The following is a 57,671-nucleotide window of genomic DNA, read 5'->3' on the forward strand; positions in this document are numbered from 1 at the left end:
CTTAAAGCTTTTGCCGCCAGACGGCTGGCCGTTATCTTTTATTGTCACGCCAAGCAGGTGCTTGTTAACAAGCCCGAAGGTCACTTCAATATGGCCCTTTACATCATTTAATGCTGAAACACCATGCTTTACCGCATTCTCAAGGATAGGTTGTATCAGCATCGTAGGGATGTAAATATCCGTCAAATCTTCCTCATCCAGCTTAATGTCCCATGCAATATCAAAGGAATGTTTGTACCTCGTTATCTCCAGTTGCATGTACTGCTTCAGGAACTGTATCTCGTTCTCAAGGCTTATAAACGTATGCACAGACTGTTCCAGTATTTCTCGCATCAAAACACTGAAATCCGAAAGGTAATCAATTGCGCCGGCTTCATCCTTTTCCGTAATAAAAGATTGTATCGTGTTAAGAGAGTTGAAAACAAAATGGGGGTTCATCTGGCTCTGCAAAGACTTAAGCGTCGATTCGTTCAGCCTGGCCTGCAGCTCGGCCTGCTGTATAGCCCGTTTCTTGCGCCGGGTCAGGTTCCACAGCATCAGGCTTGTACTGATTATGATTACCAGCAGGCTTGAGCCAATGATAAACCACCATGTCTTGTAATAGGGAGGCTTTATCGTAAACTCAAATGGCGTAGACTGACCATTGTTATAATGGTAGTCCTGGTCAAAGGCATAAAGCACCAGTTTATAATCGCCGTCGTTGAGCGAATAATAATCTATCTTGTCTCCCGTAACGTCATTTTGAGAAACAAGGCTGTTGTCCCGGTACAGGTAAGCCTTTATTTTTAAACGGTCCCGCCTCAAAAAATACAATGCAGAAAACCCGATAGTCAAATTGTTCCGGTCATGCTCCAGTTCAATGGTTTTTATCGTGTCATAGCCTTTGTTCGCAGCCGCATTTATTGCTGTAAGCTTAACGTAAACAGGTATCGGCATGGTATCGGGGCGGTAATTTACATCGTCCAGAATGTTGACTCCTTTATCTGTGGCTATATACAGTTTATTGCTGTCCAGCAATATGTCACTGATATTGTCTGACCTTAAGCCGTCTGATGCAAAAAACTTACTTAAAACCTTGAATTTCAATATGCCATTTTCACGGTAATAGCCAATCCGGTTTAAGCCATCCTTGGTAGCCACCCAGAAACTGCTGCGAAGCGTGTCGATAACTACCTTGCTGCACTCGTTGTCGCTCAAAAGACTGGCCTGGTCTATCCTGTACTTATGCTTCCCGTCATATACAAAAACACCACCATTGGTCGTGAAAAAAAGGTTCCCTTTGTTATCTTCCCCGATGCTTTTGCAAAATACAGGGCTTGATGGGTCAAGGACAAACTCCCTGCTCCTTTTTATGCCATTGTAATATTCATCCGTATAATAAACCTTATCAGTCGTAGAATACCAAAGACGGGAATGGCTATCCTCAAATATACTGTAAACGGACTTTTGCCGCTCTGCCAGTAAAGTATCGCAGGTATGCGTTTGAGTATTGATCAGGAGAATATTAACGTTAATTCCATTTGCGGTAAAGAAATAATTGGCCTTCTTACTCGGAGAAATATATTTAAAGTTCGTATGCCCGGTATAGTTTAAATCTTCAACTTTTTTATTTGGATCAGCAAAACGATACAGGTCAAAAGACGTGCTTAAATAAAATTTACCGTCAAAGCTCAATAGGTTATATAAATTAATTGCGTTGCTTTTAAGCTGGTTAATCTTTTGCTGTTTATTTACATCTATAAGCTCATACTTATTATTGACAATATATACTTCCCCTCCGTACCTGAAAAGAAATTTAGCATTATTCTTAATCTCGGAACTTTGTTCATATTCAAGAACAGGTATCTGACGACAAAATAATAACCCCGATGTCGTCGCTACGTAAAAGCTCTCCTTTATTTGATAAATATGGCCGCGATTACTGTAATCAATTCTTAATACGTAATTATTTTTCTTCTGAATAATATAATTATTATAGCCTTCCAGTATTTTTCCATTGTTATAAATTGCACATTTAAGATCGCCATTAACATATTTTGCCTTATAAAATGGCGAATCAAAGCCATTCAAAAAACCATACCATTTATTTTTACGGTCCATACAGATAATAGTGTCAGTGTTTGGAAAACTGGGGCAGAAAATATACGAAGTATAAAACGCAGTATCTTCGCTTAGTATAATTCTCCGGGCATCCAAACCGGTTTCTTTTGAATCTTCTATTCCCCACACCTTACCTTTATGCTTTGTAAATAGAAATAAGCGAACCTCCTTCTTTGCAGATACTGTAATTATTTTTCCGGTTAAAAGATTAAATTTATTCAGTTTGCCATTATCAGCATTATAATACAATTCGCCCGTTTGTTCTATTAGTTTAGAGCCGGTTTGTATTTTAATTTTATTTAAGAAGGGAGCATTTTTACTATTATAAATACGTCCATTAAAATAATAACAAAGTTCCTTACTGAAACAGGAAATCCAGATCCTTCCCTGAGAATCTTCATACACATATAATACCTCGTTATTGGGCAATCCATCGGCAATAGTAAAAGTTTCAAAATTCTTACTGTCCCAACGGCAAAGGCCATTTTTTGTACCAATCCATACATACCCCTTTGAATCCTGCATCATGGTATGAATTTCAATGCCTGGTAATCCGTCTTCAGTTGAAAGTGTCTTATAAGTAAGCAATTGCGCGTTTGTTGTCAGGATGCAACTAAGAAGAGCAATTGATAAAGCAATGTAATATTTTGATATCGTAAAATGCATTTATGCGTTCTCAGAATTGTATTTAAACTTCTTTATAACATTATAGAAAGGTAACACTAAATTGGAATAGTTATAGTTGCAGTAGCACCCGTTTCAGCTACCAGCAAATGATATTCACCTTTTACCTTGTTCTTTGTATAAATATTCAACCGGTCCTTAATCGTCTGCACCGCTATAGAGTTACCTTTAAAGCTTTTGCCGCCAGACGGCTGGCCGTTATCTTTTATTGTCACGCCAAGCAGGTGCTTGTTAACAAGCCCGAAGGTCACTTCAATATGGCCCTTTACATCATTTAATGCTGAAACACCATGCTTTACCGCATTCTCAAGGATAGGTTGTATCAGCATCGTAGGGATGTAAATATCCGTCAAATCTTCCTCATCCAGCTTAATGTCCCATGCAATATCAAAGGAATGTTTGTACCTCGTTATCTCCAGTTGCATGTACTGCTTCAGGAACTGTATCTCGTTCTCAAGGCTTATAAACGTATGCACAGACTGTTCCAGTATTTCTCGCATCAAAACACTGAAATCCGAAAGGTAATCAATTGCGCCGGCTTCATCCTTTTCCGTAATAAAAGACTGTATCGTGTTAAGAGAGTTGAAAACAAAATGGGGGTTCATCTGGCTCTGCAAAGACTTAAGCGTCGATTCGTTCAGCCGGGCCTGCAGCTCGGCCTGCTGTATAGCCCGTTTCTTGCGCCGGGTCAGGTTCCACAGCATCAGGCTTGTACTGATTATGATTACCAGCAGGCTTGAGCCAATGATAAACCACCATGTCTTGTAATAGGGAGGCTTTATCGTAAACTCAAATGGCGTAGACTGACCATTGTTATAATGGTAGTCCTGGTCAAAGGCATAAAGCACCAGTTTATAATCGCCGTCGTTGAGCGAATAATAATCTATCTTGTCTCCCGTAACGTCATTTTGAGAAACAAGGCTGTTGTCCCGGTACAGGTAAGCCTTTATTTTTAAACGGTCCCGCCTCAAAAAATACAATGCAGAAAACCCGATAGTCAAATTGTTCCGGTCATGCTCCAGTTCAATGGTTTTTATCGTGTCATAGCCTTTGTTCGCAGCCGCATTTATTGCTGTAAGCTTAACGTAAACAGGTATCGGCATGGTATCGGGGCGGTAATTTACATCGTCCAGAATGTTGACTCCTTTATCTGTGGCTATATACAGTTTATTGCTGTCCAGCAATATGTCACTGATATTGTCTGACCTTAAGCCGTCTGATGCAAAAAACTTACTTAAAACCTTGAATTTCAATATGCCATTTTCACGGTAATAGCCAATCCGGTTTAAGCCATCCTTGGTAGCCACCCAGAAACTGCTGCGAAGCGTGTCGATAACTACCTTGCTGCACTCATTGTCACTCAAAAGACTGGCCTGGTCTATCCTGTACTTATGCTTCCCGTCATATACAAAAACACCACCATTGGTCGTGAAAAAAAGGTTCCCTTTGTTATCTTCCCCGATGCTTTTGCAAAATACAGGGCTTGATGGGTCAAGGACAAACTCCCTGCTCCTTTTTATGCCATTGTAATATTCATCCGTATAATAAACCTTATCAGTCGTAGAATACCAAAGACGGGAATGGCTATCCTCAAATATACTGTAAACATTTTTTTGTATGTCAAGCAATAAGGTGTCGTAAGTGTGTGTTTGAGGGCTAATCAGAAAAATACCAGGCCCCAGTCCATTTGCGGTAAATAAATGATTGGCCTTCTTACTCGGAGAAATATATTTAAAGTTTGAATACCTCAAATAGTTTAAATCTTCAATTTTTTTATTTGGATCAGCAAAACGATACAGATCAAAAGACGTGCTTAAATAAAATTTACCTTCAAAGCTCAATAGGTTGTATAAATTAATTGCGTTGCTTTTAAGCTGATTGATCTTTTGCTGTTTATTTACATTTATAAGCTCATACCTATTATTGACAATATATACCTCCCCTCCGTACCTGAAAAGAAATTTAGCATTATTATTAATCCGGGAATTCTGTTCATATTCAAGAACAGGCATCTGACGACAAAATAATAACCCGTCAGTTGTTACCATAAACAGATTCTTTTTTATGTCAATAGTTTGTTGCCGATCCGGATAATCAACCTTTATTTTATAATTATCTTTTTTCTGCAGGATATAATTATTATAAATTTCCATTATTCTCCCCTCATTATAAATAGCAAATCTGAATTCTTTATTTGTATAATTTGCATGATAAAATGGAGTGTCCAACCCTTTTTGAAAGCTATAACGTTTATGTCTGAAATCTATGCAAGTCAGAATATTGTTACTGGGTAAGTTGGGGCAGAAATAGTAAGGAGTATAATAGCTGGTATCTTCATTCAAAATAAGATTTCTGGCATCTTTAGCAATCAAACGATTCCGGTTTCGTTCATCCTGAAACCCCCATACTTTACCTTTATTTATTATAAAGAAAAAAGCCGCTGCTTTTAAGCTATCGTGTATAACTGTTGACTTTTGAGTCAAAAGATTGAATTTAATTAAACTGGCATCAGTAGATTTATAATAAAACTCATTGTTTTGTTCAATAAACATAAGGCCCTGCTGGCTCTTGATTTTATTTAAAAAAGGAGCATTTTTACTATTATAAATACGTCCGTTGAAATAATAACAAAGCTCTTCGCTGAAACAGGAAATCCAAATCCTTCCTTTGGAGTCCTCATATACGTATAACACCTCATTGTTCGGTAACCCGTCGGCAATAGTGAAATATTCAAAATTCTTACTGTCCCAACGGCAAAGGCCATTTTTTGTACCAATCCATACATACCCCTTTGAATCCTGTATAATAGTATGAACTTCTATGCTTAGCAATCCATCTTCAGCTGAAAGTGTCTTATAAGTAAGCAATTGTGCATTTGCTTTCGTAAAAAAACACATACATAACAGAATAATACAGTATCCGGATTTGATGAAATTCATATATGGTGTAGAAACCAATTAATTGGCTGGTTAAATTGAAACGGACTATTTTAAAAACGTCTTCGTGTTGAATCTACAAAAATACTATCTCAATCACAATCAATATCTACATTTTGCTGCCCATAATTAATAATAAATCCTACTGCTCCGATTTGGAAAGATATCAGATGATAGAAAAACTTGTATTACTTTTGGGAGATTTTTTCAAAAAAAGCTTGAATGATAAATATTGGCATTATAGGTTATGGCTATTGGGGTCCGAACCTGGTTAGAAATTTTAATGGCGTGGATGGCTGTTCCGTTTGTTGTGTATCTGACTTACGCGAAAACAGATTGGAAGCAGTTCAGAAAATGTACCCTAAAATAAATGTAACGACGGATGCGGATGCTATGATTAATGATCCGACAGTAGATGCAATTGTAATTGCAACGCCCGTTCATACACATTTCCCATTAGCACAAAAAGCCTTAAAAGCAGGTAAACATGTTTTGTTGGAAAAACCAATGACACAATCTGCTGAAGAAGCTGAAATACTCATTGAACTTAGCAAACAAACAGGCAAGGTTTTAATGGTTGACCATACCTTTTTATATACAGGCGCCGTTCAAAAGATTAAAAGCCTGATTGAAACAGGGGAAATAGGTGATTTGCAATATTTTGATTCCACAAGAGTTAACCTCGGACTTATACAACATGATGTAAATGTGCTTTGGGACTTAGCCCCGCACGACCTTTCCATCCTTTTTTATTTATACAACGAAAAACCTTATAGTGTACAGGCTACAGGCGTTTGCCATACAAATAACGATATTGAAAACATTGCATACCTGACAGTAAATTATTCTACCAGGTTCATTGCACACTTCAATTGTTCCTGGTCCTCACCGGTAAAACTCCGGAACATAATGATAGGCGGAGACAAAAAAATGATTTTGTTTGATGACGTGGAGCCTACCGAAAAAGTAAAAGTATATGCTAAAGGTTTTGATATAAAAACAGATGAAGACAAACGTAATTTACTTGTAAATTATCGTTCCGGAGATGTATATTTGCCACATTTGCCAAATACAGAAGCATTGTCCGGCATGGCTGCCGACTTTGTCAGCGCTATTGTAAAAGGAACAAAACCTGTTTCCAACTTTGAAACCGGCATTGAAGTAGTAAGGATTCTGGAAGCGGCACAGAAATCAATCAAGCAAAAAGGACAGGAAATCATTTTATGAAACTAATAACCGAAATCTCGGAAAAGAAAAATCTCAATAACATTACCATTGGCGAAAATGTAAAGATTTTCGACTTTGTAAATTTATATGGCTGTTCCATTGATGATGGTAGCAAAGTAGGCACTTTTGTAGAAATCCAGAAAGGTGCGGCTATCGGCAAAAATTGCAAAATATCTTCCCATACTTTTATTTGCGAAGGCGTGCATATTGCAGATAATTGCTTTGTTGGACATTCGGTAGTTTTCATAAACGACAAATTACCAAGAGCTGTAAACCCTGACGGATCTATGCAAACGGAAGCAGACTGGAAAATGGAAAACACTTATGTTTCTGAAGGTGTTTCCATTGGCAGCAATGCAACCATTATGTGTGGCATCACGATTGGGAAAGGTTCTATAATCGGCGCCGGAAGCGTTGTTACAAAAGATGTACCCGAAGGCGTTATCGTTGCCGGAAATCCTGCTAAAATTCTAAAAAGTATTTAATAAATAATCATGAGCGCTAACGCTTTTAATATTCCTTGCTTAGATCTGACAAGACAAAATCAATCGGTAAAAGCCGAAATTTTTGAACAGTTTGAACTTGTTTTCAATGAAAATGCTTTTGCAGGCGGTAAGTATGTAGAACAATTTGAAAACAGTTTTGCATCCTTTGTTGGTACTAAATATGCTATAGGCGTTTCAAACGGAACTATTGCGCTTCATTTGGCTATGCTTGCTTTAGGTATTGGCACAGGCGATGAAGTTATTGTACCGGCAAATACTTTTATTGCAACAGCCTGGGGCGTAAGCCATGCAGGCGCTACACCTGTATTTGTTGATTGCGATGCAGATACCTGGGAAATTGCCGCTGATAAAATCGAAGCAGCCATTACCCCTAAAACCAAAGCTGTTATTGGTGTGCACCTTTACGGCCAACCGTTTGATGTGGATGCAGTGCAAGCCATTTGCGACAAACACAAGCTTCATTTAATTGAAGATGCCGCTCAGGCACAGGGCAGCACCTATAAAGGCAAGCAATGTGGTTCTTTGGCATCGATCGCTACTTTCAGTTTTTATCCCGGCAAGAATTTAGGCGCATGTGGCGAAGCAGGCGGCATTACTACTAATAATGAAGCTTACGATACCCAAATACGTTCTTTGAGAAATCATGGCATGAAGGTGCGTTATTATCATGATGAAATTGGTTATAACTACAGAATGGGCGGCCTGGAAGGCGCTTCTTTAAGTGTAAAATTAAAACACCTGCCATCCTGGAACGAGAAACGCCGAGCCATTGCAAACCGATATCATACAGAGATTACCAATCCTAAGATAAAGATGCAGGTGCAGCCCGAATGGGCAAATTCCAACTATCATTTATTTGTTGTTACAACAGAAGACAGAGACGGCTTTCTGGAGTTTTTAAAACAACATGGTATCAACGGAGCCTTACATTATCCTGTTCCCTGTCATTTGCAAAAAGCGTATGAACATTTAGGCTATAAAGAAGGTGATTTTCCTAATAGCGAATATTTAGCCTCACATTGTGTTTCTTTACCAATGTTTGCAGAATTGACACAGGAAGAATTGGAACATACGATTAAAATAGTAAATCAATATTAATCGATGATTCCTTCAACAATTTTCATCTTTGGAAGTGGCGCTCAGGGAAGAGTGATTGCAGATATTTTTATTTGTCAATACCCTGCCGCTCATCTGTTTTTTATTGATGAAAATGAATCATTAGCAGGTACAAAAGTCAATGGCATTGAGGTATTAAATATAGCTCAAATGTTATCGAAAGAAAATAACCCGATGGTTCATGTGGCAATCGGCAATCCGAATACACGAAAAATAATCGTAGAAAGGCTTTCAGCAACGGGTTGTGATTTCATAAGTGCCATTCATCCTTCAGCGGAAATATTACCTTCCGCCACTGTAGGAAAAAACTGCATGATTGGTGCAGGTGTTATTGTCAATACCAACACTTCCATAGCAGATCATGTTCTTATAAATACAAGAGTATTGGTTGAACACGATTGTATCATTGAAAAATATGTTTCTCTTTCGCCCGGTGCAATAATCGGAGGCAGAGTACATATTAAAGAAGGTGCCTTTATCGGTAGTGCCGCCGTACTTGTTGCAAGAATCACTGTTGAAAAAGGAAGTATTATCGGAATGGCATCAACAGTAATGAATGATATCCCGGCAAAAGTGATAGCTTATGGCACACCGGCAAAAAAAGTCGCCGAAGTAACAGAAAGTTATAACTGGAGCAGGTTATTTTGATTTAATTTCATAAAGTTTAGAGCAGAAGCAATTTTAATATGAGTTCATTATTTGACAATCAGGTACCATTAATGAAACCCTGGCTTGACGAGGAAGAGTGGTATGCCATGAAAGACGTAATTCTTAGTGGCTGGGTAAGTCAGGGGCCTAAAGTAAAAGAATTCGAGCAAAAAGTAGCAGCTTATATCGGCGTAAAACATGCCGTTGCTATGAATGCATGCACTTCTGCCATGCACATTGCCATGAAAATTGCAGGTGTAAAATATGGCGATGAAGTTATTGTAGCAGATTCCACCTGCATGGCAAATGTAAATGCCATCAATATGGCGGGAGCCGTCCCTGTGTTTGTAGATATTGATCCGGACACTTACAACATTGATCCGAAACTTATTGAAGCAAAAATCACATCAAAAACCAAAGTCATTATGAACATTGACCAGATTGGTCTGTCTAATGATTTGGATGCATTGAAAGCTATTTGTGATAAACATAACCTGACTTTGTTAGACGATGCTGCCACCGCTTTCGGAGGAAAATATAAAGGCAAATTTTTAGGTAATCATAATGTTATGGCAACCTATAGTTTTCATCCGCGTAAGATGATTACAACGGGCGAAGGCGGCATGTTGGTTACCGACAACGATGATATTGCAGAACAAGCGCGTATTCTTCGTGCTACCGGTGCTTCTGTTTCCGATTTGGACAGACATAAAGCAAAAGGCCTGATTCTTCAGAAATATTACGACAGCGGCTATAACTACAGAATGACCGATATGCAAGCTGCTATGGGTATTGTGCAATTGACCAAGATTGATGCAATGCTGGAACAACGCAAGTATCAGGCAGAATATTATAATCAGCATCTTGCAGCAATTTCAGATTTACAACTGCCTTTTGTTCCTGAATATGCCGACCCGGCATGGTCTTCTTACTGTATTAAAATAAAACCGGAATCAAAGAAAACAGTACAGGAAGTGCTGCAAACATTGGCTGCAGCAAATATATCTGCACGCTTTGGCATTCAGCCTTTGCATCAGGAGCCATATTTTGAAAATCAGAATTATAAAGACGAAGATTTTCCTGTAAGCTGTACCGTTGCAGATCAAACATTTTTTGTGCCTATTTATCCGGGCATGACTGAGCAGCAGCAGCAACACATTGTTCAGACCTTAAAGCAAATCTTTCAGTCCTGATGCAAGAAAAATCCAACATTGGTTTAAGCCTGGTGATACCTATCTACAATGAAGAAAAACTTGTGGAAGAAGCCTTGCGCAACTGCATCACACAATTGGATAAAGACTTTGCAGATTATGAAATCATAGTGGTGGATGATGGCAGCAAGGACAATACTTCTGCAATTTTAAAAGAGAAATTCTCTGCTCAACCCAACATTGTTTTTTTGCCAAACCATATCAATCTCAATCAGGGCATTTCGGTTCAAAGAGGATTTGCGGTGGCTCAAAAAGAGTTCGTGGTATTTAATGGCATTGACCTCCCCTTGGCTATAAGCGAAATACGGACTTTGCTTGAAACCATCGGCGATGCAGATTTGCTGGTTTTGGAACGTAAAATATACGCAGGCGCCACATCCTGGCGATTGGTGACTTCCAATGTCAATTTCTTTATCCGCAAAATGCTGTTCCCGATTCTCACAAAAGGTTTGAAGGACATGAATTTCACGCAGATTTACCGGCAAAACATTATTAAAACAGTATTGCCCTTAGCCAAAAGTCCCGCTTTTACTACACCGGAAATGATTATGCGCGGAAAGATTAATGGCTTTAAAGTAGAAACACGTACCATTGAATTTCATGCACGTAAACATGGTTCAGGCTCATTAGGTAAATTGCATGATATTTTATGGACTATTTACGATATGTTCCGTTTCAGGTATCTGCTATGGATAGGCCTGGATGTACACGGAAAGGTTAAATAAGAAACACAATTTTTAATTTTTACAGTATGAATATAATTGAGAACAGTACCATTTTAGTTACAGGGGGCGCAGGTTTCATCGGTTCTTATGTAACAGAGGAGTTATTGCTGCACAAACCTAAGAAGATTCTTATCATCGATAATTTTATCAGAGGCTCTATGGCCAACATGGTTAATTTCTATGATAATCCTGTTGTTGAATTTCACGAAGGCGATATCAGGGACAATGAATTACTGGAAAGCTGCATTGCTCAGTCAGACTATGTTTTTCATATGGCTGCGTTGAGAATTAATTCCTGTGCTGCCGACCAGATACAAGGTTATGATGTGATGATGAATGCGACTTTCAATGTTGCAAATCTTTGCGTTAAACATAAAATCAAGAAAGTCATTTACAGTTCTTCCGCTTCCGTATATGGCCTTGCGCAAAATTTCCCGACACCTGAAACGGACAATCCATATAATAACCAGACCTTTTATGGCGCGGCAAAAATGTGGGGTGAACAATTATTCAGAAGTTATAAATTCATGCATAACCTTGACTACGTAGCTTTACGCTATTTCAATGTTTATGGCGAACGCATGGACACCGACGGAAAATATACCGAGGTGATGATTAAATGGCTGGACTGCATAAGGGATAACAAGCAACCGGCAATCTTTGGCGATGGCAAAGATTCAATGGATTTTGTACACGTTAAGGATGTGGCACATTCCAACATACTTGCATTATTGGCCGATGTTACAGACGAAGCCTTCAATGTAGGCGACCAGATTGAAACAAGCTTGCTTGAGTTATTGGAAACCTTGCTTAAAGTAAATAACAGCCAATTGGAACCTGTATTTAAAGAAGCAAATAGTGTCAATCCGGTTTCAAGAAGACTGGCAGACATCAGCAAAGCACAAAAATTATTAGGCTATCAGCCGTCTATATCATTGTCCGAAGGCCTGAAAAGCCTGACACAATGGTATTTTGAATTACAAAAAGAAAAGCAGGACTAAAATGATTCCTATAGCAAAACCATACATGAACGCTGAAGAAGCGCAACGGGCATACGATACCATACTTTCGGGCTGGATTACACAAGGCCCTATGGTAAAGGCTTTTGAAGATAAATTTGCAGCATATACCGGAGCAGTTCATGCTGTGGCAGTTTCCAATTGCACTACGGCTTTGCATCTTGCAATGATTGTTGCCGGCATCGGGGAAGGCGACGAAGTTATCTGCCCTTCCATGAGCTATATAGCCACGGCAAATTCTATTAAATATGTAAATGCAATTCCTGTTTTTGCAGAAGTGAACGAGCATTACAATCTTGATGTTGAAGATGTAAAAAAGAGAATTACACCAAAAACGAAAGCGATATTACTGGTGCACCAGATAGGCATGCCTGCTGATATTGATGCGTTTAAAGACTTGTGTAAGGAAAAGAATTTATTGTTGATTGAGGATGCTGCCTGCGGCATCGGTTCGGCTTATAAAGGTGCAAAGATTGGTTCGCATTCCGACTTGGTTTGCTTCTCTTTCCATCCGCGAAAGATTGTTACAACCGGTGACGGTGGCATGATTACAACTAATAATGCCGCATTTGCTGAAAGGCTTCGTCTGCTGCGCCAGCATGGTATGTCTGTCAATGACAGGGAAAGACATTTATCCAAGAAAATAGTGTTTGAAGAACATGTGGAAGTCGGGTATAATTATAGAATGACAGATATACAGGCAAGTGTAGGCATTGCACAAATGGATAAGCTTGATGAGATCATCGGGGGCAGAAGAGCTATTGCCGATATTTACCTGAAAGAACTTAAAGATATTGCAGGCATAAGATTACCGCATGAGGCTGATGGTTATTTTACCAACTGGCAATCTTTCAGCATTTACATAAAGCCCGAATGTAAAGTCAGCAGGAATGAATTAATGGAACTTTTGCTTGAAGATGGTATTTCATCAAGGAGAGGCATTATGACTTCACACCGTGAAAAGGCTTATGAATATATGTCTCCGGTAAGTTTACCCGTGTCTGAAGATTTGTGCGACAGAAGCATTATCATCCCGTTATATTATCCGATGGAGCAAAGTGATGTTTATAAAGTAATTGAAGCGATAAAGAAATTTGTCGGTTAGTTTTATTCCTTCAGCATCCCCATAAGTTTTAATAGCTTATGGGGTTTGTTGTTTTTATGATATTTTTGTTTGAAATTATTTTAATACTCTGTATTTATGGAAATGACTACCTCCGGTCAATGGCAAAAAATATTTTGGATAACGCTGGGCGTAATTTTTATTTACTGCCTTTTTGTTGTGCCTCATTACGGTATCACCGGTGATGAAGTTACTCAATGGAAATACGGGCATTGGGTTTGGGATTACATGAAATCCTTTGGCAGCAACAAGACAATGGAAATACCCAAAGAATTGATCGGCAAAACGTATTCTTATAATGAAGTCTTCGATTCCCCGCTAAAATATTATGGCGGCTTCTACGACGGTATTGCCGCTATGCTGATTGATATCTTTAACCCGAAAGATGAATTTCTCGTTCGCCATTACTGGAACATGATTTTCGGCTTTGCAGGTTTGATATTCGGTGGTTTGCTTGCCAAAGAATTTGCAGGATGGCGTGCGGCTTTCATCGCGGTTATATTTATGGTTTTCACGCCTCGCTTTTTTGGCGAGATCTTTAATAATCCAAAAGATATTCCATTCGCAACAGGCTATCTGGCGGCTTTGCTTTGTACTGTAAAATGGTTAAAAGCATTAGATACCGATACGCTCAACTGGAAGAAAACCATTTGGCTGGGGCTTTCTATAGCGCTTGCAATAAGTGTGCGTGTGGGCGGTATTCTGGTAATTGCTTATTTAGGCATGTTTTACCTTGCCGAAATGTATCGCATCAAAGGCTTTGGTACCAAGCTTTTTGGCAAAAGCCTGAAACATATTATTGTAGCTGTCGTTATTGGCTGGATAGGTTCTTGTTTATTCTGGCCATATGCTTTGGACAATATTATAGGTAACCCTATAGAAGCAGTTAAGAAAATGAGCGCATATCCTTTGGCAATCAGGTCTCTTTACGACGGACAGCTTCAAAGCATTGCCACTATGATATATGATGATGCAGGGAAACCGGTTTCTGGTACATTCAATTTACCTTCCACCTACTTACTGAACTGGCTTGGAATGGGTATGCCTTTGTTTGTCCTTATTACTTTTATAGGCTCTTTCTTCTACGGGTATAAGTACACCAAAACAAATAAAAACAGTTATTACTTACTGCTCATCTTCGCAACCATATTTCCGGTATTCTATATTATTTATAAAAAGTCTGTTGTGTACGACGGCATCCGTCATATCCTGTTTGTACTGCCGGTAATGTCCATTCTGGGCGCTTTATTCTTTGATTATATCATTGAAATGTTTTCAGGGAAAAAAGCTGTTCAATATGCCGTTGTGGGAATAACCGTAATATTAATTGCCTTACCTGCAAGGTTCATGTTTGCCAATCATCCGAATGAATACATTTATTTTAATGAGCTGAAAGGCGGCATCAAAGGAGCCTATGGTAACTACGAAACGGATTACTATTTCAATTCATTGAAAGAAGGATTCAACTGGCTAAAGGAAAATAAATTAAAAGATTTTAAACCTACGCCCGGTCATGACTCTATACTACTCGCGTCCAATATACCCGACATGATGAACCAGTACGTGAATATTTCGGGATTGCCGATCAAATTTATATATGTGCGTTATTACCAACGTGGCGAATCTGATTGGGATTACGGGATATTTGTAAGCCGCTTTCTGGATAAGGAACAATTGCAAAATGGTTATTTCCCGGGAGCAAAACCTTTGCATATTGTAGAAGCAGACGGCGTTCCATTGAGTACTATTCAGGCCAACGACCCGGAGCGCAATATACTTAAAGGACAGGAGGCGACGAAAGCCAATAATGATACTTTGGCTATGCAATATTTTGAGAAGGCTGTAGCTTATGATTCCAAAGATATAGAAGCATTGCGGAATCTTGCTATTACTGCGTTCCAGCTTGGCGATAAACAAAAAGCTATTGATGCCATTGGCAAAGCTTATGCTATTTCAAGTTTAGATATCAGCACTGCAAACTACGCAGGCATGATTTACCTGCAATCAGGCGATGCCAATAAAGCGCTTCAGGTATTCAGTAAATTAACCGAAGACCAGCCTGATATGGCGGAAGGATGGATGGGCCTGGGACAGGCACAGGCAACTTTGCGTAATTATCCTGCAGCCATCGAAGATATTAATACTGCGCTCAGCAAGGACTCCCGTTTTGCGCCTCAGGGTTATATGATACTTGCAGGCATTTATCAGCAAATGGGCGATATGCAGACAGCTCAGAAATATGCTAATGCAGCACGGCAGGCAGGTGGCGGACGATGAAAGAAATGATTATGATATAAAAAGCAGAGAGGCGTTGCAATGCAACGCCTCTCTGCTTTTTACCTACGCTGTTTTAAACATCTTCGCCATCATACATTGCCTCGATTTCTTTCTTGAATTTTTCGTCAATCACTTTTCTTCTGATGGATAATTTTGGTGTCAGGATACCATTATCAATGGTCCATTCTTCAGACAATAAAGTAAATTTCTTGACCTGTTCCACATGCCCGAATTCAGGGTTATAACGATCTATTTGTTGCTGTATCATTTTTATAACGGCCTCATCCTTTATTAAATCAGCATTAGAACCCGGTACCTTATGGCCTTCGTTTTTCAGCTTGCTCCTTACATGCTCGTAATTCGGAACAATCAGTGCGCTTACAAATTTTCTGCCGGGACCAACCACCATCATCTGCTCTATGTAAGGGCTTTCACGCATTTTATTTTCTATAACCTGCGGTGCCACATACTTACCACCGGAGGTTTTGAACATTTCTTTCTTACGGTCCGTAATTTTCAAAAATTTATTATCAACCATAATACCGATATCCCCTGTATGAAACCATCCGTCTTTAGTTATCTCTTTGGCAGTAGCTTCCGGATTTTTATAATAACCCACCATCACGTTATTGCCTTTGCAAAGTATCTCTCCGTCTTCCGCAATTTTCACCTGCACATTCTTCAATATCGGGCCTACCGTTCCTATTCTCCTGTTTTCGCTTTCCAGATGGTTTACACTGATTACCGGCGATGTCTCCGTCAACCCGTAACCTTCCATAATAGTTATTTGCGCAGCCGAAAAAATACGTATTAATTTCTCCGACAAAGCAGCAGAACCGCTGACTACCGCTTCTACCCTGCCTCCCAGAGCTTCACGCCATTTATTGAAGATGAGCTTATTAGCCAGTTTTAATTGTGCGCGGTAAAAAATACTTCCTTTATCATGATTATCGTATTGTCTTCCAAGATTCACGGCCCAGAAGAACATTGCTTTTTTCACACCCGTCAATTCACGGCCCTTCGCCATAATACGCTCATACACTTTCTCCAGCAAGCGGGGCACACAGGTAAACACCATCGGTTGCACTTCACGAAGATTATCGCCTATAGTATCCATACTTTCGGCATAATAAATACCAAGCCCGCCTTTGATGTACACGTATGTCACCATTTTTTCAAAAATATGATTCAGCGGAAGAAAGCTCAGCGCCCTGTCGTCTTTACGTGCAAAATGAAATAAGGGCGAACTGTCAATAACATTGCTCACAATATTCCTATGGCAAAGCATTACGCCTTTTGGAGCGCCTGTTGTACCTGATGTATAGATAATAGTGGCAACCGTTTCTGAATTGATTTCACTACAGATTTTCTTTCTTTGGTCTTCCCCGTCTTCGCTTGGTTTTATCGATTCCCAATGTTCTGCACCTTTTATTTTATCAAAACTATAAATGTATTTTAAAGAAGGAATCTCGTGAAATACCGGCTGAAAACGATCGTACAACTCTTTATTTGCAATAAAAATGATTTTCACCTCGGCCTCATTCAAAATATAGGCAAAGTCCTGAGGGCTTACAGTGGGATAGATAGGTGTGAGAATAGCTCCGGTCTGTTGCACTGCCAGGTCTGTAATAATCCACTCCGGCCTGTTGGGAGATATAATAGCTATTTTTTCCTGTAGCTCAGGATCCGAAATGTCGTTTTTTATTCCTAAAGCCAGTAAACCAGCAGCAAGATTTCTTGACCTGTTCAAAACATCTTTGCATGTAATAGTTTGCCATGCCCCGTTAATTTTTGAAGCAAGCATAATGCCGGCCGGCCTTGTTGCCACCTGTGTTTCTACGAAATCAAATAATCTTTGCTCCTGCATGATAATGTATTTTAATCCGACTAAACCGGTTGTTGAAAAATGAACAAACGTTCATTCAAAGATAATGGATTCATTGCATTAAATGTATATCAATATTGCAGCTATTTTATAGCATAGATTTTCATTTTGAGGAACAATTCAGGCATTTCAGATGCAGGAAATGAAGAAATCAGGGAAGCTAAAAACCTTCACCTCGTTCCGGACGAGGTTGACCTCGTGAATTACGAGGTATGGGGTCGTGAATCAGCAGGTTGACCTCGTTCCCTACGAGGTAATACCTCGTGAATTACGAGGTACAGAGTCGTGAATCAGCAGGTGGACCTCGTTCAGTACGAAGTAGTACCTCGTGAATTACGAGGTATGGGGTCGTGAATCAGCAGGTGGACCTCGTTCAGTACGAAGTAGTACCTCGTGAATTACGAGGTATGGGGTCGTGAATCAGCAGGTGGACATCTTTGGGTGTTTAAAAATCGGTTATGTATATTTGACAACAGTAACAATTATATCAAAATGTCAAGGAAAAATATAAAAATAAAAATTCATGAATAAATACTTGTTTTTTATAGGAATAATGTTGATAATTTTAGGAAATAGCAGTTGTAATAATTCAAAAAATAATCAACGAACAAAACATGATAATAATCTTCTCGATAAAGATTTAGAAAAAGCCAATGCTACAATTGAACCAACCGGACCACTTTCTGATTTTTTGCCCAAAGGCTATGTGACTTTTGATACAATTTATGGAGATCTGAATAAAGACGGGTCAGACGATTGCATTCTTATTATTAAGGGCACAGACAAAAGCAAGATTGTTAAGGACGAAAATCGTGGTGAGCTGGACCGTAACCGCAGAGGCATCATTATTTTGTTTAATAAAAATGGCAACTATGAATCCGTTGTCAAAAATTACAGCTGCTTTTCATCAGAAAATGAAGACGGAGGTAACTATTATGCCCCTGAACTATCTGTTGAAGTAGATAAAGGAAATTTGTACATCCGTTATGCTCATGGAAGATATGGTTATTGGAGTTACACATTCAGGTTTCAAAATTCGGATTTTGAACTGATTGGTTATGATGCAAGCGATAATTTCGGACCGGTAGTGAATACCGAAGTGAGTATTAATTATCTGACAAAAAAGAAACTGACAAAAGAAAACACAAATACAAATGCAGAAGGAGGGGATGAAGTTTTTAAGGAAAGTATGCAAAAAATTGAGGTACAACAACTTATGAAATTATCTGATATTGAAGATTTTGATGGACTTGAAGTTGATGGTATGTAGTGAAGCGGTTAATTATCTCTAACAAAAGAACCGCTAATGGCATTATTTAGCGCTCTATAATTTCATCAACAAAAGGAATATTTTCAAAGCCTTCTTTTATTAAAATAAATACGAAGTTTGTGTTGTAAAAATTCAGAACATTTATAGTTTGGTATTGTTCCTGTAAGATGGATAGTTCTGAAGTTAAAAAAGAGAAGTATATGGATTTTGAAATTGCAAAGTCGGCAATAGAGCGCCGCGGTTTTCTGGATGTGGAAATAGACCCGACGCTGGATTTATTTGAAGAGATTGAAAAATTAAAGAAAGAAAAAAATGCGGTATTACTGGCGCATTATTATCAGGAAGCAGACATTCAGGATGTTGCAGATTATATTGGCGACAGCCTGGGGCTGGCACAGGAAGCTGCTAAAACCAATGCTGATATTATTGTGTTTGCAGGTGTGCATTTCATGGCCGAAACCGCTAAAATCCTGAATCCTAATAAAAAGGTTTTATTACCCGATTTAAATGCCGGATGCTCCTTAAGTGATAGTTGTCCGCCTGCAGACTTTGCAAAGTTCAAGGCGCAGCATCCCGACCATCTTGTAATATCTTATATCAATTGCAGTGCGGGCATTAAAGCGTTGAGCGATATTATCTGTACCTCTTCCAATGCAAAACTGATTGTAGATAGTTTACCGGGAGATCAGAAAATAATCTTTGCCCCTGACAGGAACCTGGGCGGGTACATCAATAAAGTTACCGGAAGAAACATGCTGCTCTGGGACGGTGCCTGTATGGTTCATGAGATATTTTCGCTTGAAAAGATAATCCGCCTGAAAGAACAAAATCCGGATGCTAAAATTCTGGCACACCCGGAATGCGAAGAACCATTGTTGAAAGTTGCCGATTTTATCGGTTCTACGACGCAGATATTGAATTACGCAAAAACCAATCCTGCAAATGCTTTTATTGTAGCTACAGAAACAGGCATATTGCATCAGATGCAAAAAGATTCGCCTGATAAAACCTTTATTCCTGCCCCGCCTACTAATAATTGTGCCTGTAATGATTGCCCGCATATGAAGCTGAATACACTTGAAAAGCTGTATTTGTGTATGAAATACGAACTGCCGGAAATCAAAATGGAAGAAAATTTACGCTTAGCGGCTAAAAAGCCTATTGACAGAATGCTGGAGCTAAGTGCACAATTGGGATTATAAAAAAGGATTAAATAAAAAGAGCCGGTATTTTCAGAATACCGGCTCTTTTATCATTTTTATATTTTAATGCTCATTCATTTCAACATGCGCTCCATGCGATTCCAATAAAGTTTTTGCCTTTGCCATCTCTTCATCGCTTCCTGTAAAGCTCAATAGTACTTTCCCTGATTTTAATTCTTCGGAATAACGATCCGCTACTTCTTTACCCATATTTTTTATAGCCAAAGTAGAAACAATAGTTCCACCGATTATTCCTGCATCAAATCCGGCTACGGCACCTGCAACAGCACCGATACCATATAAAATCCCTATTCCCGGAATCATAGTCAGGCCTATTCCTGCCAGTACACCCACCAACGCACCAATACCAACGCCTTTGGCTGCTATTTTAGAATCCTCGACCTGAACATCATCTCCGACATCCGTTTTTCCTAAAAGACTGATGTGTTTTTCGTTAAATCCTCCGGTTTTAAGGAGGTTGACCGCTTCTATTGCAGAAGCATTATTGTCGTAAAGACTTACAATATGCTGACTCATTGCTTTTTGTTTGTTTATATAACAAGTAGCTCCTAAAATAGTTTATAAATAAACCCAAACAAAAAAGCGCTCTATAAGAGGAAAATGAAAATAATTATTGATTTAGATTTCTTCTGATTTCCTGAATAAGTGAATCAGTAAAGCAGGGATACCAACACCTATTATAAGTACTGCATTCCATGAATGAGCAAGCAACAAGCTCCAACATAACTTACCCAAACACAACAAAGAGAAAATCAGCATCATTATATATGATTTTGAAATATTCGTTTGTGCCAATCTTCTTTTTCTTGCAGAGAAGAATAAATCACTTTCCGCAAGGATATCTTCGTCTGTGTGCCCTTTTGTTTTAAGATTGCAAATAATTTCCTCCTCGCGGAATCCAAAATTGAGTTGGGCCCTGATGTCGTTTCGTAGTAAATCTGATTTTAAAGCGTCCATTGTAGAGAGTATTTGTGGTTCTACAATGAATACTGCAAATTTCGTGCCAAACTTCTAAATTTCTCAAACTATTTTTGATTTTTGTATCTTAGCCCGCAAAAACAAACACAATTTTCATGAACAAACGTTCTGTAACTATATTAGGTGCCGGGTTAGTGGGCTCGGTTTTAGCCGTTTTACTACGTAAAAGGGGTTATGAGGTCACTATTTACGAACGCAGGCCGGATATGCGCAAGGAAATTATAGGCGCCGGTCGCTCCATTAACCTTGCCATGAGTAACCGTGGCTGGAAGGCTTTGGAATTAGCAGGCCTAAGAGAAGATATTGAAGCAATTGCAATTCCGATGCCCGGCCGCTTTTTACATCAGGAAGATGGTTCTTCCGCATTTCAGTCTTATGGTAAAAACGGTGAAGCCATTTACTCTGTAAGTCGCGGGGAATTAAACAAAAAACTGATGGATCTGGCTGAAAATAATGGTGTTACGATTCATTTCAATCAACGTTGCACAAAAGTTGACACAGCTACAAATACTATTTACCTGCAGGAAGACAACGAAACAACAGAAATTAAATGTGATTTACTTTTTGGTGCAGACGGCGCTTTTTCTTCGTTAAGAACAGCAATGGCTTTTAACGACAGGACAAATTTCTCGCAATTTTATATAGAAGCAGGCTATAAAGAATTAAATATACCTGCCGGGCCAAATGGTGAATGGTTGATTGAAAAAAATGCGTTGCATATCTGGCCTCGTCATAATTATATGATGATTGCTTTACCGAATATTGACGGAAGTTTTACTTGTACGCTTTTCTTCCCTTTTGAGGGCGAGCCATCATTTGAGTCGATTAAAACAGAAGAGGAAGTGCGCACGTTTTTCAATAAACAATTCCCTGATGCTATTCCTCTGATGCCGACTTTAGTAGAAGATTTCATGAACAATCCTGTTTCTTCGCTTATAACAACCAAAATTTTCCCGTGGAGAAATGCTGATAAAAGCTGTTTGATTGGTGATGCAGCACATGCCATTGTTCCGTTTTACGGACAGGGCATGAATGCAGGCTTTGAAGATTGTTCTGTACTGGAAGAATTAATGGAAGCGCACGGTGAGGATTGGGAAACCATTTTATCCTCGTTTGAGCAAAAAAGAAAGCCGAATGCTGATGCTGTTGCCGACCTGGCTCTGAATAATTTCATTGAAATGCGTGATAAAGTAGCTGATCCGGTTTTTCTTGAAAGGAAAAAAATAGAAAAAGAATTGGGCCGCCGTTACGCAGGACGTTTCAATTCAGTTTATGAAATGGTTTCGTTCAGTCATACGCCTTATGCTTATGCGTTACATTGTACAAAAGCGCAGGATGTTCTTTTAAGTAAGATTATGGCGGAAGGCGATTTTTTTGTAAATGTTGAAAAGCCTGAATTTGTAAGCCAGCTGGAGAACTGGATTGAGGAATACGAAGCGTTGGTGTAATTGCCGTAATTTATATTCTTTCAGAGACGTTGCAATGCAGCGTCTCTGCTTTTTAGGGGAAACGGATGAATTATGGATGAAAACAAGACTCCGGTGCATCATTATTTTTTACAAAAACATGACATTGCTATAAAATTAGCAGCAAACAATGTATTTTCGCAGGGTGTTTTCAAAATGAATGCTTATTCATTTTGAAATGGTAAATACCTCTTTAATGAAGGTAACTATTCAGGATTTTGGCTTCGACAGGTTCAGTCAACATCTTTGACCATTGAGCTTGTCGAAATGATAAAAGAAAATCAATTTACATGCATATAATTCAGCAAATCCTATTCGTATTATTGGTTGCAGCGGCAGTCTTTTTGTTTGCCCGTAAGGTGCGCGAAATCCGTCGGAACATCAATCTGGGAAAGGATGAAAAGATAAATGATAATCCTGCGGCCCGTTGGAAAAATATGCTGTTACTGGCTTTCGGACAAAAGAAAATGTTCAAACGCATGACGCCGGCTATCCTGCACTTTTTTGTGTACGCAGGATTTGTGATTATCAATATCGAAATCCTTGAAATTATATTGGATGGCATTTTTGGTACGCACAGAATGTTCGCACCTTATCTTGGCAGCCTGTATCCTGTATTGATAGGCATTTTCGAAATATTGGCGGCATTGGTTCTTGTATCCTGTGCCATTTTCCTTGTACGCCGTAATATCTTGAAATTAAAAAGACTAAACCAAAGTGAATTAAACGGATGGCCAAAGACGGATGCGAATGCTATTCTGATTACGGAAATTGTGTTGATGTCTTTGTTGCTTACCATGAATGCTGCCGATTTCAATCTTCAGCAATTGGGAAGCGAACATTACCATCCGGTAGGTGCATTCTGGGTTTCAGGATTTATTGCTCCCTTGTTTAATGGTATGAGCGAAGGGGCATTGATGGGGTTGGAACGTGGTGCATGGTGGCTGCATATCGTGGGTATTTTTGCTTTTTTAAATTACCTTCCTTATTCTAAACATCTGCACATTGTCCTGGCTTTCCCTAATGCTTATTATGCCAAATTAATGCCGCAAGGCGAAATGAAAAATATGCCGGAGATCCAAAATGAGGTCTTATATATGATGGAGCCGGATAAAGCCCCGACCGATTTGGATCCTAATGCTGCGCCTCCGCGCTTCGGAGCAAAAGATGTAACCGATTTAAGCTGGAAGAATCTGATGGATGCGTATAGCTGTACTGAGTGTGGCCGCTGTACCGCTAATTGTCCGGCAAACATGACGGGTAAGAAATTATCGCCACGTAAAATCATGATGGACACCCGCGACCGTATGGAGGAAATGAGTAAAAACATAGATGCGAATAAAGGTTCTTTTGTTGAAGACGGGAAGTCTCTGTTGCACGATTATATTACTACAGAAGAATTAAGGGCCTGTACCACCTGTAATGCCTGTGTGGAAGCCTGTCCGGTGAGTATTGATCCATTATCTATTATTTTACAGTTGCGTCGTAACCTGGTAATGGAAGAAAGTAATGCACCTCAGGAATGGAACCAGATGTTTGGTAATATTGAAAACAATATGGCCCCCTGGAAGTTTAGCCCGGATGATAGAGACAAGTGGGTTGGAGAGATGGGGTAGTCAATTTTTTGATTTTTGCTTTCCTAATTTTGTAAAATAAAATTACAGCTTATGAAACGAGATATAAATGCTTTAAGAAACGAGTTATGTGATTTCATTCGCATAGCAGATGATAAAAGGTAAGCGCATTATATGATTTGTTAGAAGAAGAAATGGAAACCAAAAAGGAAATTCAAAAAGGATTAAATGACAGGTTTGTAGAGGAAGTAACCCATCAAGTACAGAAGATAACAGAAAATCCATTTCAATATTCACGAAAAATAAATGAGTGTAGGGGAGCATCATTGAAAGTATTTCCATTTTTGATTGTTTACCGAATGAATAGTCAAAAGAATACTGCAAGAATCATTTCTGTCTTTCACACAAGCAGAAATCCTTACAAAAAATTCAAGCCTGAATAATTGCCAAAACAACAACTGCCACTAATTATGCACTTCCAATTTGCAATAGCAACAAGAAAAAAAATAGCCGATAAAATAAGCAAGCTGTCGATAGAACAGCTTAACAAAATACCGACCGGTTGCAACAATAATATAGCATGGCAATTGGGGCATTTGGTAGTGAGTTCTGAAATCCTGTGTTATCACAGAACAGGCATACAGCCTGACAAGGAAATTGATTTAGCTGATAAATACCGTAATGGTTCAAGGCCCGAGTCTTTTATTGAACAGTCGGAAATTGATGATTTGTTGAAAAGATTTCTGAATAGTTATGAAGCCATTTTAGAAGATTACAATAAAGGCATTTTTAAAAATATTACACCGTACACTACGCATACATTTGGCGTGGAAATGACAACAATAGAGGAAGTATTTAGTGTTTGTTCTCATCATGATGTGATTCACGCAGGACAAATATCAATAATGGAAAGAATGATATAGTCGCAGTCTAATTTTTAATTTTTAATTTTCATTTTATTACATGCACATAAAAACAATGGCCGAATACATGGCCGAAGGAACACAGCCGGAAGTTTTATTTTGGGTAGGGTGCGCAGGTAGCTTTGATCAACGTGCACAAAAAATTACAAAAGCATTTGCAACTATTTTAGATAAAGTAGGCGTTTCTTTTGCTATCATGGGCAAGGAAGAAATGTGTACCGGAGATCCGGCACGTCGTTCGGGCAATGAATTTCTGTTTCAGATGATGGCTTATAACAATATCCAGTTACTGAATGGTTATGAGGTAAAGAAAATCGTTACCGCTTGTCCGCATTGCTTTAATATTTTCAAGAATGAATATCCGTCTTTGGGTGGCAACTACGAAGTGATTCATCATACTACTTTTATTAATTCTTTGATTAATGAAGGAAAGATTGTGATGAAAGAAGGCGGCGCATTTAAAGGTAAAAAAATCACTTACCATGATAGCTGCTACTTAGGCCGTGCCAATCAGATATATGAAGCGCCGCGTGCCGTACTGGAAGCTTTGGATGTAGAGCTGGTGGAAATGAAACGTTGCAAAACAAATGGACTTTGTTGTGGTGCCGGTGGCGCTCAGATGTTTAAAGAAGACGAACCGGGAGATAAAAGAATCAATATTGAACGTTCGGAAGAAGCACTTGCAACAGGCGCATCTGTGATTGCAGCAAACTGTCCCTTTTGTACAACGATGTTGATGGATGGCGTAAAGAATAAAGAGAAGGAAGATGAAGTTCAGGTTTTGGATATTGCTGAAATGGTGGCTCAATCAATTTAAAATTCCAATGAAATATTTTTTCAAAATACAAATGCCTGTTAGTTACACTGACAGGCATTTTCAATAATTTGATTCCATGTTACAACATATTCCTACGCTCGAAAACAACAAAACAAAATTACAGCCGCTCGATAAAAAAGATACGGATGCTTTGGCTGAAATAGCAATAGCACAACCTGATTTATTTCAATTCATGTCACAGCAATTGAACAGTACTGCTGATGTCTATGCTTATATCCGCAAAGGATTGGATGAATTTAACGAAGGCGCATCTTTACCATTCCTGATTATCGACAAAGAAAGCGGGAAAGTCGCCGGCACAACGCGTTTTGGCAATTTAGTCAAAGAACACAAACGCGTAGAGATAGGCTGGACATGGATTTCAAAGGAATTTCATAATACCGGCTTGAATAAAGCCATGAAGTTTCTGATGCTGCAATATGCTTTTGAAACATTGGAATTTAATAGAGTTGAAATCAAAACAAGCGAGATAAATTATATTTCCAGAAGAGCTATCGAAAGCCTTGGCGCTACATTTGAAGGTATATTGAGACATCATATTATTAATGATAATGGAAGTTTGCGTAATACCGTTTATTATAGCATTCTGAAAGAAGAATGGCCGGAGATTAAAGAACGTATCTTTGGAAAATATAAAGACAAATGGTAAGTAAGCATGAACAATAGAATTGAGAATAGACAAAGAAATCAGGATGATTCAATTGTCAGCAATTTAAATTTCATCAAGTTAAATAAACGCTACCCTTGGACTACCAAACTGACAATGCCCATCGTTGTGTATGCTATTGTCTTTTTACTGACCGCCTGCCTATCGCTGACATTGCTCAATAATAGTTCTGATGGCAACCCTACAAAAATATCAGGCAGAATTATATTGCCGATCGGTTCCTTATTAGTTTTAGGACTTACAATTTCCATTTATTTAAAATCGCTAAAGTTTATTGTATTACCAACAGGATTAAATAAACAATTGAATCATGATTTGTTAGTCTCTTTCCTGAATCAAAAGCATTTACTGATTTACCATCATCCGGATACAAATGATGTCCTTCAAATTGTAAGCCGTCCGCTTAATTTTCAAGACGACAGAAGGGAAACTTTGGTTTTTGTAACAGATGAAAATACAATTTTGATTAATAGTCATTTTACAGATAGCGGTTGGAGATTAACCGCTGCATCAAGGCACGATAAACAAATAGGCGGGGAATTAATGCAATGGATATTGCAATATAAAAATCAAAACGAGACGGCTGTTAAATATCGTTAAGACTGTTGCCTAATTTTAAAATCAAAACAATGTCTTCTAAAAATCCTTTGCTTATACCTTCTTTGCTTACTGAAAAATGCCCTAAATGCAGACGTGGCAATATCTTCACTCAAAAAAGCATTTTCCCTCTAAATACTTGTTTGCAGGTGAATGAATACTGCGGTCATTGTAATCAAAAAATAAAAGTAGAGAATAATTATGGGCAGGGTATGAACTTTGTATTCATCGTAATTGTCTTCATTGTTACAGCTATCATCTACAGTTTGACATTAGGCTTATCTTTTAAAGACAACAGCATTTTCTATTATTTAGGTGTCGGTATCATCTTAAGTCTTTTATTGCAACCTTGGCTGATGCGGCTTTCAAGAGTTTTGTTTTTGTATCTGGTCATTCCTTTTGATAAGACAAAATAAAACCTGCAAACAAAAAGAAGGTGTGTTGCTTGCAGGTTACAAAAAGTGTTTACAAAAGTTTACTTTCCTCTCAGCTTACTGTTATTATAGCCATAAATGAAATAAACTACCAATCCTAAACACAACCAGCCTATAAACCACAACCAATTACTTTTGCTCATGCCTGTAAGCAAATAAGCACAGGTTATAACACCCATCAAAGGAATCAGGGAATATTTTTTCACAAAGGCAATCAAAGCAAGAAGTATTGCAAAGCCCCAGAAAATAATAAGGCTGACTTTTGGTGTGGCTAAATCCCAGAAACCTGATTTACCATTTACAAAATCTTCATTACTGCTAAAATCAAATTGAAACATTTCTGTAAAATAAGTTTTGCTTAGCAGATAAGCGGTAACGAAGGCAACCGCAACAATCAACGGAAATATAAAGCGACCATTGATATACGGCATCTGGAAGCGTCCCGGAATCTTTTCTTTCTTTGGTATTAACAACACACCACCGCAAACCAATAAGAATGCAAACAAAGTAGCGATACTTGTAAAATCAAGCACAAAAGTCTTGTCGGTAAATATAATCGGAATGCCCACCACCAGGCCTGTAATGATAGTACTGAAAGAAGGTGTTTTATATTTAGGGTGAATTTTTTGAAACACCGTTGGCAATAAACCATCACGACTCATACTCATCCAGATTCTTGGCTGTCCCATTTGGAATACCAATAACACACTTGTCATGGCAACTACAGCAGTGATAGCAACTAAAAATTGCATCCAGCCTACATTCAGATTTTCGGGTTCAAAGATAAAAGCAAGCGGATCTCCGATGCCTTCAAACTTCTGATAGTTAACAGCCCCTGTTAATACCAAAGTCAATAAAATATAAATTATGGTACAAATAATGAGGGAAAGCATCATGCCTCTTGGCAAATCTCTTTGCGGGTTTTTACTTTCTTCGGCAAGTACGCTAACGGCATCAAATCCGATATAGGCAAAGAAAACTCCGCTTACAGCCATCATAACCCCGCTAAATCCTTTAGGCATAAAAGAATGCGAGCCACCGCTTATCGGAGGTGTCCAGTTAAATGTCAATCCATTACTAAATACAAAATAACCGCCTACTAAAATGATAATTAATACAACCCCCAGTTTCAACCACACCATAAGGTTGCTGAAATTCTTGCTCTCCTTTACCCCTCTGAAAACCAGATAAGTAATAGCCAGATTTATTATCAATGCTGGAATGTCAATTATAAACCGGAGCCCTGCAATAACAGGAGCTGTATTCCAGGCCAGTATTGCTTCTTTGTTACCACTGCTGTTTGCAATAGCATCTTTGGCTTCCATATAGCTGGTACAAAAATATGCGGGAATGTGAATGTCGAATTTACTCATGAGCGAAGTAAAATAATCACTCCAGCTATAAGCCACATATATATTGCCGATAGAATATTCCATTATTAAAGCCCAGCCTATAATCCAGGCAAATAACTCCCCAAAGCTTGCGTAGGCATAAGTATAAGCGCTTCCCGCTACAGGAATACGGCTTGCAAATTCAGAATAACACAACGCTGTAAAACCACATGCAATAGCCGTAATCACAAATAAAACAACCACACCGGGGCCTCCGTCAAAAATGGCGGCTCCCAAGCTACTGAAACTTCCTGCACCTAAAATAGCGGCAATCCCGAAGAAAGTAAGATCTTTTAAAGTAAGTACTCTTTTTAAACCACCCTCGCCATGCACACCATCTCCACCTTCTGCCAATATGTTGGTTATATTTTTTCTTCTGAACAATGAATTACTCATTAATTGAAATTTAATGGGCTAAAGTAAAAATTAGCAAGCAATAATTTTAATGATTTTATCCAGTGGTAACGAAATGCCTGTTGATACACATCCCTATTCCTTACTTTTCAAAACAAAAGTATTGCATATCCTGTCGTGCAATGTTCTGCTGTATTTATCCCAAAGCATCATAAAGAAGCCCAATAAAAGCAATGCGTAAGAGATATATTTCGCAAAATACCGGCCACTTGCTTTCAGGAAAGAAATACGTTTCCCATCTGTATCAACCACCTGAATTTTAAAGATTCTCTTCCCGATTGTTCCCTGATGTACGGATGATTCCTGAATAGCAAAATAAAGCCACCCGGCTATAACAGTAAGCCAAGTGCCTTTATAACTGAAAACGATTCCGATAAATATATGATCGGGTTGCTCGTTCAAAAGATTTCCCAGAAACGCCAATAAAACCCACATTATAATAGTATCCAAAAGACAGGCGGCAAAGCGTTCTTTAAAATTGGCATAATGAAAAACAGGTGTATTCAAAATTATTTGATTTTAGTTATGATATATAAAGCAACCTGAGCCCAAATACGTTGCACATAAGGCTTGTAATTATGTGCAAATGTCAATAATAAACAATTATCTTTCCCGTTTATTAAACCCTACATTAAAAATGCAATCAAACCTGCCCGATTATATAATTAAATTTTAAAAACTGACACACTCGAATGTTAAAGAAAACTGTTAAAAAGAAGTATCTTTACTTAACATTTGAAAATCCATTATTGATCCGCGCACCATATCCCTACCCTTCTATCCGGACTCAATACAATTGGAAGCCAATATAACCAATTAATTATGTCAAGATTATTACTGCTGACAATACTTTTGGTATTCTTTTTTCAAATCAATGTTATACATGGGCAAAAACCCATTTTGACAGAGTATGCTATTGAACAAATTAAAGGAATTCCGGAGGAGAAGCAAGACTCGTTTTATATTGTTCAGGGCAAATATTATTACGCATTCTATACACGCGAAAGCTACAGGAAATCAATGGAATGTTATCTTGAAGCGCTCAGGCTTGCCATCAAGTACAAACATCCAAAGGAAATTCTAAGATGCTATTTCTATATCGGTTCTGTATTTGATGCCAATAACAATGTCAAACAAGCTGTTCGTTACTATACGATGTACTATGAAGGCGTCCTAAAGGAACGTCCGTTCAATGCCGAAAACATATTAAGGGCGACTTATAACATCGCGTCCATATACACAAAGGCTCAGGATACGACTAATGCTTATCTCTATACACTGAAGATGGCAGAAATGGTTGGCTGGGTAAAAACACCGAAATCACGTAACCAACACTATTTACTGATTGCCCATAATTTTGTGATGATTGGCAGGCAAAAGGAATTCCTGGAATATTTCAATAAAATTCCGTCCAATGCTACTTTTGAGGATGGCGAACTGGCTTATGGCCGGTATTTCGCTGAATCAAAGAGCAGGTACGCTTTTTTCAATGGCGATTACAACGCAGTGATCCCTCCTGTTCTTTATGAATTGTCACGCACAAAGGATTCTGTTTCACTAATGAATTTTCTTATAAGTTCTTATGCTGATATAGGTGATTACAAATCAGCTTATCAGGTACAGAAGAGAACAATGGAAGCAGACTGGAGGAGCATGGACAGAAATACTTATGGCGATATCAATTACAGGTTATTGGAAGCTGATAATCTGCTAAGGCAGAAAAAGAATTCCGAATTAATGATTGCACATGAGCAATTAAAATTCAGGACATCGTTGTTGTATGCCTCTACTTTTTTAATGGCGCTGGGTTTTGCTATTACATTTTTCCTTTTCAGAAGATATAAGATTCGCAACAAACTTAAAGATCAGAAATCAAAGCTTAATAAAGAACACGAAGAAGCAAGTCATTTGTTATTAGCAGAATTGCATTCCGGCATTAAAGAAAGCCTTGAAGCGTTGTATTCAAGTCTTGATGCCCAATTTCAGGCATCCGGTCAATCTATTGATGATATAAAGAAGGAAATAAAAGCGGGTATCAACTGTATTGCACTATCACACAACATTTTACAGCAAAACGAAGAAATAAGCAGCGTTGCATTACAACCTTTCTTCGAGAAACTTACCAAAGAAACACTCGAAATTTTTGATGCAGATGCTTATCAGATAAGATGGGAAGTAAAAACCTCTTCTTACTATATGGAAGTTGCTAAGCTGGTGCCTTTGGCTTTGGCAGTGGTAGAGCTTTTAAAAAATACCGTTAAGAACAATATTCATTTCGAAAAGCAGGTTGATTTAATTATTTCCTGTAAGCTCTCTGATGGCGAATATCATTTCAGTTACACTGAAAATACAGCTGCAGAACCTGATTTGGGCACTGACGTTATAACAAGAATCGACACTACATTATTACATAATTTTCTAAAGCAAATTGACGCAAAAGTAATGATTGATGATAGCATAAATGGTAAAAGCGAAGCGATCATTGTATTTAGTAAATAGTTCCTGTTTTTCGGGGCTTTGATAATATTATATGCTATTCCAAATGCAAGAGGATTCAAAATAAAATTATCTTTGCGCTCTTAAAATTAATACCAGCATATGGAATTACCGGAGCATTTACTCATTGCATCTCTCAATGAATTACTACATCAAAATATTGAGTTAACAGAAAAAGACCTTGGTAAAATCAATGCCAACAGAAATTTTCTGGATAAAAAAATTGCAAGCGGACAGACTTATTACGGTATCAATACCGGTTTCGGTTCTCTTTGTAACGTCCGCATCAATGATGACGAACTTGCAGATTTACAGAAAAACCTTGTAACCTCCCACTCTTGTGGCTTTGGTGACGAAGTTCCTGCTGAAATCGTAAAGATTATGCTGCTGTTGAAAATTCGTGGGTTAGCTCAGGGATTCAGCGGCATTCATGAGGAAACCATTCAACGCCTGGTTTATTTCTACAATGAAAATATCCTGCCTGTTGTCTATGAGCAAGGCTCATTGGGCGCTTCGGGAGATTTGGCTCCGTTGGCCCATCTAAGCTTGCCATTGTTAGGCTTAGGTGAAGTAAACGTAAACAACAAAAAAACAGCTTCAGAAGAAGCCCTGAAAAAAGGTAATCTTGAAGCATTAAGTCTGCATGCAAAAGAAGGGCTTGCTTTATTGAATGGTACACAATTCATGAGTAGTTATGCTACTTGGGCCTTATTACAGGCAAGCCGTTTGCAACGTTGGGCAGATGTAATTGCAGCACTCTCTCTGGAAGCCTTTGATGGTAAATCGGAACCTTTCTCCCATCCTATTCACAGGGTGCGGCCACATAAAGGACAAATTGAAACAGCTGAAGCTATACGTGCATTGCTTGAAGGCAGCGCTTTACAGCAAAATGTAAAAGTACAGGTACAGGATCCGTATTCTTTCCGTTGTGTACCACAGGTACATGGCGCTACAAAAGATGTCATCCGGCATATTACCTCAATTGTCGAAACAGAAATAAATTCTGTAACAGACAATCCTATTGTGTTTGAAGAAGAAGATCTGATTTTAAGCGGCGGTAATTTTCATGGCCAGCCATTGGCTTTGCATTTAGATTTTTTCGCTATCGCAATGGCTGAACTGGCCAATATTTCAGAGCGCAGAACATACCTTCTGGTAAGCGGACAAAGAGGCCTGCAACCCTTCCTGGCACAAAATCCAGGCTTACACAGCGGGTTTATGATTGCACAATATACGGCGGCATCCATCGTAAGTCAGAACAAACAATATTGCACACCTGCTTCTGTTGATAGCATTGTAAGCAGCAATGGACAAGAAGACCATGTAAGCATGGGAGCCAATGCAGCAACCAAACTTAAAAAAGTAATTGATAATGTGCAGCGCGTATTAGCTATTGAACTGTTGTGTGCTGCTCAGGCAATGGATTTCCGCCGCCCGGGTAAAAGCTCTGCTAAGCTGGAAAACCTGATGACAGCCTTTCGCAAAGAAGTTTCATTCAATGATGCAGACCGCGTTTTGCATGATGATATGATAAAAGCAGAACAATTTCTAAATCAGCATGCTGATCCTATTTTAGGATAATGCCTCTGAACTATTTTATCAATCCCGTAGTAACTATGTTGCTGCGGGATTTTTGTTTCCCGGTTATATAATAAAGTCTGACAACCGAAATAAAAAATTAGTATCTGGCATTTAGCAAATAAACTTCTATTTTGCATATCCAAAATTCAAACAACACTTTTCATGTTCATTCCGGAATTATACAATCTTTTTTTACAATTCCCATCCATACAGACAGATAGCCGAAAGATTAAAAAAGGCGATATTTTTTTTGCATTAAAAGGCGACAATTTTAACGGAAATGCTTTTGCGGCAAAAGCATTGGAAGACGGCGCTGCTTATGCAGTAATAGACGAATCTCAATACGCAACCGATGACAGATATATTCTTACCAATGATGTCTTAACCACATTACAGTTATTGTCGCATCATCATCGCCTGCAATTGGATATTCCTGTAATAGCCATTACCGGTTCCAACGGCAAAACAACAACAAAAGAGTTATTAATTGCTGTCTTATCTGCCAAATATAAAACCTATGCTACCGAAGGCAACCTGAACAATCACATTGGCGTACCGTTAACTTTACTTAAAATAAAACAAGATGCGGAAATAGCAATCATAGAAATGGGAGCCAATCATATTGGTGAGATTGCTTCCTACTGTAAATATGCAAATCCTGATTTTGGTTTAATTAATAATGTCGGTAAAGCCCATCTGGAAGGCTTCGGAAGCCTGGAAGGTGTTAAGAAAGCAAAAGGCGAGTTATACGATTACATCAGGAAATTTGACGGCACCATCTTCAGGAATGCAGATTTGGATTACCTGGAAAAAATGTCGCAAGGCATTCAGAAACAAATCACTTATGGAACTTCGAACGCCCAGGTAATAGGAAGAGCTATTGGCGACGACACCATGCTTAAAGTAGTGATACTGACTTCTGGCATGGAAGTACAGATAAACACACAATTAGTAGGCGCTTATAATTTACCGAATGTATTGGCTGCAGTTGCTGTCGGTCATTATTTTAATGTGGATATTGATACGATAAAAAAGGCTTTGGAAAACTATACACCATCTAATAGCCGTTCACAGTTGATTGAAAAAGGCAGTAATAAAATCATTCTGGATGCTTACAACGCCAACCCCACAAGTATGAAACTGGCATTGGAAAACATGGCTTCTTTACAGGCCGAAAACAAATGGCTGTTACTTGGCGCAATGAAAGAGATGGGTGAAGAATCTGTCGCGGAACATCAGTCATTAGTTGATTTGGCAATTCAGTTAGGCTTTCAAAATGTAATTCTTACCGGAAAAGAGTTTGAAGCGACAAAACATAATTATATCTGGTTTGCCACATCTTCGGAAGTGAAAGATTACCTGTCGGAAAATAAGGTTGAACATGCAACAATTTTAATCAAAGGTTCACGCGGCTCTAAAATGGAAGTAGCTTTGGAGGCCTTTTAAATGCTATAAACAATGTCAAAGAAAATCATACTTGTACTGCTTTCTATTGTTTTATGTAATACCGGTTTTGCGCAATACACTGCAAAACTGGATAATCGCTCGAGTGTGGTTTTCCCATCAAAACCACAAGAAATGAACCAGGATGGACAGATTATTTTGTACAGCATGATGGATAAGGAAAATAAAATAACAGGCATGGCAACTGTAATTGACGTAACTCAATATGGCGTTGACTCAAATGCCGTTGCTGCCAACTATAACAATAGCATGTTCGTTGATATTATCCTTCAGAATGTTGCGGGTCAATTTACAGGTGCGGAACTGGTTTCGAAGAAAAAGGTTGCCATCGGGAAATTAATGGGCTATGATGTTGTTTTTAAAAATCATAATCCTACCGAGGCCGTTCCTTATGAAAATATCTACGCACATGTCATGTTTGCCGGTTCTCATATTTATGCGCTGAGTATTCTGGATGTAACGGGAACAGATGGTTTAAGCTTTACCGACAAGTTTTTCAGCTCATTAAAAGTAGATTAGAAATGCATCACATTTTCAAGCAGCCAATATCCGGCAGCGGCTAATACTATCAAAACGGAAAAGCCTAAAATAACCTGTGTTATAGCTAAAGCAAAAGGGTTCTTTCGGATATATTTACCCTTTAGCCAACCAAAAAGACCCATCAAAATAAACTCTGTAATTAAAAAAGCAACAATTCCAAAAATGCTTAAAATCAGACAGAGAAAAGGTAGTGAAATCAGATAAGCCCCTGTTAAAAAACCGAGACCTGTTTGCAATCCGCTTCGTCCCGCTCTCTTTAAATCAAGGCTTTCCCAATCCATATTATTTTCCCTGACCTCTTTCAGCCAATCTTCCTGCTCCTTCTTAACCTGTTGCATCATTTCATTTACCAGGCTTTCATCAATTCCAATACGCTTCAATCGTTCCGCGTCTTTCTGCGATTCTTCCTTTGCTATGGAAGGATGATTATGTTTGATTTCATTTTTCTCACCGCTATAACGTGCAAAGCCATATACAAAAGCGCCCAAACAAACAGTAATTGTAAACCAGACAAAAGCTTCTGTTAAGTCATTTCCAAAATAAAGGCTTATCAATGCACATGGAATAATAGGCAGTAACATACCGTCCGATATACCGGTAATATAATTTACCGTAGACAATGATGATTTTGACTTCGTCATGAAACAAATATAGCTGTCCTGTTTTAAATACTAAATATAATAGGATAAAAAAAAGAGATGCCAATATCTGACATCTCTTTTTAAAAATTAAGTAGGATTTTATAAACACTTCAAACTTTTCTCAATTATACCAACGCATTCATCAATCTGGTCTTTAGTAATAACCAATGGTGGTGCAAAACGTATTTTATCGCCATGTGTAGGCTTTGCCAGCAATCCGTTTTCCTTCAATTCCAGACATAGTTCCCAGGCTGCTTCCGGATTATCATGCTTGATAACAATGGCGTTCAGTAAGCCCTTACCTCTAACCAGAGCAATATTCGGATGATTCAATCCACGTAATTGTTCCCTGAAATATTCACCTAATTCCGCCGCATTTTCCATCATGTTTTCCTCCTTCAGAACTTCCAGTGCCGCAATAGCAACCTTACATGCCAAAGGATTACCACCATAAGTAGAACCATGATCACCGGGTTGAATAGTCATCATAATTTCATTATCAGCCAGAACTGCAGAAACGGGTATAGTACCGCCGCTTAAAGCTTTTCCTAAAATCAAAACATCAGGACGTACGTTTTCATGATCACAGGCAAGCATTTTACCGGTACGCGCCAGACCTGTTTGTATTTCATCGGCAATAAATAATACATTGGCAGCTTTACACATGTCATAAGCCTTTGCCAGATAACCATCATCCGGCACATACACGCCCGCTTCGCCCTGGATAGGTTCTACTAAAAAAGCCGCTACATCTTTATCCTGCAAGGCAATTTCCAAAGCCCTGGTATCATTATAAGGAATGGTAACATAACCGGTAGTAAAAGGGCCAAAATCCTTACGTGCACTTTCGTCTGTACTGAAAGAAATTACATTTATAGTACGTCCGTGAAAATTACCTTCAACCGTAATAACTTTTGCCTTATTACTTTCAATACCTTTTACCTGATATGCCCAACGACGTGCAAGCTTCAATGCCGTTTCAACAGCTTCAACGCCTGTATTCATGGGCAACACTTTATCATAACCAAAATAGCCGGTAATATATGCTGCATACTCACCCAATAAATCGCTATGGAAAGCACGGGAAGTTAAAGTCAGCTTTTGCGCCTGTTCTATCAATGTTTTGATAATCTTAGGATGGCAATGCCCCTGATTAACTGCCGAATATCCTGAAAGAAAATCGTAATATCTTTTACCTTCCACATCCCACATAAAAACACCTTCGCCACGATTGATAACAACCGGAAGCGGGTGGTAATTATGAGCACCAAATTGCTCTTCTCTTTCTATATATGACTGTGTCAACGGTTCCAAATGAGTAGTTGTATGCATCCCGCAAAGATAATAATTATTTGCTTAGTCATGAGTTTCAGGTGATTGGTCATGTGCATCGGGTGAATGGACCTGTGCAACGGGTGAGTTGCCATGAGTCACGAGTGAATGGACCTTTGCGTCGAGTGAATTGCCCTTTGCAACGGGTGAATTGCCTTGTGCATCGAGTGAATTGCTTATAGTCACGAGTGAACAAGCCTAAATTTCGAGTGAGTGGCTTTGAGTCTCGAGTGAACAAGCGTGAGTCTTGAGTGAACAGTTGTTTGACTTGTGCGCTTAGGAGTACGAATCAGTCAAGATAATCCGAAGTTACAGAAGACATTCCTGCATTTCCGAACATCATTCTGCAGCAAAAAGTGATTTCTCTGGTGAGTTAGAGTATATTTCCGGAGAAAAAGGATATTTACTTAAACCATCCGCTGTACATGGTATAATTGTTGGCAATACGGGTGATTTCCCCTTCAATGAGTTCCGCGCTTATTTCTTTAACCTTTTTGGCCGGTACGCCCGCAAAAATACAACCGGCCGGCACTTTTGTATTTTCCAGAACCACAGCTCCTGCTGCAATAATGCTGTTGCTGCCAATTTCCACATTATCCATTACAATAGCCCCCATGCCGATTAATACATTGTCGTTCACCGTACAGCCATGTACAATTGCATTATGGCCTACAGAGACATTATTGCCTAAATGGACTTTGGTTTTTTCGTAAGTAGCATGAATACAGGCGCCGTCCTGAATGTTGACTTTATTGCCCATGCGAATGCTGTTGACATCGCCACGCACTACTGCATTGAACCAGACACTGCAGTCTTCGCCCATTACCACATCACCTACAACGGTAGCATTGGGCGCTATAAAACAAGATTCGGGAATTTGAGGATCAACTCCTTTTACGGGAAGAATTACTGGCATAATAATTAAAATTCAAAAGTAAAAATTTTGCTTCGCACTAATATTATTGAAAAATAGAAATTGAATAACGGAGCAAGTATTAAGATTAATAAATCCAGATTCTAATGTTTGTCATCAAAATCCATCATATTCCTTTCTGGCAATATTCAGCCTCAATCCGCCATACATGGTCACGGAGTTAGCAACACCAATAATGCCGTTATCAAAATTTCCTTTAGTATAAATGGCACCTGCTTCAAGAAACAGATTTGGCCTCAATTCATAAGCTGCATTGACATTTCCATAAAGGCCTTTCCATTGTTGTCCGGCAGTTAATCCGAAATCTTCTTCTCCGCTTCTTGTTTGTGTAGATTGGAAAATATTATTGCCATAATTTAAAGCGCCTGTACTGTCAGTTCCCCGCATAGAATAAATAACTTTCGCTGAAAGATACAATTTCGTTAAAGGCTGGTATTTTATAATGCCTATGAACTCTGCAAAACCTGCACCATAAGGGTGTGCAAGTGGCTGGTTATAATTTGCATAATTCGTAATGCTGTCATTGGAAGCATAAGTAAAAGGACGAACTACATTAACCTCGGCCTGCAAATCAAGATTGGAAATGCTGAACGCATTGAAATATTTAGCCCCAAATTGAACACCGAATTGATTGCCCCACCATCCGTCGCTTATCTTATCAAACTTTAACTGATCGAAATAAGCCTGACCATATAACTGCAAACGTCGTAATGCCAATGCTTTGAAATTGAAACCCAGAGAAGTTTTTTGATTTGCACCCAGTGCCCTTGCTGTAGTATTGTAGAATATTACAGGTACTAAGTTCTGAACCTGAAAATTATCTTTTTGTGAGAATAAGGTTGACTCAAATAAACCGACATTCAACCAGGGCAAAACATTCATGCTTGCCTGATTAAAAGTAGCATAGCTATGCGGTAACTGCCTGTCGATACCTCTTAAATATTGTGGCGTCAATTCCAGGTAAAGTGTCTCGTACATCAGCTTCCAGACATTGGCACGCAATCTGAGGAAGGTTGCCGGAGCGCCAAAATCAGAATGAAAAAGACTTCGCATACCATCGCCCGAAAATTGCTTGTCGAAGCCAAAAGTTACATTGAGGTGTTCGTGCAACGCGGCCACATCCACATAACCCCTTGCTATTAAATTATCAAAAGTGCTGTTAGATTGAGCAGTACCTTGATAAGGTGTAAAGTAATCGTTTCCGGCAAATGCCTGATATTTATTGGCATAGTTATATACGAAACCTGGCGGTTTTTCCTGATTGTCGGCTAACATGGAGTAGAAGCCTATCCTGCTGAATATCTTTCCACGGAATTCCACGCCTCTGGTGTTGATATATTTAAGACCATCTACATGATTTTCCTTCATTCCTTCAACATACAAAACAGGATTTACCACCAGGTATAAGCCATCTGTATTGACATGTACCATGTCGGGTTGTTTCTCATAAAAGTATTTCAGTATTGGCATTTTAGAATTGATAGCGCCATCATCTCCCTCCGCAGTTTCAGACCATTCGCCACTAATGGAAATGGCTCTTTCGATATCATAATAGTCAATGTTATTAATAGCGCTGCCAGGGGCACTTGCTATTCTTCGCAAACTTGTAAGGAATTGAACTGCACCTTTGCGAGGAATAGGCTTGAATGAGGTATAGAAATCATCGGAAAGAACGCCATTCATAGTTTCCAGTCTGTCTAAAAGATGATACTCCGGTGTATTTAATGGCAGATAAGTAGTTTGAGCCATGACGGCTTTACATGTTATTATCGACAAAAAAGAATAGAGTAGCGCTTTTTTCAATGCAGGAGGAATTTTATTCGGGTTATCGATTTGATGAATGACAAGATATTTCAACAAGTATTTGCAGGGTAAAGATAAAAAAAATGAGAAGACACACGCCTTCTCATTTTGTTATCAATTCATTTTGAGTAAATAAAATCAGTTGGTAAGCCATCCGATTAAAACATCGGGCATAATACCGATTAATAATACAATGACAACTACTATACCAAGCACTACTTTATCTGTGGATGTTACTTCCATTGCCATTTCGGGATCGCCTTTTTTGAAATACATAGCCATCAGTACTTTGAAATAATAATAAACACTGACTGCTGCCATTATCAGGGCAAATATAACCAGCCATGCCATATTCGTATTTTGTTCCATAACAGCAGTTAATACAAAATATTTGGCGAAGAAACCGCCCGTTAATGGAATACCTGCGAGGGAGAATAAAAATATAGAAGCAGCAAAGGCGAGGAAAGGTTCTTTTTTTGCAAGGCCGTTAAAACCATCGTAAGTATAATCTTTCAGCTTCATTAATACAGCGAACATACCAATGGTAGCTACACTATAGGCAACAGAATAGATGATTAAACCTTTCATGCCGGTTGCATTTACAGACAAAACCGCAAATAACATAAAACCTGCCTGAGCAATGGAAGAATAAGCAAGCATACGTTTCACGCTTTGCTGGAATACGGCTGTGATATTTCCTATGAATAAAGTTAACGCCGTAACGATAGATAAAACCAGTGACCAATGTGCGTTAATGCCTCCGAACGATTGACTGAACAAACGGAAGAAAGCCATGAAAACACCTGCTTTTACTATGGTTGCCATTATAGCAGTGAAAGGTGTCGGTGCGCCGTCATAAACATCAGGCGTCCAGAAATGCATAGGCGCTGCCGATACTTTAAATCCGAATGCGACGATCAGAAATAGAATTCCCGCCAAAGCCATCATATTCATGCCGCCCGGTTCCATGAAATTGAACTTAGTAATATCGAAAGTGTGCATCGCGCCATACAACAGGCAAATTCCCATTAAAAGAATACCGGTTGAAAAAGAACCCATCAAAAAGTATTTCAAAGAAGCTTCACTGCTTTTCAGACTTTTTTTATCGCTACCCGCTAAAATATATTGAGGAATAGAAAGGATTTCGATTCCTAAGAATAAGATTAAAAGATTGCTATAGCCTGTCAATAGATTTGCACCACAAAGAATAAAAAAGATAAGGCTGTAATATTCACCTACATGCTGACCAACGCGTTCAATATTTTTACCACAAAGCAATACATACAGAAACGTAATGAAAGTCATCAGCGTATTGAACCAGATGGAAACAGAATCATATCGTAACATGCTGCCAAAAAGGGTTGTGTCGCCGTTGGCATTGTGCATTACTTCGCATAACTCATAAACATTGACACCCACTAATATTGCCAGTAAAAAGGCAGCTATAAGTGAAAATGTTTTTTTCTCTTTAACCGATAATGCGGCGAACATCATGATAACGCCGAATAATGCAGATGCTATTAATGGTTTCATATTTAACCTACCCTCAAAAGGGTTTTTGTACTATTAATTTTTTATATCTCTATACTTGTTGGCGGAAATATCAACAAGGCGGAAAATATTTATTTTAAAATCCCCATCAGCAAATTAGGATACACGCCTAATACCAGGATGATAGCAATGATAATCACGATACCTATCAGTTCATTTTTGCTTACATCTTTAATAACATCTCCTGTTTTCGATTCACCATAGGCAACTTTCTGAACCATGTTCAAAGTATAAACCGCACCCAATATCACACCAAGCCCTGCTAATACCATGAAAGTAATGTGATTGGGATTGGCACTTTGGAAAATGCCATGGAATAACATAAACTCTCCTATAAATCCATTCGTAAGAGGCAGTGCAATATTTGCAAAAGCAATAATAACCAATGCAATTGTCATTGTCGGGGCAGTACCAGCCATGCCACCTAATTCTTTCAGGTTGCGTGTTCCGTAACGTTGTTCAATCATGGCAACGATTAACCACATTCCGGTAATATTTATACCGTGGTTAAACATCTGAACCATTAAACCATTGTGTGCAATGTCTGTATTGGCAAAAATGCCTAAAGCCATCAACCCGATGTGAGCGATAGAAGAATAAGCAATCAGGCGTTTAATATCTGTCTGAACCCATGCCAATAAAGAAGCATAGATAATGCCGATAACAGCTAAAATCATAACTGTATTGGACCAGTATGCTGTCCCTGCAGGGAAAATATCTACCAGCCAATTAACCGTTGCAAACAAACCCATTTTCACCATCAATGCACTTAAAATAACGGTTACAGGTGTTGCAGATTGTTCATAGGTATCGGGTTGCCACGTATGGAAAGGAAAGATGGGCATTTTTATACCAAAGGCGATGAAAAACAATCCGAATAATATTTGTTGCTGCATTGCAGGTAAAGATGCTCCGGTTTGTTTTATCGCTTCCCAACCGAACGAACGGTCAGGAGTTTGAAGGTATAAAAAGATAATGCCGGATAGCATAATCAAACTGCCTAAAAAAGTGTACACAAAGAATTTGAATGTTACTTTGATACGTTTTTCTCCACCCCAGGTAGAACAAAGGAAATAAACAGGAATTAAAGCTAATTCCCAGAAGAAATAGAACAGCAACAAATCATGCGCAAGAAAAACACCCATCAAACCGGCTTGCGTCATCAGCATCAAACCCATAAAGCGATTCAGGCCTTCAACAGGTTTGTTCCATTGAGAAATGAATACAACCGGAAAAATGATTGCAGTCAATAATGTAAGCATTAAACTCATGCTTTCACCCTTCAGATTAAAGTGCGCGCCTAAAGATGTAATCCAGTTATGCTCATAAGTCAAGTCATTCATGGTACCTATCTGACAGGCAACTCCTGCTACTATCAATGTGATTAAAGACGTGACCAATGCCCATCCTTTTACGCTTTCACTTTTCCAGAGAAAACTGATGAGGCCGGATACAAACGGGATTAAGATTAATAGTAAGAGTATCATTGCTGTATTTGAACTGTGTATTTAATATTTGTTTGGTTTCAAGTTGAAACCGGTTATTTTTTATCTTTTAATTACTGTAGTAATTGTTTTGCCGGAGTCTGAACTACTTTGCCATCACGCTCCACAGCTAATTAATTTATTTTTTAACACTTTTATCATTTTTGATCCCAACGGACAAGTCATGGATTTAATTCCGTCTTGGCCTACTATGATATGATTAGCGACCATATTAACACTATCATAAAAATGTCAGTATTCATAGTAATTATTTTCCATAGAAAATGTCCACCCAGAAAAACTGCCAATATTACCCTCTACTCTAAACCCTGTTTTAAAATCGGAAGCAAGATTATGTCTTTTACCAACAATCCAATTGCCGTAAGAATTAGCTATCATTTTTTCATACAAATCAAATTCTGTTGCATTAGTATTGCAAAGTTTCCCATTACATCTCACGTCGCTGATTTTCCCATTTGCGTCCACTTTGAAAGTAATATAACTTAATAGACGTTTTGTTACCTCGTTACTCAATTTAATATTGTTATCCTTAATTAATTTCTCAACCTTTCCATTATAATATGGCTGAGCAACGATACATTTTAACCAATCTACATTCTTTAAATTCACTATTTTCTTTTTCCCAATTGAATCCCATGTTGTAAGTTTAATTAGACCATAATCCCATACTTCTTCCTCGGCGATTTGACCATTGCTATAAAACCATTGAGATGTGTCAACCCAAACCCCTTTCGTTCCTGCATAATACATCGCAACATCTTGTTCAAAAGCCTTAATCAAAGCCATTCCTTCTTTTTTTATTTTCCCTATTAATGCTGTATCATTGGAATATTTTTCATTAGCCTTTAACATATTATCATCATACCACATTTTCCAATTACCTATCTTATAATCTAAATAATATTCTCCTTCTCTAAATTTATTTCCATTTTCATGATAATAGACAAAATGACCTTGTTTCTCATTTTTACCATTATAGCTTCCGATAGTTTTTAGTTGTCCTGTTAAATAATAATCATAAACATTCCAAAATCCATTTGCAAAAAAAGCTTTTCTGAGAAAAGAAGCGCTATCTTTTACCGTCTTTTGTTCTCCTTCATTACAGAAATAAGTAAGTGTATCTTGTGCCTTTACAAAAGTGCTTAACAACATACAAAAACCGAGTAATAAAAATTTGCTCCTCATTCCAATTATCCCACTATTAATAACCCAATCGCAAACAAAATAACCACACCAACCACCATCGCAAAAATATAAGTGCCTACCTGACCGCTTTGGAGTAAACGCATTCTGCTGCTGCCCCAATTCACCAATCTTCCGATGCCATTTACAGCACCGTCGATACCGTTGCGTTCTGCATATTTATCCAAACCTTTGGACAAGTTATTCAATGGAGTTACAATAACAGTATCATATAATTCGTCTATATACCATTTATTCTCCAGCACTTTCGCTATGCCTGTATTCTCTCCAAACTTAGTATTCTTTTTGGTATGCATATAAGCCCATATAATCATAGCCACAATCAATGTAACTGACAGTCCCATCAGGCTTAATTCGGTAGCTTCTTCCAAATGAAGATTACCAAAATTTTGTACTACAGGAGATAAATACTCATTTAGTAAATGATGATGACTTATTACTTCAGGCAAACCTACATATCCACCAATCACAGCTAAAATAGCCAGTACAATCAATGGAATGGTCATAGCTGCAGGGCTTTCATGCAAATGATGCTCCTGGTCGTGTGTGCCTCTGAATGAACCTGTAAATGTGAAGAAATATAAACGGAACATATAGAAAGCCGTCATTAATGCGCCGGCCAATCCAACATAATAATAAACCGGGTTTTTAGCGTAAGCAGCAGCTAAAATTTCATCTTTTGAAAAGAACCCGGAGAAACCCGGAATACCCGCGATAGCAAGACAACCTAACAGGAAGGTAATGCTCGTAATAGGCATTTTCTTTTTTAGTCCACCCATAAAACGAATATCCTGTTCGCCGCCCATAGCATGAATTACAGAACCTGAACCCAAAAATAACAGGGCTTTGAAGAAAGCGTGTGTCATTACGTGAAATACTGCGCTTGTGTAAGCGCCAACACCTAAAGCCAAAAACATATAGCCTAACTGACTTACTGTAGAGTAAGCCAATACCTTTTTTATATCATTTTGTTTGATGGCTATGCTTGCAGCAAAAATTGCGGTGGCGGCACCTATTATGGCAACTAATGTTTGGGCCATCGGAGCCAAATCATATACTGCACTGCTGCGTGCAATCATATAAATACCGGCAGTAACCATGGTAGCTGCGTGAATCAATGCAGAAACAGGCGTAGGACCTGCCATTGCATCAGGCAGCCATGTATATAAAGGAATTTGTGCACTCTTGCCCATTGCACCTATAAAGAAACAAATAGCAATGGCGTTCATTGTACCGGTATCAACATTAGTGCCTGCTTTCAACATAGGAAACAGTTCGCTGTAACTTGCAGTTCCGAAATGATATAAAGTAAGGAACATACCAACCAGGAAACCCAGGTCACCAATACGGTTCATGATGAAGGCTTTCTTGGAAGCATTGGTATAGTCATTACGTTTGTACCAGAAGCCGATTAATAAATAAGAAGCCAATCCTACACCTTCCCAACCAATAAACATCGTTACATAGTTGGAACCAAGCACTAATATCAACATTGCAAACACGAAGAGATTCAGGAAAGCAAAGTATTTGGTATATCCGGCATCATCGTGCATATAAGCAGTAGAATAAATATGGATGAGAAACCCGATACCCGTAATAATCAACAGAAATAAAGAGGACAATGCATCTACCTGAAAGGCAAATGGGATATGTAAGCTTCCGGAATCAATAAAGTTGAAGAACGGCACCACACCTGCATTTTCAGGATGGCCGTTTATTTGAAAGAAAATGCCCAAAGACACCACAAAAGAAGCCAGAATGGTTAAACTCGCCAATGAGCCCGAAACCTTTTTAGGCATGGATTTCCAGAACAAACCATTGATTAAAAAACCAATCAGTGGAAACAGCGGAACTAAGTAAACTAAATCTTTCATGTAAATTTAAAAGTCAAAATTAAAAAGCGAAACCAGCGTTTTAATTGAATGTTTTATTGATATCCTTTTAGCATCGTTGATACTCTGTCAACAATCTTAATGTTTCAATCTGTTCAAAATATTAATATCGACGGAATGCACTTTCCGGTACATCATTACAATAATAGCCAGCCCGACTGCAACTTCAGCGGCAGCTACCACCATAATGAAGAATACGAATATTTGTGCATCGGAATTACCGTTCATCTTACTGAATGCTACCATCAAAAGATTAACTGCATTCAGCATTAATTCAATGCACATAAATACAATAATGGCATTGCGGCGCATTAACACACCCATAATGCCAATGGCAAATAATGCAAGACTTAAAAATATATAATGTTGTATCGGCACGAAACTGAATTTTTAATTTTTAATTTTTGATTCTAAATGATTTGGCACGTCTTCTTTTTTACCTAACACCATAGCCCCAATCATAGCACTTAAGAACAAAACACTGCTTACTTCAAAAGGCAAAACATAATCCTTAAATAAGGCTATACCCAGATTTTTAATAAGCCCGATTTCACCGCTACTGTCAACTGCTGCACCATCAATATTTAAACCTGCTTTGGTAAATGCCGCAATGATTACAAGAAATAATGCTCCACCACTTAAAACGGCTGCAAATTGCACCAATCGGCTTTTCTGTGGTTCGGCATCTGCATTAAGATTCATCAACATGATAACGAAAAGGAATAATACCATAATAGCGCCGGCATAAACAATAATATTTACAATAGCCAGGAATTGTGCATTCATCAATACATAATGACCGCTGATGGCAAAGAATGTAGCAATCAGAAATAATACACTTTTAACGGGATTGCGGCTTAGGATGACACCTAATGCGCAACCGATAGCCATCGCCGATAAAAACCAAAAAAGTATTTCGTGTAAACTCATTTTAATAGTATCAAGTATTTAGTATCAGGTATAAAGACTTTCTTAGCCTTTCCCTGTTGCATTACGTTTAGCTAATTGTTCATCTGTAATCAGCATATCCTGCTTTTTGTAGATGAAATAATCGCGTGTATAATTTGATGGCATCACTGTTTCACTCATATAAATAGCGTCCTTCGGGCAGGCTTCTTCACAATTACCGCAAAAGATACAACGCAGCATATTGATTTCATATTTAGCGGCATATTTCTCTTCGCGATATAAATGTTCCTCACCCTTTTTGCGCTCCGCTGCTTCCATTGTAATAGCTTCTGCCGGACAAGCCAATGCGCACAAACCACATGCAGTACAATTTTCGCGGCCTTGTTCATCTCTGTTCAAGACATGCAAACCACGAAATACAGGGCTGAACGGACGTTTTTCTTCAGGGTAACTTACCGTTGCCTTCTTTTTGAAGATATGGCCCAATGTAATTTTCAATCCTTTGGCAATTGCAGGAATATAGATACGCTCGCCCAAGGTCATCGGGCTTCTATCTACTGCTGCTGCTCTTTTAGTCAATTGCATATTGCACACTCCCTGACCAATAAAGGTCTATTTTGAAAAACTTATTTATTAAAGAAAAATAAAATTACGCCACCGGTAATCACCAGATTTATCAACGCCAATGGTATCAATCCTTTCCAGCCTAAGTTTAAAAGCTGGTCATAACGGAAACGTGGTAATGTCCAACGGATAAACATAAAGAACAAGATAAAGCCAACCACTTTTACCATCAACACTGTTACACAGATGATAGAAAATAATCCACCAGGCATTGCATCTCTTACCGCATCCATTCCGGGAAAGTTATAACCACCAAAGAAAACAGTAGCCAATACTGCCGAGCTGATAAACATATTTATATATTCCGCAAAAAGATACAAGCCTAATTTCATGGAAGAGTATTCCTGATGATAGCCCATGTTCAATTCACTTTCGCATTCAGGCATATCAAATGGAGCACGGTTCAATTCTGCAAAAGAACAAACCAGGAAGATTAAGAAAGCAACGGGTTGCTTAAAGAAATTCCATGTAAAATAGCCGTCTGCCCAGAAACCATGTTGTTGTTCTACGATAGTTTTCAGACTTAAAGTTTGTGTTACCATTAAAACGGCTATCAGACTCAAACCCATGGCCAATTCATAAGAAATAGACTGAGATGCAGAACGGATGGCACTCAACAAAGAGAATTTATTATTGGATGACCAACCTCCTAACATAATGCCATACACGCCTAAACTCACTACGCCAAAAATGTATAGAATACCAATATTGATATCAGCAACTTGCAAAGCAACACTGTGAACTGTTCCACCAATCGTTAAGGTAAAATCAGGTCCCCAGGGAATAATAGCGCTGGTCATCAAAGCTGTAACCATGAATAAGGCCGGACCTAAAATGAAAAGCGTTTTGGTGGAATGATCGGGAATGATTTCTTCTTTGAAGAATAACTTTCCACCATCAGCCAGTGGTTGTAACAAACCAAACAAACCGGCACGTGCTGGTCCGATACGGTCTTGCATAATGGCAGCCACTTTACGTTCCCCCCATGTTGCATAAGCTGCAACACCAAAAGAAGAAAGTATGATTACCAGAATCAGGGCAATCTTTTCGATAAAAAATATCCAGTCAATAGATAATAAAAGCATGTGGGCGCAAATGTAATAAGATTGTAAAACCTTTGTTTAAAAACTATTTAAAATCATCGGAATGAGCCGGACCTTCTATTTCACTTAAATGAATTTCGGGTTTATTTACTTCACTCACCTTATGAATATCTAAAGTCAATTTAGGACGTTTGCCAATAACTTCATCAATTAAAATCGGTTGTGTAGCTGTCCCTACTTTACCCTGATAATGACCTTGCGCAATTACACTATGGCGGTTCACCTTAGTCGGTCCTTCAATAGTCCAGTCGCTTGTTTGCTTTTTCTCAAACCTGCATTCATCACATATCCAGCCTGTCTGACCATTGCTTGCTGTAGCCACTTCGCCCCATTCGTCTTTACGGGCAGTTACCCTATAAACCTCTTCACCACGCATCCATAACCTTGCTTCGCCGCAACATTTCGGATTGCTGCAATTACGATGCGCATCCACAGGCTTCGTAAACCAAACCCTGTTTTTAAAACGGAATGTTTTATCAGTCAATGCACCGACAGGGCAAACATCAATTACGTTTCCAATAAAATCATTGTCCAGTGCTTTACTGATGCAAGTACTGATTTTTGCATGGTCGCCACGGTCCAATATACCATGTTCGCGGGTTTCGGTTAGCTGGTCGGCTGTAAATACGCAACGGAAACACATAATGCAACGATTCATGTGCAATTGAATATGAGGCCCGATATCTTCCGGTTCGAAAGTGCGGCGGTCATATTCGTAACGCGTAGTTGCAGCACCATTTTCGTAACTCAAATCCTGCAAATGACATTCACCTGCCTGGTCACAAACAGGGCAATCCAAAGGATGATTCAGCAACAAAAATTCCGTAACACCTTTACGCGCATCAATTACTTTTTCGGAAGTCATGCTTTTAACCTCCATGCCATCCATCACACCTGTACGGCAGCTTGCCACCAATTTTGGCATTGGACGCGGGTCTTTTTCAGAACCTTTGTTTACCTCAACCAAACAAGTGCGGCATTTACCGCCACTACCTTTCAACTTGCTGTAATAGCACATCGTAGGAGGCGCTACTTCACCACCAATCTGACGGGCTGCTTCCAGGATTGTAGTTCCCGGAGCCACCTCAATAGTGATGTTATCTATTGTTACTTTAATATTCGGTTGTTCTGACATTGTATATCATTTTTCTCACAAAGGCGCTAAGGCACTAAGTTTGGTGAGAACAATTTTCATATATCAATTGTGCTTTTGTCTCTGTAAGATGCTTAAAAAGGCGAATTCACAACTCTTTTAATTCCATTTTTCAAGAGGGCTTCATTAAAATTAATCAACAAGCCCAATTTTAATTTTGTCAATTTTAAATAAGTAATTACTTGTTTAAAATGAACATCTTCCAATCTTGAAATGCTCTTTAATTCTATTAAAACAGCATCCTCAATAATTATGTCAGCCCTGAAGCCTAACTCCATATTAACATTATCGTGTATAACCTCAATAGGATATTGGCAAACAAACTCTAAATTGTGCTTACCTAATTCGTAACACAATATCTTCTCATAAACACTTTCAAACAATCCTGGACCATAGGCTTTATGAATATCAAAACAAATATTCAAAACTTTGGCGGCAATTTCATTTTCAAAATCCATGTTAGATTCTCATTTTCCAAAAGGACTAAATAATGTTGTCATTATTCTTTTCATAGTGCCTTTGTGCCTTGGCGAGCCATCTAAACTGCTACTACTTCTCTCGGCTCAGCATAATGTGCCAAACCGAAATTTCTTGTTTGTGATTCTTCAGGATTCAAAACATGCCATTCAAATTCATCGCGGAAATGCCTGATAGCTGCTGCCACAGGCCAGGCCGCTGCATCTCCTAACGGACAGATGGTATTTCCTTCAATCCTTCTTTGAATATCCCAAAGCAAATCTATATCTTCCATACGGCCTTTGCCGTATTCAATACTTTTCAAAATTTTGTACATCCAGCCTGTTCCTTCTCTGCATGGGCTGCATTGTCCGCAACTTTCATGGTTATAGAAATGGGCCAGGCTCATAGTGTGACGTACTACACATTGGTCTTCATCTAAAACAATAAAGCCACCCGAACCTAACATGGAACCAGTTGCAAATCCGCCTTCAGAAAGACTTTCATAATTCATCTGACGCGCATTGCCCTGTGAATCTTTTAATAATAAATTGGTTGGTAAAATAGGTACAGACGAACCACCCGGAATACAGGCTTTCAATCTTTTACCATTTGGGATACCACCACAATATTCATCGCTAAAAATAAACTCTTCGACAGTTAAATCAAAAGGAATTTCATAAACGCCTGGTTTATTCAGGTTGCCGCAAGCCGACATTAGTTTAGTTCCCGTTGAACGGCCAACGCCTAATTTACCATATTCCTCACCGCCCATGTTAATAATGGGAACTACGGCCGCTAATGTTTCTACGTTGTTTACCACCGTTGGGCGCATCCATAAACCTGCAATCGCCGGGAACGGAGGTTTAATACGAGGATTGCCACGCTTGCCTTCCAATGATTCAATCAATGCTGTTTCTTCACCACAAATGTAAGCACCACCACCGCGTTGCACATATATTTCACAATCAAAGCCGGAGCCCTGAATGTTCTTACCAAGCCAGCCATTATTTTTTGCTTCGGCAATTGCCTGCTCCAATATATCCGGAATCCAGGCATACTCACCGCGGATATAGATATAAGTAGCATTAGAACCCAATGCGAAAGATGATACAATCAAACCTTCAATCAACAAATGGGGTAGAAATTCCATCAGATAGCGGTCTTTGAAAGTACCTGGTTCCGATTCATCGGCATTACAAACCAAATGACGTGGCACACCTTCGGGCTTAGCCAAAAAGCTCCACTTCATTCCGGTTGGGAATCCTGCACCACCGCGGCCACGCAAGCCACTTTTCTTCACTTCTTCCACAATTTCCTCAGGAGTCATCTTCAATGCCTTTTCCACACTACGATAGCCACCGTTTTTACGGTATGCTTCATAATAGCGGATGCCTTCAATATGTGCGTTCTCTAATAGTAATTTCATTATAAGTCAAAATTAAAAAGGCAGAATTCAAATTAGCAATGCCTTTTAAATAAACTATTTTTCAAACAATAATTTTGCCGGAACAAAATCACAAATAATTATCTCTTCACTTAAATCCAGATATGCAATAACATATTTCCGTTTATAATTGATACAGGAATATTCTAACGACTCCCATCTTTTATATTCACAAAAACGGTGTTTTACATTTGGAACAGACAGCTTTTCTAAAAAGGCAAAAACATCATCTACGTATTTCTTAGCAGTATCAGGCATTCCTTTACTTTCTATGAAAAATGCAATTTCAGAAACAGTCTCTACCACATTTTCCAAAATGGTTACTTGCTTTCTTTCGCCCATTTATCAATCAACTTATAAGCATACTTTTTGCCTTCGTTCAAAGAAAGTTTTTTGTGTGAAGGCATTTTTTGAGCTGCCAATGTCTGCAATTTTTCAAACTTTTTCTGCTCAACAACTACATACTTTTTATTGCTAAGTGTTATTGTCTCCATCGTTTCTCAAAATTAAAATCATATAATTTAATTCTTTGCTGCCGCTCTCAACTCATCCAGAATATTATCCACTTTTTCAGTAGTCAAATTTTCCCTGAATGTTTTACCTAATTGCATCATCGGCGCATAACCACATGCACCTAAACACTCAGCAGGTTTCAAAGTGAATAATCCATCTGCAGAAGTTTCACCTTCTTTAATGTTTAACCTGTTTTTGATATGGGCAATAATCTGGTCGCTGCCACGTAACATACATGGACCTGTTCTGCAAACTTCCAGCAGATATTTTCCAACCGGTTTCATGTTGAACATGGTATAAAAGGTCGCAACTTCATATACCTCAATCGGCAGAATATTCAACAGGCTCGCCACATAATCCATCACGGGCACATCCAGCCATCCGCCAAATTCATCCTGTGCCAAATGCAATAATGGAATTAAAGCACTCTTATGTTTCCCTTCGGGATAACGTGCAATGATTTCGGCAACCTTTTTTAATTTATCTTCTGAAAATTGTATCATTCTTATTTTTGAATCTATTTCAGCCAGAGGCCTATAAAAACAATTATTCTTTATTTCTTGCTTTCAACTTTTTGATATCAGCTATATCTTGAGGCCTCCCTGCTATAGCTTTCACTTTAAGTAATTCATGATAACCAATGAAATTAATTGGCACCCCTCCATGAATTATCTCTCTTCTTTTCTCCCAGGCTTCATCAAAATTTACTCCCTGTAAATCATTCAAAATGTCTATTCTGACAGGCTCAATACCCAATTGGGTAACAAAGTCATTTTTTAAGAAATCTTCTTTACTCAATTTTAATGAACCAAAACCAAACTCTTCCATCACTTGAACCATAGCTGTAGCATTAGTATCCGAAATTTTTATGCAAACATCTAAGTCTTTAGTTGAACGTGGATAACCATGAATACTTACAGCATAACCACCTATGACTAAATATTGAACTCCATGTTTATTACAGATTTTAAGGAAGTCAATAAAATCATTTTCAAGCTTCAGTTTCGGATTCTTCATCTAACTTCCTTTTAAAAACAACTTTTTCGATACTTGGATTAGCATCACTAAAAAAAACATCTCTTAAGTCTATTAGTGCTTCTAACCTTTGTTGCATGCTTTGGTTTGCCCAATAAATGTCATCTTTTTCTTCAGCTTCTGCAAAACTTCCTTTCCAAACTATTTTTTCCATTTTCATAAAAAACAATTTTACGCATCTAACTCTCCTGCAATTACATTCAATGAACTCAATGTAACAATACCATCACTCAACAAACCACCCGAAATAATTTCAGGAAAAGCCTGATAGTAAATGAAACATGGGCGACGGAAGTGCAACCTATAGGGACTTCTGCCACCATCACTGATTAAATAATAACCTAACTCACCGTTTGCTCCTTCTACCGATTGATATACTTCACCGACAGGCAAATCTGTTTCGCCCATTACAATTTTGAAGTGATAAATCAAAGCTTCCATTTTGGTATAAACAGCGGCTTTTTCAGGTAAATAAAAATCAGGCGCATCCGCATGGTAAACATTCGGGTCAAGGCCTTTTATTTTTTCAATTGCCTGATTAATGATTTTCAGACTTTCCCACATTTCCTTATTACGAACCAGATAACGGTCATAAACATCGCCGGTAGTACCTACAGGAATGTCAAATTCAAAATCTTCATAAGAGGAGTAAGGCGAATGTACACGTACATCATAATCAACACCTGCAGCACGTAAATTCGGACCCGTGAAACTATAATTCAACGCACGCTCTGCACTTATGGGACCTGCGCCAATGCAGCGGTCCATAAAGATTCTGTTTCTGTCCAATAATGCTTCAAATTCTTTCAGCATTCCCGGGAACCCTTCTACAAAATCATGTAATTTTTGCCACGCAGCTTCTGTGAAATTTCTTTCAAAACCACCAATACGACCAATGTTCGTTGTTAATCTTGAACCACAAATTTCTTCATAGATTTCATAGATTTTCTCACGCCATTGGAATACATATGTAAAAGGGGTCAAGGCGCCCGTATCCACTGCAATAACTGAGTTACAAACAATATGGTCTGCAATACGCGCCAATTCCATGATAATAACACGCAGATATTGCACACGTTTCGGAATTTCCATTCCAACCAATTTTTCAATGGTCAGGTGCCAGCCGATATTATTGATAGGTGCAGAACAATAGTTAAGCCTGTCTGTTAATGGAGTAATTTGGTAATAAGGACGACGTTCTGCGATTTTTTCGAAAGCACGATGTATATAACCAATGGTAGGTTCAGTGCTGATAACACGTTCCCCATCAATCTCCATAATATTTTGAAACACGCCATGGGTAGCAGGATGCGTAGGCCCCACATTAATGGTGGTGGTCTGTTTCTCCAACGATTCCTCAGCAAGTTTTATATGATGTTCTGTCATAAATAAGATTTCCTTTTTGGAAATTTATGATAAACTGTTTTTTTATTCTTGAATTTTATCTGCCAAACATTTCATCATCCTTATCCATACGGGTAGGATCTTCCATCGGATATTCCTTTCTCATCGGGAAATAATCCATTTCATCCACATTCAATATTCTTCTTAAATCCGGATGTCCCTGGAAGTTAATTCCAAAGAAATCATACGTTTCTCTCTCCATCCAATTGGCACCGGAAAAAACGGATGTTGCAGAATGGATATCAGGATTTGCTACAGAAACATAGCATTTCATTCTGATTCTTACATTCTCCACCAAATTATGTAAATGATATACTACACACAGTTCTTCGCCCGTTCTATCCGGATAATGAATCCCGGTTAAATCAGTTAAGAACTGAAACTGCATGGATTCATTATTGTATAAATATTGCAACACTTCCAGATTATCACCTGCCGGTACGCTGAATGTAAGCATGCCGTAAGGCTCTTCCCATTCTGTAGTTGCAGGGAAATGTTCGGAAAGTTGTTGTTTTATTGTTTCGTTTGTCATTTATAAAAATCAAATTCCAAATTCTAAATTTCAAATTCCAACATCAGGAATCAAAAATTAAAAATCAGAGATTATTGAATGCCATACTCATTTAAAAGTCCTTTGTATTGTTCGCTATGGCGACGGCGAAGGCTTTCATTCTTTACAATTTTCTGCAATTTCAAAACACCGTCCAAAATTCCTTCCGGCCTTGGCGGACAACCCGGCACATAAACATCTACCGGAATTACCTGGTCAATACCTTGCAGGACAGGATAAGAATCAAAAATCCCACCGCTGCTTGCACAAGCTCCAATGGCAATCACCCAACGTGGTTCTGCCATTTGCAAATAAACCTGACGTAAAATAGGAGCCATTTTTTTAGCAATCGTTCCTGCTACAAGCAACATATCACACTGACGCGGAGTAAAACCCATACGTTCAGAACCAAAACGCGCCAAATCATAGTTGGCACCCATTGTTGCCATAAATTCAATACCGCAACAAGATGTTGCAAAAGGCAAAGGCCAAAGTGAATTTGCTCTTGCCAAACTAATTACAGATTCCAATTTTGTAGCCATAAAACCTTCTCCCTGATATACGCCTTCAGGTAAGTCAGCCACGGTTACTTTTGAATTCTCATTATACTGTACCGGTCTCATTTCTATTAATTTTTAAAATCTAACTACACAATTAATCGGCTTATTTCTGCCAATCAACTTAATCATCCCACTTCAATGCACCTTTCTTAATAATATAGTAAAAACCACAAAAGAAGAAAGCTACAAACATTAATACTGCATAAAAACCTTCTTTTCCCAATACCCTGAAATTGACAGCATAAGGATAAAAGAAAATTACTTCCACATCGAACAATACAAACAGAATTGCTACGAGAAAATACTTTACAGCCATGGGCTGGCGCGCATTTCCAACAGAAGGAATACCACTTTCAAAGTTAATCAATTTGTCGCTGGTGCGACGCTTGGGGCCTAACAACTGCGAGGCAATCATCATGATAGCCACAAATCCAACTGCAATCAGTAACTGTATGGCAACGGGCATAAAACTGCCAGCTCCGGTAGAAGTTTCTGCTGCGAGAAGTAGTATATCCATAATTAAAAATCGATTGGAATTAACAGTACCAACGTACAAAAATAGGGCTTGTAGAAGGAAATTACAAAATTATGACAATAAATTATTGATGACTTAAAATAACAAGCCTGAAGCGGTTTTGCTTCGAATAGATATTGTTTTTTTATGTAAATATGAATTCCGGGAAAATTATCCCATTATTAGCCATTTAAAATTCGTCTAATGTAAAATGAGAATATCCACTTCTTTGTTCCGCTTTATGAAACCTATCGCTTTATTACTTTTTCTTGGTGTATTTGTATGTTCCTGTGTGAAAAAGGATAGAACCAGTAATGTTTGCATGGACGATTGCACAATTGTTCAGGGACAAGTTGTTACTCAAAATAATATTCCGATACCGGACGTATTATATACGCTGACCTATAATATATATAATCCACCTTTTTATAGTGAAGAACGAAAACTGGCAGAAGGGAGGAGTGACAACTCGGGTAACTACAAATTTAGTTTCTATCTTAAAAATGATGAATTAGGCGCTGCTGCTAAGGGCGGGCTTCAATTCAGAATGAATACGAACTCGGTTGATAGCAATAAGTATATTGTTTTAGATGCTGTAAATGGATTTAGCGTTTACTCAATACCAAGAAGAGATACCATTATCAATGCATCCTTTTATATTCCGACAAAAACCTTTATTAAGGTAAATGTAAAGAATTTCAATCCTGTAAATCAGGATGACTTTTTTCAAATCATTACTTTATTTCCTTATGGACTAAATATCGGCAATAGTGGCGTTTTGCCAACTCCTTACAGAACCGGCACTATAATTCAAGATGTGACAACTTCAAATCCTTCGCCTGCTGATATACAAGTTGCAGGTAATGAAACAAATATTGTAAGAATTTTTAAAAGAAAAAGCAATGTCTCCACTTATCAGGATACCATGATTTTTATCCCGGTTAATAATAAAATTGAACTTACTTACGAATACTAATTAACTTATAGAAAAAGCCTGAAACATCACATTTCAGGCTTTTCTTTTAATTAACTATTAATTTAATTCATTGCCGGCAGGAAAGAATAATCTTTTGCATATTCCATCATTTGCTGATAGAAAGAGGCAGGATATTGGACTTTTACATCTGTAATATTTCCGTCTCCATCCATTGTTGGCACCAAACGTGGCTGAACAAAGCCTTTATATGCTTTCAGATTCAATTTTGCGTAACGATCCAAAACCTCTTTGT

57 protein-coding genes (1 of these 57 running past the window's edge) are annotated in these 57,671 nt (G+C 38.5%); 25 read left to right on the forward strand and 32 right to left on the reverse strand.

Annotated elements, in window-relative coordinates; translation table 11 throughout:
- Positions 1–2,766, reverse strand: a 2,766-nt coding sequence (locus F0919_RS12555) for a sensor histidine kinase (RefSeq protein WP_190277379.1), incomplete at its 3' end; no start/stop codon positions are given.
- Positions 2,767–2,822: 56 nt separating this feature from the next.
- A complete protein-coding gene (locus F0919_RS12560; RefSeq protein ID WP_190277380.1) occupies positions 2,823–5,681 on the reverse strand; it encodes a sensor histidine kinase in 2,859 nt (952 codons plus the stop codon).
- Positions 5,682–5,942: 261 nt separating this feature from the next.
- Here F0919_RS12560 and F0919_RS12565 point away from each other — a divergent pair, with 261 nt between their 5' ends.
- From F0919_RS12565 to F0919_RS12605, 9 genes are all read left to right on the forward strand, one after another.
- Positions 5,943–6,947, forward strand: coding sequence for a Gfo/Idh/MocA family protein (locus F0919_RS12565; protein ID WP_150033116.1), 1,005 nt, complete (start codon positions 5,943–5,945; stop codon positions 6,945–6,947).
- On the forward strand, positions 6,944–7,432 hold the full coding sequence (locus F0919_RS12570; protein WP_150033117.1) for an acyltransferase: 489 nt from the start codon (positions 6,944–6,946) through the stop codon (positions 7,430–7,432). Before F0919_RS12565 ends, F0919_RS12570 begins: the two co-directional genes overlap by 4 nt.
- 9 nt (positions 7,433–7,441) lie before the next feature.
- Positions 7,442–8,551: a DegT/DnrJ/EryC1/StrS family aminotransferase gene (locus F0919_RS12575; protein WP_150033118.1), complete on the forward strand. Its 1,110-nt coding sequence runs from the start codon at positions 7,442–7,444 to the stop codon at positions 8,549–8,551.
- 3 nt (positions 8,552–8,554) lie between these two features.
- Positions 8,555–9,217 (forward strand): acetyltransferase, encoded by a 663-nt coding sequence (locus tag F0919_RS12580; RefSeq protein ID WP_150033119.1) that lies wholly within the window; start codon positions 8,555–8,557, stop codon positions 9,215–9,217.
- 38 nt (positions 9,218–9,255) lie between these two features.
- The gene (locus tag F0919_RS12585) at positions 9,256–10,410 is read left to right on the forward strand and encodes a DegT/DnrJ/EryC1/StrS family aminotransferase (protein ID WP_150033120.1); all 1,155 of its coding nucleotides are present in this window, start codon (positions 9,256–9,258) and stop codon (positions 10,408–10,410) included.
- Positions 10,410–11,153 carry a glycosyltransferase family 2 protein gene (locus tag F0919_RS12590; protein ID WP_150033121.1) on the forward strand — a complete coding sequence of 248 codons (744 nt, stop codon included), beginning with the start codon at positions 10,410–10,412 and terminating at the stop codon, positions 11,151–11,153. Before F0919_RS12585 ends, F0919_RS12590 begins: the two co-directional genes overlap by 1 nt.
- A 26-nt stretch (positions 11,154–11,179) precedes the next feature.
- Positions 11,180–12,154: an NAD-dependent epimerase/dehydratase family protein gene (locus F0919_RS12595; protein WP_216629423.1), complete on the forward strand. Its 975-nt coding sequence runs from the start codon at positions 11,180–11,182 to the stop codon at positions 12,152–12,154.
- A gap of 1 nt (position 12,155) precedes the next feature.
- A complete protein-coding gene (locus F0919_RS12600) occupies positions 12,156–13,277 on the forward strand; it encodes a DegT/DnrJ/EryC1/StrS family aminotransferase (protein WP_150033122.1) in 1,122 nt (373 codons plus the stop codon).
- A 96-nt stretch (positions 13,278–13,373) separates the two neighbouring features.
- The gene (locus F0919_RS12605; protein ID WP_150033123.1) at positions 13,374–15,572 is read left to right on the forward strand and encodes a tetratricopeptide repeat protein; all 2,199 of its coding nucleotides are present in this window, start codon (positions 13,374–13,376) and stop codon (positions 15,570–15,572) included.
- Positions 15,573–15,645: 73 nt separating this feature from the next.
- On the opposite strand, the gene F0919_RS12610 is transcribed toward F0919_RS12605, so the two are convergent.
- Positions 15,646–17,439 carry an AMP-dependent synthetase/ligase gene (locus F0919_RS12610; protein ID WP_150033124.1) on the reverse strand — a complete coding sequence of 598 codons (1,794 nt, stop codon included), beginning with the start codon at positions 17,437–17,439 and terminating at the stop codon, positions 15,646–15,648.
- Between the two features lie 126 nt (positions 17,440–17,565).
- On the opposite strand from F0919_RS12610, the gene F0919_RS18740 reads away from it, so the two are divergent.
- The 3 genes from F0919_RS18740 to nadA all read left to right on the forward strand — a co-directional run bounded on the left by F0919_RS18740 (position 17,566) and on the right by nadA (position 19,929).
- Positions 17,566–17,694, forward strand: coding sequence for a hypothetical protein (locus F0919_RS18740; RefSeq protein ID WP_262713953.1), 129 nt, complete (start codon positions 17,566–17,568; stop codon positions 17,692–17,694).
- Between the two features lie 286 nt (positions 17,695–17,980).
- Entirely contained in the window at positions 17,981–18,727 is a 747-nt protein-coding gene (locus F0919_RS12615; RefSeq protein WP_150033125.1) for a hypothetical protein, read from the forward strand.
- 200 nt (positions 18,728–18,927) lie between these two features.
- Positions 18,928–19,929: a quinolinate synthase NadA gene (gene nadA, locus F0919_RS12620; RefSeq protein WP_150033126.1), complete on the forward strand. Its 1,002-nt coding sequence runs from the start codon at positions 18,928–18,930 to the stop codon at positions 19,927–19,929.
- A 63-nt stretch (positions 19,930–19,992) separates the two neighbouring features.
- Here nadA and F0919_RS12625 read toward each other — a convergent pair whose 3' ends face one another.
- Both F0919_RS12625 and F0919_RS12630 read right to left on the reverse strand, forming a co-directional pair.
- A complete protein-coding gene (locus F0919_RS12625; protein ID WP_150033127.1) occupies positions 19,993–20,466 on the reverse strand; it encodes a hypothetical protein in 474 nt (157 codons plus the stop codon).
- Between the two features lie 102 nt (positions 20,467–20,568).
- A complete protein-coding gene (locus tag F0919_RS12630; RefSeq protein ID WP_150033128.1) occupies positions 20,569–20,907 on the reverse strand; it encodes a hypothetical protein in 339 nt (112 codons plus the stop codon).
- A 116-nt stretch (positions 20,908–21,023) separates the two neighbouring features.
- Between F0919_RS12630 and F0919_RS12635 the strand changes: the two genes are divergently transcribed.
- The 8 genes from F0919_RS12635 (at position 21,024) to F0919_RS12670 (ending at position 27,409) form a co-directional block, all read left to right on the forward strand.
- Positions 21,024–22,376, forward strand: coding sequence for an FAD-dependent oxidoreductase (locus F0919_RS12635; protein ID WP_150033129.1), 1,353 nt, complete (start codon positions 21,024–21,026; stop codon positions 22,374–22,376).
- Between the two features lie 308 nt (positions 22,377–22,684).
- Positions 22,685–24,010: a (Fe-S)-binding protein gene (locus tag F0919_RS12640; protein ID WP_150033130.1), complete on the forward strand. Its 1,326-nt coding sequence runs from the start codon at positions 22,685–22,687 to the stop codon at positions 24,008–24,010.
- A 152-nt stretch (positions 24,011–24,162) separates the two neighbouring features.
- Entirely contained in the window at positions 24,163–24,411 is a 249-nt protein-coding gene (locus F0919_RS18850) for a type II toxin-antitoxin system RelE/ParE family toxin (RefSeq protein WP_394349717.1), read from the forward strand.
- Positions 24,412–24,438: 27 nt separating this feature from the next.
- Positions 24,439–24,891 (forward strand): DinB family protein, encoded by a 453-nt coding sequence (locus F0919_RS12650; protein ID WP_150033132.1) that lies wholly within the window; start codon positions 24,439–24,441, stop codon positions 24,889–24,891.
- A 40-nt stretch (positions 24,892–24,931) separates the two neighbouring features.
- Complete coding sequence (locus tag F0919_RS12655) at positions 24,932–25,708, forward strand: (Fe-S)-binding protein (RefSeq protein ID WP_150033133.1); 777 nt, start codon at positions 24,932–24,934, stop codon at positions 25,706–25,708.
- 76 nt (positions 25,709–25,784) lie between these two features.
- Positions 25,785–26,378, forward strand: coding sequence for a GNAT family N-acetyltransferase (locus F0919_RS12660; RefSeq protein WP_150033134.1), 594 nt, complete (start codon positions 25,785–25,787; stop codon positions 26,376–26,378).
- Positions 26,379–26,384: 6 nt separating this feature from the next.
- Positions 26,385–26,996, forward strand: a complete 612-nt coding sequence (locus F0919_RS12665; RefSeq protein ID WP_150033135.1) for a hypothetical protein — start codon at positions 26,385–26,387, stop codon at positions 26,994–26,996.
- A 29-nt stretch (positions 26,997–27,025) separates the two neighbouring features.
- A complete protein-coding gene (locus F0919_RS12670) occupies positions 27,026–27,409 on the forward strand; it encodes a DUF983 domain-containing protein (protein WP_150033136.1) in 384 nt (127 codons plus the stop codon).
- 59 nt (positions 27,410–27,468) lie between these two features.
- Here F0919_RS12670 and F0919_RS12675 read toward each other — a convergent pair whose 3' ends face one another.
- On the reverse strand, positions 27,469–29,214 hold the full coding sequence (locus tag F0919_RS12675) for an amino acid permease (protein ID WP_150033137.1): 1,746 nt from the start codon (positions 29,212–29,214) through the stop codon (positions 27,469–27,471).
- A gap of 93 nt (positions 29,215–29,307) precedes the next feature.
- Positions 29,308–29,739, reverse strand: coding sequence for an RDD family protein (locus F0919_RS12680; RefSeq protein WP_190277381.1), 432 nt, complete (start codon positions 29,737–29,739; stop codon positions 29,308–29,310).
- A 315-nt stretch (positions 29,740–30,054) separates the two neighbouring features.
- On the opposite strand from F0919_RS12680, the gene F0919_RS12685 reads away from it, so the two are divergent.
- From F0919_RS12685 to F0919_RS12700, 4 genes are all read left to right on the forward strand, one after another.
- Positions 30,055–31,731, forward strand: a complete 1,677-nt coding sequence (locus tag F0919_RS12685; RefSeq protein WP_150033139.1) for a histidine kinase dimerization/phosphoacceptor domain -containing protein — start codon at positions 30,055–30,057, stop codon at positions 31,729–31,731.
- 99 nt (positions 31,732–31,830) lie between these two features.
- A complete protein-coding gene (gene hutH, locus F0919_RS12690; RefSeq protein WP_150033140.1) occupies positions 31,831–33,309 on the forward strand; it encodes a histidine ammonia-lyase in 1,479 nt (492 codons plus the stop codon).
- Between the two features lie 162 nt (positions 33,310–33,471).
- The gene (locus tag F0919_RS12695) at positions 33,472–34,755 is read left to right on the forward strand and encodes a UDP-N-acetylmuramoyl-tripeptide--D-alanyl-D-alanine ligase (RefSeq protein ID WP_150033141.1); all 1,284 of its coding nucleotides are present in this window, start codon (positions 33,472–33,474) and stop codon (positions 34,753–34,755) included.
- Positions 34,756–34,767: 12 nt separating this feature from the next.
- Positions 34,768–35,292: a hypothetical protein gene (locus F0919_RS12700; RefSeq protein WP_150033142.1), complete on the forward strand. Its 525-nt coding sequence runs from the start codon at positions 34,768–34,770 to the stop codon at positions 35,290–35,292.
- On the opposite strand, the gene F0919_RS12705 is transcribed toward F0919_RS12700, so the two are convergent.
- From F0919_RS12705 to F0919_RS12815, 24 genes are all read right to left on the reverse strand, one after another.
- Positions 35,289–35,954, reverse strand: coding sequence for a VIT1/CCC1 transporter family protein (locus F0919_RS12705; protein WP_150033143.1), 666 nt, complete (start codon positions 35,952–35,954; stop codon positions 35,289–35,291). The two genes, F0919_RS12700 and F0919_RS12705, sit on opposite strands and share 4 nt — an antisense overlap.
- A gap of 99 nt (positions 35,955–36,053) precedes the next feature.
- Positions 36,054–37,286, reverse strand: a complete 1,233-nt coding sequence (rocD, locus tag F0919_RS12710; RefSeq protein ID WP_150033144.1) for an ornithine--oxo-acid transaminase — start codon at positions 37,284–37,286, stop codon at positions 36,054–36,056.
- Positions 37,287–37,689: 403 nt separating this feature from the next.
- A complete protein-coding gene (locus tag F0919_RS12715) occupies positions 37,690–38,202 on the reverse strand; it encodes a gamma carbonic anhydrase family protein (RefSeq protein WP_150033145.1) in 513 nt (170 codons plus the stop codon).
- A gap of 114 nt (positions 38,203–38,316) precedes the next feature.
- Positions 38,317–39,969, reverse strand: coding sequence for a capsule assembly Wzi family protein (locus F0919_RS12720; protein WP_150033146.1), 1,653 nt, complete (start codon positions 39,967–39,969; stop codon positions 38,317–38,319).
- 192 nt (positions 39,970–40,161) lie between these two features.
- The gene (locus F0919_RS12725) at positions 40,162–41,556 is read right to left on the reverse strand and encodes an NADH-quinone oxidoreductase subunit N (protein WP_150033147.1); all 1,395 of its coding nucleotides are present in this window, start codon (positions 41,554–41,556) and stop codon (positions 40,162–40,164) included.
- Between the two features lie 89 nt (positions 41,557–41,645).
- A complete protein-coding gene (locus F0919_RS12730) occupies positions 41,646–43,061 on the reverse strand; it encodes a complex I subunit 4 family protein (RefSeq protein ID WP_150033148.1) in 1,416 nt (471 codons plus the stop codon).
- A 249-nt stretch (positions 43,062–43,310) separates the two neighbouring features.
- The gene (locus F0919_RS12735; RefSeq protein WP_150033149.1) at positions 43,311–44,264 is read right to left on the reverse strand and encodes a toxin-antitoxin system YwqK family antitoxin; all 954 of its coding nucleotides are present in this window, start codon (positions 44,262–44,264) and stop codon (positions 43,311–43,313) included.
- Between the two features lie 5 nt (positions 44,265–44,269).
- Positions 44,270–46,156 carry an NADH-quinone oxidoreductase subunit L gene (gene nuoL / locus F0919_RS12740; RefSeq protein ID WP_150033150.1) on the reverse strand — a complete coding sequence of 629 codons (1,887 nt, stop codon included), beginning with the start codon at positions 46,154–46,156 and terminating at the stop codon, positions 44,270–44,272.
- Between the two features lie 96 nt (positions 46,157–46,252).
- Positions 46,253–46,552 carry an NADH-quinone oxidoreductase subunit NuoK gene (nuoK, locus tag F0919_RS12745; RefSeq protein WP_150033151.1) on the reverse strand — a complete coding sequence of 100 codons (300 nt, stop codon included), beginning with the start codon at positions 46,550–46,552 and terminating at the stop codon, positions 46,253–46,255.
- Between the two features lie 12 nt (positions 46,553–46,564).
- Positions 46,565–47,104 (reverse strand): NADH-quinone oxidoreductase subunit J family protein, encoded by a 540-nt coding sequence (locus F0919_RS12750; RefSeq protein ID WP_150033152.1) that lies wholly within the window; start codon positions 47,102–47,104, stop codon positions 46,565–46,567.
- Positions 47,105–47,146: 42 nt separating this feature from the next.
- A complete protein-coding gene (gene nuoI / locus F0919_RS12755) occupies positions 47,147–47,668 on the reverse strand; it encodes an NADH-quinone oxidoreductase subunit NuoI (RefSeq protein WP_150033153.1) in 522 nt (173 codons plus the stop codon).
- 41 nt (positions 47,669–47,709) lie between these two features.
- On the reverse strand, positions 47,710–48,792 hold the full coding sequence (gene nuoH / locus F0919_RS12760; protein WP_190277382.1) for an NADH-quinone oxidoreductase subunit NuoH: 1,083 nt from the start codon (positions 48,790–48,792) through the stop codon (positions 47,710–47,712).
- 43 nt (positions 48,793–48,835) lie between these two features.
- Positions 48,836–49,945: a 2Fe-2S iron-sulfur cluster-binding protein gene (locus tag F0919_RS12765; RefSeq protein WP_190277383.1), complete on the reverse strand. Its 1,110-nt coding sequence runs from the start codon at positions 49,943–49,945 to the stop codon at positions 48,836–48,838.
- A 92-nt stretch (positions 49,946–50,037) separates the two neighbouring features.
- Positions 50,038–50,421, reverse strand: coding sequence for a GxxExxY protein (locus tag F0919_RS12770; protein WP_150033154.1), 384 nt, complete (start codon positions 50,419–50,421; stop codon positions 50,038–50,040).
- An 80-nt stretch (positions 50,422–50,501) separates the two neighbouring features.
- Positions 50,502–51,848 (reverse strand): NADH-quinone oxidoreductase subunit NuoF, encoded by a 1,347-nt coding sequence (nuoF, locus tag F0919_RS12775; protein WP_150033155.1) that lies wholly within the window; start codon positions 51,846–51,848, stop codon positions 50,502–50,504.
- Between the two features lie 54 nt (positions 51,849–51,902).
- Positions 51,903–52,208 carry a hypothetical protein gene (locus tag F0919_RS12780; RefSeq protein WP_150033156.1) on the reverse strand — a complete coding sequence of 102 codons (306 nt, stop codon included), beginning with the start codon at positions 52,206–52,208 and terminating at the stop codon, positions 51,903–51,905.
- Complete coding sequence (locus F0919_RS18455) at positions 52,187–52,360, reverse strand: hypothetical protein (protein WP_190277384.1); 174 nt, start codon at positions 52,358–52,360, stop codon at positions 52,187–52,189. The genes F0919_RS12780 and F0919_RS18455 overlap by 22 nt, the downstream gene beginning before the upstream one ends.
- A 27-nt stretch (positions 52,361–52,387) precedes the next feature.
- The gene (locus F0919_RS12785) at positions 52,388–52,882 is read right to left on the reverse strand and encodes an NADH-quinone oxidoreductase subunit NuoE family protein (RefSeq protein WP_150033157.1); all 495 of its coding nucleotides are present in this window, start codon (positions 52,880–52,882) and stop codon (positions 52,388–52,390) included.
- Positions 52,883–52,925: 43 nt separating this feature from the next.
- On the reverse strand, positions 52,926–53,396 hold the full coding sequence (locus F0919_RS12790; protein ID WP_150033158.1) for a nucleotidyltransferase: 471 nt from the start codon (positions 53,394–53,396) through the stop codon (positions 52,926–52,928).
- Positions 53,371–53,568 carry a hypothetical protein gene (locus F0919_RS12795; RefSeq protein WP_150033159.1) on the reverse strand — a complete coding sequence of 66 codons (198 nt, stop codon included), beginning with the start codon at positions 53,566–53,568 and terminating at the stop codon, positions 53,371–53,373. The genes F0919_RS12790 and F0919_RS12795 overlap by 26 nt, the downstream gene beginning before the upstream one ends.
- Before the next feature lie 17 nt (positions 53,569–53,585).
- Positions 53,586–54,800, reverse strand: a complete 1,215-nt coding sequence (locus F0919_RS12800) for an NADH-quinone oxidoreductase subunit D (RefSeq protein ID WP_150033160.1) — start codon at positions 54,798–54,800, stop codon at positions 53,586–53,588.
- A 55-nt stretch (positions 54,801–54,855) separates the two neighbouring features.
- Positions 54,856–55,350 (reverse strand): NADH-quinone oxidoreductase subunit C, encoded by a 495-nt coding sequence (locus F0919_RS12805; protein ID WP_150033161.1) that lies wholly within the window; start codon positions 55,348–55,350, stop codon positions 54,856–54,858.
- A gap of 71 nt (positions 55,351–55,421) precedes the next feature.
- Positions 55,422–55,991: an NADH-quinone oxidoreductase subunit B gene (locus F0919_RS12810; protein ID WP_150033162.1), complete on the reverse strand. Its 570-nt coding sequence runs from the start codon at positions 55,989–55,991 to the stop codon at positions 55,422–55,424.
- Between the two features lie 58 nt (positions 55,992–56,049).
- Complete coding sequence (locus F0919_RS12815; RefSeq protein WP_150033163.1) at positions 56,050–56,445, reverse strand: NADH-quinone oxidoreductase subunit A; 396 nt, start codon at positions 56,443–56,445, stop codon at positions 56,050–56,052.
- A gap of 208 nt (positions 56,446–56,653) precedes the next feature.
- Here F0919_RS12815 and F0919_RS12820 point away from each other — a divergent pair, with 208 nt between their 5' ends.
- Positions 56,654–57,418: a hypothetical protein gene (locus F0919_RS12820; protein ID WP_150033164.1), complete on the forward strand. Its 765-nt coding sequence runs from the start codon at positions 56,654–56,656 to the stop codon at positions 57,416–57,418.
- 62 nt (positions 57,419–57,480) lie between these two features.
- Here F0919_RS12820 and F0919_RS12825 read toward each other — a convergent pair whose 3' ends face one another.
- Positions 57,481–57,671: the final stretch of a dipeptidyl-peptidase 3 family protein gene (locus F0919_RS12825; protein WP_150033165.1), read on the reverse strand. The gene runs 1,942 nt beyond the window's last position; only the last 191 of its 2,133 coding nucleotides appear in the window; its start codon lies beyond the right edge, outside the window; its stop codon occupies positions 57,481–57,483.

Origin of the sequence: Taibaiella lutea (assembly GCF_008629695.1) — a bacterium.
Lineage (GTDB): Bacteria > Bacteroidota > Bacteroidia > Chitinophagales > Chitinophagaceae > Taibaiella > Taibaiella lutea.

What these genes read in the sequence shown, in the direction of transcription:
- F0919_RS12560 (WP_190277380.1), bottom strand. Translation starts at nt 5,681, where the DNA reads ATGTGTTTTTTTACGAAAGCAAATGCACAATTGCTTACTTATAAGACA.
- F0919_RS12565 (WP_150033116.1), top strand. Translation starts at nt 5,943, where the DNA reads ATGATAAATATTGGCATTATAGGTTATGGCTATTGGGGTCCGAACCTG.
- F0919_RS12570 (WP_150033117.1), top strand. Translation starts at nt 6,944, where the DNA reads ATGAAACTAATAACCGAAATCTCGGAAAAGAAAAATCTCAATAACATT.
- F0919_RS12575 (WP_150033118.1), top strand. Translation starts at nt 7,442, where the DNA reads ATGAGCGCTAACGCTTTTAATATTCCTTGCTTAGATCTGACAAGACAA.
- F0919_RS12580 (WP_150033119.1), top strand. Translation starts at nt 8,555, where the DNA reads ATGATTCCTTCAACAATTTTCATCTTTGGAAGTGGCGCTCAGGGAAGA.
- F0919_RS12585 (WP_150033120.1), top strand. Translation starts at nt 9,256, where the DNA reads ATGAGTTCATTATTTGACAATCAGGTACCATTAATGAAACCCTGGCTT.
- F0919_RS12590 (WP_150033121.1), top strand. Translation starts at nt 10,410, where the DNA reads ATGCAAGAAAAATCCAACATTGGTTTAAGCCTGGTGATACCTATCTAC.
- F0919_RS12595 (WP_216629423.1), top strand. Translation starts at nt 11,180, where the DNA reads ATGAATATAATTGAGAACAGTACCATTTTAGTTACAGGGGGCGCAGGT.
- F0919_RS12600 (WP_150033122.1), top strand. Translation starts at nt 12,156, where the DNA reads ATGATTCCTATAGCAAAACCATACATGAACGCTGAAGAAGCGCAACGG.
- F0919_RS12605 (WP_150033123.1), top strand. Translation starts at nt 13,374, where the DNA reads ATGGAAATGACTACCTCCGGTCAATGGCAAAAAATATTTTGGATAACG.
- F0919_RS12610 (WP_150033124.1), bottom strand. Translation starts at nt 17,439, where the DNA reads ATGCAGGAGCAAAGATTATTTGATTTCGTAGAAACACAGGTGGCAACA.
- F0919_RS12615 (WP_150033125.1), top strand. Translation starts at nt 17,981, where the DNA reads ATGAATAAATACTTGTTTTTTATAGGAATAATGTTGATAATTTTAGGA.
- nadA (WP_150033126.1), top strand. Translation starts at nt 18,928, where the DNA reads ATGGATTTTGAAATTGCAAAGTCGGCAATAGAGCGCCGCGGTTTTCTG.
- F0919_RS12625 (WP_150033127.1), bottom strand. Translation starts at nt 20,466, where the DNA reads ATGAGTCAGCATATTGTAAGTCTTTACGACAATAATGCTTCTGCAATA.
- F0919_RS12630 (WP_150033128.1), bottom strand. Translation starts at nt 20,907, where the DNA reads ATGGACGCTTTAAAATCAGATTTACTACGAAACGACATCAGGGCCCAA.
- F0919_RS12635 (WP_150033129.1), top strand. Translation starts at nt 21,024, where the DNA reads ATGAACAAACGTTCTGTAACTATATTAGGTGCCGGGTTAGTGGGCTCG.
- F0919_RS12640 (WP_150033130.1), top strand. Translation starts at nt 22,685, where the DNA reads ATGCATATAATTCAGCAAATCCTATTCGTATTATTGGTTGCAGCGGCA.
- F0919_RS18850 (WP_394349717.1), top strand. Translation starts at nt 24,163, where the DNA reads ATGGAAACCAAAAAGGAAATTCAAAAAGGATTAAATGACAGGTTTGTA.
- F0919_RS12650 (WP_150033132.1), top strand. Translation starts at nt 24,439, where the DNA reads ATGCACTTCCAATTTGCAATAGCAACAAGAAAAAAAATAGCCGATAAA.
- F0919_RS12655 (WP_150033133.1), top strand. Translation starts at nt 24,932, where the DNA reads ATGCACATAAAAACAATGGCCGAATACATGGCCGAAGGAACACAGCCG.
- F0919_RS12660 (WP_150033134.1), top strand. Translation starts at nt 25,785, where the DNA reads ATGTTACAACATATTCCTACGCTCGAAAACAACAAAACAAAATTACAG.
- F0919_RS12665 (WP_150033135.1), top strand. Translation starts at nt 26,385, where the DNA reads ATGAACAATAGAATTGAGAATAGACAAAGAAATCAGGATGATTCAATT.
- F0919_RS12670 (WP_150033136.1), top strand. Translation starts at nt 27,026, where the DNA reads ATGTCTTCTAAAAATCCTTTGCTTATACCTTCTTTGCTTACTGAAAAA.
- F0919_RS12675 (WP_150033137.1), bottom strand. Translation starts at nt 29,214, where the DNA reads ATGAGTAATTCATTGTTCAGAAGAAAAAATATAACCAACATATTGGCA.
- F0919_RS12685 (WP_150033139.1), top strand. Translation starts at nt 30,055, where the DNA reads ATGTCAAGATTATTACTGCTGACAATACTTTTGGTATTCTTTTTTCAA.
- hutH (WP_150033140.1), top strand. Translation starts at nt 31,831, where the DNA reads ATGGAATTACCGGAGCATTTACTCATTGCATCTCTCAATGAATTACTA.
- F0919_RS12695 (WP_150033141.1), top strand. Translation starts at nt 33,472, where the DNA reads ATGTTCATTCCGGAATTATACAATCTTTTTTTACAATTCCCATCCATA.
- F0919_RS12700 (WP_150033142.1), top strand. Translation starts at nt 34,768, where the DNA reads ATGTCAAAGAAAATCATACTTGTACTGCTTTCTATTGTTTTATGTAAT.
- F0919_RS12705 (WP_150033143.1), bottom strand. Translation starts at nt 35,954, where the DNA reads ATGACGAAGTCAAAATCATCATTGTCTACGGTAAATTATATTACCGGT.
- rocD (WP_150033144.1), bottom strand. Translation starts at nt 37,286, where the DNA reads ATGCATACAACTACTCATTTGGAACCGTTGACACAGTCATATATAGAA.
- F0919_RS12715 (WP_150033145.1), bottom strand. Translation starts at nt 38,202, where the DNA reads ATGCCAGTAATTCTTCCCGTAAAAGGAGTTGATCCTCAAATTCCCGAA.
- F0919_RS12720 (WP_150033146.1), bottom strand. Translation starts at nt 39,969, where the DNA reads ATGGCTCAAACTACTTATCTGCCATTAAATACACCGGAGTATCATCTT.
- F0919_RS12725 (WP_150033147.1), bottom strand. Translation starts at nt 41,556, where the DNA reads ATGAAACCATTAATAGCATCTGCATTATTCGGCGTTATCATGATGTTC.
- F0919_RS12730 (WP_150033148.1), bottom strand. Translation starts at nt 43,061, where the DNA reads ATGATACTCTTACTATTAATCTTAATCCCGTTTGTATCCGGCCTCATC.
- F0919_RS12735 (WP_150033149.1), bottom strand. Translation starts at nt 44,264, where the DNA reads ATGAGGAGCAAATTTTTATTACTCGGTTTTTGTATGTTGTTAAGCACT.
- nuoL (WP_150033150.1), bottom strand. Translation starts at nt 46,156, where the DNA reads ATGAAAGATTTAGTTTACTTAGTTCCGCTGTTTCCACTGATTGGTTTT.
- F0919_RS12750 (WP_150033152.1), bottom strand. Translation starts at nt 47,104, where the DNA reads ATGAGTTTACACGAAATACTTTTTTGGTTTTTATCGGCGATGGCTATC.
- nuoI (WP_150033153.1), bottom strand. Translation starts at nt 47,668, where the DNA reads ATGCAATTGACTAAAAGAGCAGCAGCAGTAGATAGAAGCCCGATGACC.
- nuoH (WP_190277382.1), bottom strand. Translation starts at nt 48,792, where the DNA reads ATGCTTTTATTATCTATTGACTGGATATTTTTTATCGAAAAGATTGCC.
- F0919_RS12765 (WP_190277383.1), bottom strand. Translation starts at nt 49,945, where the DNA reads ATGTCAGAACAACCGAATATTAAAGTAACAATAGATAACATCACTATT.
- F0919_RS12770 (WP_150033154.1), bottom strand. Translation starts at nt 50,421, where the DNA reads ATGGATTTTGAAAATGAAATTGCCGCCAAAGTTTTGAATATTTGTTTT.
- nuoF (WP_150033155.1), bottom strand. Translation starts at nt 51,848, where the DNA reads ATGAAATTACTATTAGAGAACGCACATATTGAAGGCATCCGCTATTAT.
- F0919_RS12780 (WP_150033156.1), bottom strand. Translation starts at nt 52,208, where the DNA reads ATGGGCGAAAGAAAGCAAGTAACCATTTTGGAAAATGTGGTAGAGACT.
- F0919_RS18455 (WP_190277384.1), bottom strand. Translation starts at nt 52,360, where the DNA reads ATGGAGACAATAACACTTAGCAATAAAAAGTATGTAGTTGTTGAGCAG.
- F0919_RS12785 (WP_150033157.1), bottom strand. Translation starts at nt 52,882, where the DNA reads ATGATACAATTTTCAGAAGATAAATTAAAAAAGGTTGCCGAAATCATT.
- F0919_RS12790 (WP_150033158.1), bottom strand. Translation starts at nt 53,396, where the DNA reads ATGAAGAATCCGAAACTGAAGCTTGAAAATGATTTTATTGACTTCCTT.
- F0919_RS12795 (WP_150033159.1), bottom strand. Translation starts at nt 53,568, where the DNA reads ATGGAAAAAATAGTTTGGAAAGGAAGTTTTGCAGAAGCTGAAGAAAAA.
- F0919_RS12800 (WP_150033160.1), bottom strand. Translation starts at nt 54,800, where the DNA reads ATGACAGAACATCATATAAAACTTGCTGAGGAATCGTTGGAGAAACAG.
- F0919_RS12805 (WP_150033161.1), bottom strand. Translation starts at nt 55,350, where the DNA reads ATGACAAACGAAACAATAAAACAACAACTTTCCGAACATTTCCCTGCA.
- F0919_RS12810 (WP_150033162.1), bottom strand. Translation starts at nt 55,991, where the DNA reads ATGAGACCGGTACAGTATAATGAGAATTCAAAAGTAACCGTGGCTGAC.
- F0919_RS12815 (WP_150033163.1), bottom strand. Translation starts at nt 56,445, where the DNA reads ATGGATATACTACTTCTCGCAGCAGAAACTTCTACCGGAGCTGGCAGT.
- F0919_RS12820 (WP_150033164.1), top strand. Translation starts at nt 56,654, where the DNA reads ATGAGAATATCCACTTCTTTGTTCCGCTTTATGAAACCTATCGCTTTA.